This window comes from Streptomyces sp. NPDC031210 (genome assembly GCF_055570395.1).
Genome location: NZ_JBVIHH010000014.1, coordinates 32,376 through 90,046, shown reverse-complemented (window position 1 = coordinate 90,046; position 57,671 = coordinate 32,376). Strand labels below are relative to the sequence as shown.

Here is a 57,671-nt window from a genome sequence, read left to right as displayed (position 1 = left end):
CGGGGACAAGACGTCCCATGCCGCCTCCACCACCTTCGTTCGATATTCCGGTCGACGGCCGGAATGACGAACGTCAGGCTACGCGCGGCGCCGGTCGCCGGGCAATGGCCGCTCAACATCCGCCGCCGCGCGCCCCATTGACACCCTCGGGTGCCGCTGCCTACGGTCACGCCACTATTTCGAACGTGTGACGAAATTTCGAACGACCAAGGGACACTGCCTTGCGTATCACGCGAATCAGCACGCATGTCGTCGGCACACCTTGGCGCGACCTGACCTACGTCGTCGTCCACACCGACGAGGGCCTCACCGGTGTCGGCGAGACGCGGATGCTGGGCCGTACCGACGCGCTGATCGGCTATCTGCGCGAGGCCGAAGCCCGCCACATCGCCGGATCCGACCCGTTCGCCACCGAAGACCTCGTCCGCCGCATGAAGTACGGCGACTACGGGCGGGCCGGCGAGATCGTCATGTCGGGCATCGCCGTCGTGGAGACCGCCTGCTGGGACATCAAGGGCAAGGCCCTCGGCGTCCCCGTCTGGCAGCTCCTGGGCGGCAAGGTCACCGACCAGGTCACGGCGTACGCCAACGGTTGGTACACCACCGAACGCACCCCGGACGCCTACCACAAGGCCGCCCGGGACGTCATGGCGCGCGGCTACCGGGCGCTGAAGATCGACCCGTTCGGGACCGGTCGGTTCGAGCTCGACGCCGAGCGGAGCCGTTACGCCGTCTCCCTCATCGAGGCCGTACGCGACGCCATCGGCCCGGACGCCGAGCTGATGCTGGAGATGCACGGACGCTTCAGCCCCTCCACCGCCGTCCGCCTGGCGAAGGAGATGGCGCCCTACCGGCCGGCGTGGCTGGAGGAACCCGTGCCGCCGGAGAACCTCAAGGCGCTGAAGAAGGTCGCCGACAAGGTCGATCTGCCCGTCGCGACGGGTGAACGGATCCACGACCGGATCGAGTTCCGCGAGCTGTTCGAGTCGCAGGCCGCGGACATCATCCAGCCCGACCTCGGGCACCTCGGGGGCATCGGCGAAACCCGCAAACTCGCCGCGACCGCCGAAACCCACTACACGCTGGTCGCCCCGCACAACGTCGGCGGCTCGGTGCTGACCGCCGCCTCGCTCCAGATCGGTTTCACCACGCCCAACTTCAAGATCCTGGAACACTTCAACGACTTCGCCGACGCCGAGATCACCTCCGTCGTCAAGGGCGCCCCGCGGGTGGACCCGGACACCGGCTGCTTCCCCCTCTCGCACGCACCCGGCCTGGGCGTCGAGCTCGACACCGACGCGGCGGCCGAATTCCCGCAGCAGCGCGCCCGGTTCGACCTCTGGGCCGAGGGCTGGGAGCAGAGGAACCCGAGGTGAGCCGCGCGCTCGTCATCGACCGGCCCGGTGCGCACCGCCTCGCCTCGCGGGCCCGTCCGGAGCCCGGCCCCGGCGAGGTGCGCGTCAAGGTGGCCGCGGCCGGGATCTGCGCGAGCGACCGCGAGGTGTACGAAGGCCGCCGCGACTCGGCGTACGTCCGTTACCCGGTGATCCCCGGGCACGAGTGGTCCGGCACCATCGAGGCCACCGGCCCGGGTGTGGACCCGGCGCTGGCCGGCCGGAAGACCGTCGCCGAGGGCTTTCGGACGTGCGGCGTCTGCGTGCGGTGCCGGGAGGGCGAGACCAGCCTGTGCACCGGCGGCTACGACGAGACGGGGTTCACCGCTCCGGGCGCCTTCGCCGACCATCTGCTCGTCCCCGCCCGGCTGCTGCACCCGCTGGCGGACGACGCCGACCTGCGGGCCGCCGCCCTGCTGGAGCCGGCTGCGGTGATCGCCGCGGCGGTACGGGCCGGGCGGCCGCGCCCGGGTGAACGGATCGCGGTCGTCGGCGCGGGCACCCTCGGGCTGCTCACCGTGCAGCTCCTGGCCGCCTCGTCGCCCGGCGAGCTGACCGCGATCGACCCGCGGCCGGGGCGCGGCGAACGGGCGCTGCGGTGCGGGGCGAGCGGGAGTCTGTCACCGGATGAGGCCGCCGCCACCGAAGGCCGCTTCGACCTGGTCGTGGAGACCGCCGGCGCGCCGACCACCGCGGCCGCCTCCTGCCTCCTGGCGCGGCGGGGCGGCCGGGTCGTGCTGACCGGGATGTTCACGCCGGGCGCGACCGGGATCGATCCGGTGCATCTGTCGCTCAGTCAACTGGAGATCCGCAGTGTCTTCGGGGCGCCGTCCTCCGCCTGGTCGGCGGCGGTCCACGCCTTCGGTGCGGGACTGTTCGACCCGGGCGCGCTGATCACGCACGAGTTCCCGCTGGAGCGGTTCGCCGACGCGCTCGCGCTGGTCGGCGGCGGCGAACCGGAAACCGGGAAGGTGCTGCTGCGCCCGTAAGGCGCACGCCGCATGCGCCCACCGCCAGGTCCACCGCCATGTCCACCGTCACGCCCAGCGCGCCGAACGCTTGCCGAAATATCGAACATGGGAGTCCCGTGACCGATCCGTCAGCCCCGCGCCGCCCCGCCGGCGACGCCCTCGCCCGCCTCGGCCATCCCTCCCCCGCCGTCGATCCCCGCGACGCCTCACCGCACGCGTTCCCCGACGGCGGCACCTGGCGCACCGAGATCCCCTCGGTGGAGGGCCCGGAGGCCCTGACCGTCGTCCTCAAGGAGAGCGAGCACCTGGACCTGCCCGTGCACCGCGTCAGCCAGGGCAGCGGCGTATGGATGCTCACCGACGCCGAGATCACCGAGATGGTGGCCTCCTGCGCCGAGCGGGCCGTCGAGCTGTGCCTGTTCACCGGGCCGCGCGGCACCTGGGACATCGGCGGCTCCACCCGCTCCGACTCCGGCGGCGCCGGGCCGCGCGCCCGCGGCCACGACGCCCTCGCCGGATGCGTCGAAGACGCCCTGCGGGCAACGGAGTTGGGCGTGCGCTGCCTGCTCGTCGCCGATGAGGGCGTGTTGTGGACCCTGCACCGGCTGCGCGCCCAGCGCCTGCTGCCGGCCGCCACCACCTTCAAGCTGTCGGCGCTCACCGGCCCGGTGAACCCGGCCTCGTACGCCGTCTACGAGCGGCTCGGCGCCGACTCCCTCAATGTGCCCTCCGACCTGACCCTCGAACATCTCACCGAAATCCGACGGGTGAGCCGGGCCCCGATGGACATATACGTCGAGGCACCCGACGACCTCGGCGGCTACATCCGGATGTACGAGGCGGCCGAGCTGATCCGGCGCGGCGCCCCGCTCTACCTGAAATTCGGCCTGAGCAAGGCGCTCGGCGTCTACCCCTACGGCGCGCACCTGCGCAACCACACGCTGGCCACCGCCCTCGAACGGGTCCGCCGCGGCCGTCTGGTGCTCGATCTCCTCGCCCGGCACGGAGCGGACGGCGGGATGTCGCCGCTCGGATCCCGGCTGCCGGGCGAGCTCAGCCGTTTCCCCCTCCCGGAAGAGGTCTGATCATGCGCACCCGCACCCCGTACGCCCCGACCGCGCTCGCGGCTCTGCTCGCCCTCTCGCTGGCCGCCTGCGGCCAGGAGGCCCGCGGCGGCAGCCGCTACCGGGCCGACCAGGGCAAGGGCGGCACGATCGGACTCGCCATGCCCACCAAGGCGTCCGAGCGGTGGATAGCCGACGGCCGGAACATGGCCGAGCAGTTCCGCAAGGCCGGCTACCGCACCGATCTGCAATACGGCGACGACAAGGTCGAGAACCAGATCGCCCAGATCGAGAACATGATCACCAAGGGGCGCCGGCTCCTGGTGGTCGCCGCCATCGACGGCTCCGCACTCACCGACGTGCTCCAACGCGCGCACGACGCCGGCATCCCCGTGATCGCGTACGACCGGCTCATCATGGGCACCGACAACGTCGACTACTACGCGTCGTTCGACAACGAGCGGGTCGGCATGCTCCAGGCCCGCTACCTCGTCGACAAGCTGAGGCTCGGAGAACCCGGCGAGAAGACGGACGAGACGTCCGACATCGAGCTGTTCGCCGGCTCCCCGGACGACAACAACACCACCTTCTTCTGGACCGGCGCGCTCAAGGTTCTCAAGCCCTACCTGGACAGCGGCCGGCTGGTCGTGCGCAGCCGGCAGACGAGAATGAGCCAGGCCACCACGCTGCGCTGGGACGGCGGCACCGCGCAGAAGCGGATGGACGACCTGATCAGCAAGAACTACGGCGAGGCGAAGGTCGACGCGGTCCTGTCGCCGTACGACGGGATCTCGCTCGGCGTCATCTCGGCGCTCAAGAGCGCGGGTTACGGCACGAAGAGCCGGCCGCTGCCGGTGGTCACCGGGCAGGACGCGGAGCTGGCGTCGGTGAAGTCGATCCTCCGCGGCGAGCAGACCCAGACCGTCTTCAAGGACACCCGGAAGCTGGCCGCGCAGGCGGTGCGGATGGGTGACGCGGTCCTGCACGGCGAGAAGCCCGAGGTCAACAACACCACGGACTACGACAACGGGAAGAAGACCGTGCCGGCGTATCTGCTGAAGCCGGTCAGCATCGACAAGTCGAACGCCCACCTCCTGGTCCGCGAGGGCTACTTCACCGCGGGGCAGCTCTCATGACATGGCCCGGACCGGAGAGGGAACCCGCAACGGCTTCCCCGCGCGGAATGGAGACGACGCCTGTCCTGGAGATGCGCGACATCACCAAGACGTTCCCCGGCGTCACGGCGCTCTCCGGGGTGAACCTGACCGTGCGCCCCGGCGAGATCCACGCCCTCTGCGGCGAGAACGGCGCGGGCAAGTCGACGCTGATGAAAATCCTCAGCGGCGTCCATCCGCACGGCAGTTACGGCGGTGAGATCCGCTTCGAGGGCGCGCCGGTGGCCTTCAAGGACATCCGGGCCGGTGAGAAGCACGGCATCGTGATCATCCATCAGGAGCTGGCACTCGTCCCCTACCTGTCCCTCGCGGAGAACATCTTCCTCGGCAACGAAAAGACCTCCACGCGCGGTCTCGTCGACTGGAACGACACGCTGCGCACGGCGGACCGGCTGCTGAAGCGGGTGGGACTGCGCGAGAAGCCGCAGACCCCGGTCGCCGACCTCGGCGTGGGCAAGCAGCAACTGGTGGAGATCGCCAAAGCCCTGGCGAAGGAGGTGAAGCTGCTCATCCTCGACGAGCCGACGGCCGCGCTCAACGACGAGGACAGCGCCAAGCTCCTCGCCCTGATCCTCGAACTGCGCGAGCAGGGCATCGCCGGCGTCCTCATCTCCCACAAACTCAACGAGATCCGCGCCATCGCCGACTCGGTGACGATCCTGCGCGACGGCGAGACCATCGAGACCCTCACCGTCCGCGAAAAGCCCTCCGACCGCCCGCGGTTGGCCGAGGACCGGATCATCCGCGGCATGGTCGGCCGCGACCTCGACCACCGCTTCCCCGACCGCACCCCGTACGAGGGCGGCGGCGAGGTCGCGCTGGTCGTCAGCGGCTGGACGGTCCGGCACCCGGTCGACCCGCTGCGCAAGGTCGTCGACGACGTGTCGCTGACCGTGCGCCGGGGCGAGATCGTCGGTGTCGCGGGCCTGATGGGCGCCGGCCGCACCGAACTCGCGATGTCCGTCTTCGGCCGCTCCTACGGTCTGTACGAGGCCGGCACGGTCAGCGTGGGCGGCCGCCGGGTGTCGACGAAGACCGTCCCCGCGGCCGTCGCCGCCGGACTGGCATACGTCACCGAGGACCGCAAGCGGTACGGCCTCAACCTCCTCGACAACATCAACCGCAACATCTCGCTGCCTTCCCTGCCGGGCATGCGACGTCGCGGTGTCGTCGACGAACACCACGAACGCCGGGTCGCCGAGCGCTACCGCGAGTCGATGAACATCAAGGCCCCCACCGTCTTCGAGCAGGTCGGACGCCTCTCCGGCGGCAACCAACAGAAGGTCGTGCTCAGCAAGTGGGTCCACGCCGACCCGGAGGTGCTGATCCTCGACGAGCCGACCCGTGGCATCGACGTCGGCGCGAAGTACGAGATCTACACCGTCATCGACCAACTCGCCGCGCGGGGCAAGGCGGTGCTGTTCATCTCCTCGGAACTGCCCGAGCTGCTGGGGATGTGCGACCGGATCTACACGATGGCCGAGGGCCGGCTGACCGGTGAGGTCACCCGCGCGGAAGCCACCCAGGAAGTCCTGATGCGCCACATGACCATGAACAGAAGCTGAGGCCCCGCCATGACCACCCTGACCCCTCCCACCAAGGGCACGCCCGCCACGCCGTCCGACCGCGCGACGGCCGGCGCGCTGCTGCTGCGGTCCCTGCGCGCCGACATGCGCCAGTACGGCATGCTGATCGCGCTCGCCCTGATCGTCGTGCTGTTCCAGATCTGGACCGACGGCACCCTGCTGCTGCCGAACAACGTCTCCAACCTGATCCAGCAGAACGGCTACATCCTCATCCTGGCCATGGGCATGATGATCGTCATCATCGCGGGCCATATCGACCTGTCCGTCGGCTCGTTGGTCGCCTTCGTCGGCGCCGTGTCGGCCGTGATGATGGTGAAACACGACATGCCCTGGGGCCCGGCGCTCGTCCTGTCGCTGCTGATCGGCGCGGTCGCGGGCGCGTGGCAGGGCTTCTTCATCGCCTACGTCGGCATCCCGTCGTTCATCGTGACGCTGGCCGGCATGCTGCTCTTCCGCGGCCTGACGCAGATCGTCCTGGAGGGCCAGTCGCTCGCCCCGTTCCCGGACGGGTTCCAGAACCTCGCCAAGGGCTTCCTCCCCGAGATGGGCCCCTACACCCAGTACCACAACCCGACTCTCGTCCTGGGCGGCGTGGCGCTCGCCGTCCTCCTGCTCCGCGAGTGGCGTGACCGCAGGCGCCAACTGGCCTACGAGCTGGACGTCGTGCCGAGAAACCTGTGGGTGGCCAAGTGCGTGGCGATCGCGGCCGCGCTGATCGCGTTCACCCTGACCCTGGCCAGCTTCCACGGCGTGCCCGTCGTCATGCTCCTCATGTGCACGCTGCTCATCGGCCTCGGCTACGTCATGCGCAACGCGGTGACCGGGCGGCATGTCTACGCGCTGGGCGGCAACAAGGCGGCCGCCAAGCTCTCGGGCGTCAAGGACAAGCGCGTCACGTTCCTGGTCTTCGTCACCATGGGCGTGCTCGCCGCGCTCGCCGGCTGTGTGTACGCGGCGCGCCTGAACGCCGGCACCCCGCAGGCGGGCCTCAACTTCGAACTGGAGGCGATCGCCGCCTCGTTCATCGGCGGCGCGTCGATGAGCGGCGGCGTCGGCACGGTACTGGGCGCCGTGATCGGCGGCCTGGTGCTCGGCGTACTCAACAACGGCATGTCGCTGGTCGGCATCGGCACCGACTACCAGCAGGTCATCAAGGGCCTCGTGCTGCTGGCCGCGGTCGGCTTCGACGTATGGAACAAGCGCAAGGCGGGACGGTAGGCCCCGAAACCGACTCCCCACTCGTCATCTTTGACTCAACTCCCTCACAGTCGCCGTAGGACGGGCAGTCGGCCTTCAGCGCGGGTGACGACTTCAGCCGAGAGCCGTCGCGCCGTTGTCCGCGCGCGGGATCCTCCTCCTGGCCGGCACGCGCGGCCAGGGCTTCGAAACGGACCCTGTACGTGCGGCCCGCTGGCTGATCCACGGGATTGGATACCACTGCCTGACCATGAACTTGGTCGCCGCTGCATCGAGTTACGCGTCTGTCTGGCGCTGCTTCCGGTACAGGGAAATGGCCGACTCGGTGGGGAGGTTGGGGACGGTGACCGTTTCGCCGGTGTCCTTGGACACGATGATCTTCGCGCCGCCGGGCGGGGCGGGCTGGGGCTGGCCCGATGCGTCAGTGGTACGGGGGAAGGTGGCGTACACCAGGTAGCCGATGTCAAATTCGTGGACGTACATGGGCGCCGGGGAACCGTCCGCCAGCTTGGGCTGGGCATAGCGGCTGCGGACGATGGCGAGTGCTTCTTCGGGGGTGGCCGGCGGGATGGAAATGTCCTGACTCATGGAATCGCCGCTCTCGTAGTCTGATGATGAATGGGGTGAAACAACGGCCCGACCTGACGGCAGCGTACTCCCTGCTTGAGTAGGGAGGAGAAAGCGGCAGCTCCGACTCAGATGATTGATTCGGAGCTACTTACTGCAATTCCCATCCATTTCCCAAGAGGGCTTCGATGGAATTATCGATTGCCGGCCTTCCAAGGCCGCCAGGAGCCCAGGTGGACCAGTAGGTCGAGAAGTCGAATACGAGCTCACCTGGATTTCCGTCAATTCGGTACTCAAAAGGTGCGTGAACGACGGATGCCCCCACTGGACCGTAAACCCAGTCTGCACCATTGCGGGATTCGATCGGGTGATTCACGAACCCCTTCGTGACCTCAAGCTGAATAATCCCCGGATTTGTTCTCGGATAGCCATCGGGCAGACGGGCCATGGTTGCATTGAACTGAATGTCTTGCCAGCCGATGGGAAGCCCGCTCGTATCGCTTGGGGATTCGGCGAGATACCCCTCGACGAAGTTCATGGCCGTGGCCTCATTGATTTCGGGTGCTTCGGTCACCTGCTCGTTCCGTAGGCGTGGTTCAGCCGTCACTCTCCCTGGAAGTGGAGACCTCCTAAGCATCCCGGATTCCCGCGCCAGAGTCGGTGATTCAACGGGAAAGTCAAATTCTCTTTCCCAGTAGGCAGTCGTCACCTCCATCGAGAGTGGAACGCACAGATTGCGTGTCATCCTAAAGCTCGCAGCAAATGCCAGCCTGGCCAATTGCGCGTGATCGAAGGCCAGGTCTTCTACATCCCTCGTTAGGCGGATGGATGATCCCGGGAAGTCAAGCAGTCTGGCGTCGGTCATCGAATCCGCTCCCACGAGGTCCCGTTATGCATATATTCTGCCAGTACGCCGATGGGTACGTCCTTCGACTTCCGGCGCACGAGATTGATCGGCCGGGACGTCCGCGCCGCCCACCGGCAGTTGCTGACGGCCAAGGGCTACGTCCACAACTGGGTCCTCGACAAGGGCGTCATTCCCGCCCCGAACAATTCGCGACAATTCGCGACGCCTCGCGACCCGGCCTCGGGACGCACGAGGAGGATCGCCACCACCGAGCCGAGTGTGCAGTTCCACTCCGGGAACTTCCTCGACGGCACCCTGGCCGGACGGCACCCACCACCGTCCACACCCTCTCGGCGCGCTGAGCCGCGCGGCCGGCGGGGAGCGGGAGCCATCCGGCATCCGGCATCCGGCATCCGGCATCCGGCATCCGGCATCCGCATGGATGTCGCCGTGACGGGGGCCGGGGAGTCAACTCAGGTCCGCAGAAGGTGAGTTGTCCGACTCGCGCACGCTCAATTTTTGACCGACTCCGGTTTCAACCCTTGACGACTTCGTCAGCCGGATGAAGCATTCCAGGGCAAGAGAGCGCTCCCATCATCTCCACTTCGTTCACTTCCTGAACCAGGAGAGTCGCCCCATGCCCACACCCCCCACACGCCCCACCCGCCGGACGGTCCTCGGCGCCATGGCGGCGGCGATGGCCGCGGGGACCGTGGCCGCCGCTGCCTCGCCGGCGTCCGCCGCGTCCACCGCGTCCACCGCCGCCGAACCGCTGCCCGGCGGCGGCGACCTCGGTCCGAACGTGCGGATCTTCGACCCCTCGACGCCCGACATCCAGGGCACCTTGGATCAGATCTTCCAGCAGCAGGAGGCGGCACAGTTCGGCACCGGCCGCCACGCGCTGCTGTTCAAGCCCGGTACGTACCACGGGCTCAACGCCCAACTCGGCTTCTACACCTCGATCGCGGGCCTGGGGCTGTCCCCCGACGACACCACGATCAACGGCGACGTGACCGTCGACGCGGGCTGGTTCAACGGCAACGCCACGCAGAACTTCTGGCGTTCGGCGGAGAACCTCGCGCTCCGTCCGGCCAACGGAACCAACCGGTGGGCGGTCGCCCAGGCCGCCCCGTTCAGACGTATGCACATCAAGGGCGGGCTCAACCTCGCGCCCAACGGCTACGGCTGGGCCAGCGGCGGCTACATCGCCGACAGCCGCATCGACGGCACGGTCGGCCCCTACTCACAGCAGCAGTGGTACACCCGCGACAGCACGGTGGGCGGCTGGACCAACGCCGTGTGGAACATGGTGTTCTCAGGCGTCGAGGGCGCCCCCGCGCAGACCTTCCCCAACCCGCCGTACACCACGCTCGACACCACCCCCGTCTCCCGAGAAAAGCCCTTCCTCTACCTGGACGGCGATGACTTCAAGGTCTTCCTGCCCGAGAAGCGCGTCAACGCACGCGGCACCACCTGGGGCAACGGCACGCCGCGGGGCACCTCGCTCCCGCTCGACGCGTTCTACGTCGCCCGGCCCGGCGTCAGCGCGACCATCCTCAACGCCGCGCTCGCCCAGGGCCTCCACCTCCTCCTCACGCCCGGGATCTACCACGTGGACCGGCCCGTTGAGGTCGGCCGCGCGAACACCGTCGTGCTCGGCCTTGGCTACGCCACGCTGATCCCCGACAACGGTGTCACGGTCCTGAAGGTGGCCGACGTGGACGGCGTACGGCTCGCCGGCTTCCTCATCGACGCGGGACCGGTCAACTCCCCCGTCCTGCTGGAGGTCGGCCCGCAGGGCGCGGCCGCGGACCACTCCGCCGATCCGGTCACCGTGCAGGACGTCTTCCTGCGCATCGGCGGCGCCGGGCCCGGCCGGGCCACCACCGGCATGGTCGTCAACAGCCGGCACACGATCGTCGACCACACCTGGATCTGGCGCGCCGACCACGGCAGCGGCGTGGGCTGGGAGACCAACCGCGCCGACTACGGAATGCGCGTCAACGGGGACGACGTCCTGGCCACCGGCCTGTTCGTCGAGCACTTCAACAAGTACGACGTCCAGTGGTTCGGCCAGCGCGGGCGCACCGTCTTCTTCCAGAACGAGAAGGCTTACGACGCCCCCGACCAGGCCGCCGTCCAGGACGGGGACGTCAAGGGGTACGCCGCCTACAAGGTCGCCGACACCGTCACCACCCACGAGGGCTGGGGACTCGGCAGCTACTGCTACTACACCGCCGACCCCACGATCCGCCAGGACCACGGCTTCGCCGCGCCGAACACGCCCGGCGTGACGTTCCACGACCTGCTCGTGGTCTCGCTCAGCGGCCACGGCCAGTACGAGCACGTCATCAACACCACCGGCGCCCCCACGTCGGGCACCTCGACCGTGCCGTCCACCGTGGTCTCCTACCCCTGATCCGGCGGCTTCCCCGACCGCGCGGGGGCGTCAGGCGAGTGCTGACGCCAGCACCGCGGCGGTCTCGGCGACCAGCGGGTTGTCGGCCGGGGCGTCCGGGGCGGGTGCGGTCGTCAGGACGGCCAGCACGATCGGCGGCCGGCCCGGGGGCCAGGTGACGCCCGCCTCGGCGTGTTCGCCCGCGACACCGCCGCGGGCCGGACGGTGGAATACCGCGCGGCGGAAGGCGGCGAGGGCCGTTCCGGCACCGAGGGCCAGTGCGGTGCGCCGGGACGGGCGCGATCCCGCGGTCTCCAACGGCTTCACATCATTCCGACGATGCGCTCCGGGGCGAACAAGTGACGGGCGCGGTGCTCCAGGACCAGCACCTCGGGGATGTGGCGATCCGTCGTGCAGGACACGCACCGCTCGCATGCCGGGTCCATGTCCGGCACGTTCGCCGCGTGGCTGGTGGCGATGTGCCGGGCGAGCCGGATCTGGGTGGACACCACCCTGTCCATGAAGTCGTAGTCCACTCCCGGCTTGCCCGCCTTCCGTGCGGCCTCCACCTCTTCGGGAGCGTGCTTCATCGCCTTGTACAGCTCGGTGCACTCCGGGCAGCTCCACATCCAGGGTGGAGGCAGCGGCCACTCGTCGGCGGGGTGGGTGTCCTTGGCATCCATGCCAGTCACCGTAGCGACGGCGCGGGGAGGCGTTGGCGGATCGGCGAAATTCCCCCCACGGGCAGGAGGACGGGCCGCGCCGAGGCCACGCGGTCCTCGGCTAGCCCCGCCCGGCCTCGTGCAGCGCCGCCCACAACGTGTCGGCCCGCAGCGGCAGTTCGGTGAAGCGGATGCCGGTGGCGTCGCGCAGGGCGTTGGCCAGTGCGGGGGCGACGGGCAGGAACGGGCCTTCGCTCATGGGTTTGGCGCCCCTCACTCCGCCGGCATCGTGGGTGGGGGCGAAGTGGATCTCGGTGCGGGGGACGTCGCCGAAGCCCGGGACGGGGTAGCTGCGCAGGTCGTGCGTGGTGACGTGGCCCTCGGGGTCGGTGCGCCAGTCTTCGAGGAGGGTGGCTCCGACGGCCTGGGCGAGCGCGCCTTCGATCTGTCCGCGCAGTTGGCGGGGGTCGAGGACGGTTCCGGCGTCGGCGGCGTGGACGCTGTCGAGGAGGGTGACGAGGCCGGTGCCGGGATCGAGGGCGAGGCGGAACCACTGCGCGTTCACGGCCAGGGTCGGTGCGCGGTCGGTGGTGTCGGCCTGTGCGGTGGCGGTCAGTTGGCGGCCGGTGGCGACGGCCGCTGCGTGGAGGGCGGACAGCGTGGTGGGCCGGCCGGCGGCTTGCACGGCGTCGGCCCGCAGATGGCAGGCGGCCCGGTCGGTGCCGGTGTGCGCGGCGGTGAAGTCTACGAGCAGCGCGTGCAGGCGATGGCAGGCGCGCTGGACGGCGCGGGCGGCCACGCTCGCGCCGGTCGAGGCGAAGCCGCCGCTGTCGTGGTCGAGCAGGTCGGTGTCGGCCTGGTGGACGTGGATCCGCTCCGGCGCGGTGGCCAGGGTGGCGGCGGCGATCCGCTGGTGGATGGTGGTGGTTCCGCTGCCGAACTCCGGTGCGCCGGTGTGCAGGTCGTAGTGGCCGTCGGGGCGCAGGCTGACCGTGGCCTGGGCGAGGTGGCCCTCCTGGGGCACGGTGCTCATGGCGGTGACGGCCAGGCCCTCGCCGATGAGGTGGTGCGGCGGCACGGCGGCAGGGGCGCGGGTGCGTCGGGCGCGCGCGCTGCGCACGACGTCCAGACAGTACGCGAGACCGCCGTCCACGGAGGGAGCGCCGTCCGCCGAGGGAGTGCCGGTGGTCTCGCCGGGTCGTCGGCAGGCGCGTTCGCGCAGGGTCAGCGGGTCGATGCCGAGGGCGCGGGCGAGTTCGTCGAGGGCGGACTCGACGGCGAAGGCGACCTGGCCGACGCCGTACCCGCGGAAGGCGCCCGAGGGCAGGGAGTGGGTGTGGACCGCGTATCCGTCAATCCTGGTGTGCGGGCAGCGGTAGGCGGACAGGGCCTGGGCGCAGGCGTTGCGCAGCACCGTGCGGCCGTGGTTGCCGTAGGCGCCGGTGTCGGCGACGACGTGCAGTTCCAGGGCGGTCAGCGTCCCGTCGGCGCGCGCCCCGGCCTTGACACCGACCGTGAACGGGTGGCGGACGGTGGTGGCGGTGAGCGTTTCGGTGCGGGTCAACTCCAGTTGGACGGGGCGGCCGGTGCGCAGTGCGGCGAGCACCACGACGTCCTCGGTCAGCATCTCCTGCTTCGCTCCGAAGGCCCCTCCGATCCGTCCGGCGGTGACGCGTACGTCCTGCGGGCGCAGCCCGAACACCGCGCACAGGAGCCTGCGGGTCAGATGCGGTGCCTGGGTGGCGGTGTGGACCCGCAGCCGCCCGTCGGGATCGGTCCAGGCGCGAGCGGCGTGGGTTTCCAGGGCCGTGTGCGCGACGCGCTGGGTGCGGAAGGTCGCCTCGTAGACGTGGGCGGCGTCGGCGAAGCCGGCCTGGGTGTCGCCGGTTTCGGTGTGGACCTCGTCGACGAGGTTGCCGCCGGGATGCACGCGCGGGGCGTCGGGCCGCCGGGCCTGTTCGGGGTCGGTGACCGCCGGCAGTACCTGATAGGTGACGCGGACGAGGCGTCGGCCCGCTTCGGCGGCGGCCTCGCTGTCGGCGACGACGGCGGCGACGCGCTGCCCGACATGGCGGACGACGTCGTCCAGGACGCGGGTGTCGGCGGGACTGTCGTCCGTGCGCTCGTGCAGGGCGGTGGAGAAACGGGTGGTGGGGGCGTCGTGGTGGGTCAGGACGGCCCGCACGCCGGGAAGGGCCAGGGCCCGGGCGGTGTCGATGGCCACCACCCGGGCGTGGCGGTGCGGCGAGCGCACCAGTTTCAGGTGCAGCAGCCCGGGTGGCGGCGGTGTGTCGAGGGTGAAGCGCGCGGTGCCGGTGACGATGTCCCGGGCGTGGGGCGCCGACCCGCCGCGGCTGCCGGGCCCGGGTGCGGCGCGCAGGGCGTCTTCGATGGATCGGTAACCGGTGCAGCGGCACAGGTTGCCCTTGAGCGCCTCGGGCAGGTCGGCGTACTGCTCGGCGGACAGTTGCGCCGCCGTCATTACGAACGCGGGAGTGCAGAACCCGCACTGGAAGGCCTGGTGGTCGAGGAAGGCCCGCTGGACGGGGTGCGGCGTTCCGCCGTCGGCGAGACCTTCGACGGTGGTCACGGTCCGGCCGTTGGCGCGCACGGCCGGATACAGGCAACTGTGCACGGCCGTGCCGTCCACGTGCACGGTGCAGGCGCCGCAGTCCCCCGCGTCGCAGCCCTTCTTCACCCCCGTCCAGCCGCGCTCGCGCAGGTAGGTGCGCAGGCACTGGCCCGGCGCGGGAGGTTCCTGGGCGAGGCGGCCGTTGACCCGCGTCGAGTAGGTCACGCCCCACGCCCCGCGGCCAGTTCTTCCCGGACTTCCGCCGCCAGGCGCAGCGTCATGTGGTGACGCCAGGCGGGCCGACCGTGTACGTCGTCGACGAGGAGCTCCGGCGGTACGGCGCGTCGCACGGCCTGGTGCGACCGGGCGGCGGAGGGAAGTCGGGAGAAGGACACCTGTACGGGGTGGAGCGTGGCGGCGGTGACGGTCAGTGTGCAGCGCTCCGACACCGGGTCGAGCGTGCCGGTCACCAGCGCGGACGATCGGCCCCGGGGACGCAGGCCGATCCGGCGCCATGCGTGGCGCCCCTCCAGCGCCCCCGCGGGCAGAACGAGCGCACGCAGCATCTCGCCCGGCCGCAGCTCCGTCCGGCCGGCGCCGGTGACGAAGTCGCACACGGGCATCCGGCGCTCCTGACCGTCCACCGCGCGCAGCACGCACACGCCGCGCAACGCGACCGCCATCGACACCATCGGTGCCGCCGGCAGGGCGAGGCACACGTTTCCGCCGACGGTGGCGGTGTTCCACACCTTGAAGGAGGAGGAGAAGGCCCGGCAGCACCAGGCGAGGAATTCACGCGCCTGCGGCCAGGGTTCGCAGGTCCGCGAGGCGAACGCGAGGAGTTCGGAGATGGTGCAGGTCGCGGCGATTTCGAGCCCCTCGCCGGTGACGGCCAACGGCTCCCAGCCCAGGGGAATCAGATCCCGGAGCCGGGCCAGTTGGGGTTGCGGCTCGGAGAACAGGTACGTTCCGCCCGCCAGCCACGCGTCCCCCGGCCGCCACCTCCCGGCGCGCCGGGCGTCGACCACTTCCCGCACCGTCGTCAGATCCACCGGCCTCCGACCTCCGCCCTCTCCGCCGTCCCGGCCGCAACGCCGGCCCACCGCGCGGGTACGTCGTACTCAACCGCCCGGCCACACGACGGTCACGCGGCGTCCGGGTGATCCAGGGCCGTACCGGTGGCGTTGGGGCGTGGGGGGCCGCAAAGGCGGCGGTCGGAGAGGGAAGCCCGGGTCGGGTTCAGACCTTGGTGAAGCACAAGGTGTAGTCGGCGCCCCGCCTGCTCGTGTATCGGATGCCGTAGTCGAACCGCGACGAGCACTTCTTGTCGGCGCCGTAGAGCGTGGCACCCGTCTTGTACTCGGCCTGGGCGGAGCCGCAGTCGACGATCACCGGCAGCGGCTCGCCCTGCGGGTCCTGGACCTTGACGCAGTCCCCGATCTGCGGATCGTGCTTCTTGTTCTCCTCGGCCTGCGCGGCATGCGCAGCCTCCGCCTTGGCCTTGCCGCCGTTGGGGTTGGTGTTGTAATCCCACACATACCAGGCGCCGCCGCCGAAGATCGCCAGCACGATGACGGCGGCGACCAGGCCGCGCAACGGGCTGCGCTGCGGCGGCCGCTGGGGCCCGCGCGGCGGCTGGGGCTGCCCGTACGGGGGCTGCGGATGGCCATACGCCTGCTGATGCTGCTGCGGGTACCCGTACGGCTGCTGCGGCTGGTTCTGATACGGCGGCGGCGGTGCGGACATGACTGAAATCCCCCATGGGTGACTGTGGCTGACTGCGGGTGACTGCGGGTGGCTGCGTGAACGAAGATCAACGGGTTGTTGACCGACGCAGGTTACCTGTCGCCTCGCGACCTCCGATAAGCGGTCCCGCGTACGGGATTCGGCGCCGCGGCCCGACCTGGGAGGCGTCAGGCGACCTTGGCGCAGACCATGGTTCCGCCGTCGTAGACGTTCCACGAGTAGCGGTAACGGCCGGGCTCGCTCGGGCAGGCGCCGGTACCGGCCGATGCCGGCAAGAGGGCGGTGACCTGCATGATGAAGTTGAACGCGCGCGGCACCCTGTTGGCGCCGCAGTTCCACATGGTGAGGAGGTTGGCACCGCCGGGTTGGCGGCCGTCGGCCTTGGCCAGGAAGCACTGGCCCCGGCGGAACTGCCGCTCCACGCACAACCTGGTGGTCGAGAAGCCCGCACCGATGTGCGTCCAACTGCCGCGTCCCCCGCCGGACGGGCACATCCCGGATCCGGTCACCCTCAGCACCCGCAGATACGCGTTCGCCGCACCGCAGCCGACCGGCCGCGGCGCCGTCCGGCTCCAGTTGCCGTAGCCGTTCTGGTACGCGTCGAGGCAGTCGCCGGCTCGTACGGAGGCGAAGGCCGCGTCGACCGGGCCGGGGGTGCGGGAGGCGGAAGGGGTGGGCGCCGCGGGAGTCGTGGGCGAAGAGGACGTCGTCGTCGGCGAGGAGCCGGTGCCACCGCTCGTGTACGTACGACTTGTGGGGAGGGCGCCGGTCCCGCCGAGCGCGGAGGCCCCGGTCGATGAACCAGCCGATGAACCGCTCGATGAACTGCTTGACGTGCCGCTCGTCGAACCGGCGGCGCCCTCGCCGTCCCAGGGGCGCCAGATGAGCGCCACGAACGCGAGGCAGAGCAGGACCGCCCAGAAGCCGCCGCCGGACGAGGAGGAAGAAGAGGAAGAAGAAGGGGCCGGGGTGGGCTTCGCCGGGGCGGGCCTGGCCGAGGTGGGCTTCGCCGGGGCGGGCTTCCGCGCCTGCCGACGGGCCTGCTCGGTCCGCTTGCGCCGCTCCCGCTCCTCCCGTTCGCGCCGCTGCTTCTCCTGCTTCAGCGCGGCAGCCAGCGCTCTGGCCTCCGCCGCCCGCCTCCGCTTCTCCTCCTCGGCGCGAGCCCGCTCGGCCTGCTCCTGGCGCGCGGCCCGCACCTCGGTGAAGACGCGGGTGGGATGCGGCGGCGGCACCGGCCGCGTCCGCTGGTCGATCGTGAGCGCCTCCGCGCCCCCGTCCGTACGCAGTGCGCGCCCTTGCGCCTCGTACTCCTCGATCAGTGCGGTCCAGCGTGGCGGCAGCCACCGCTCGCCGCGTTGGGAGGTGGGCACCCGGTCGAGCTCGGCCAGGAACTCCCGTAACACGTCCCCCGGTTGGGGTCGTTCTGCCGGGTCGGCCGCCAGGCACCGGCGGATCAGCGGGGTCAGTTCCCTGGGCAGTCCGCTCAGGTCGAGTTCGCCGCGCTGTACGAGGGTCAGCAACTGGATCGTGTCGTCGGTGGGACGGTAGGGCGGGCGGCCGACGGCGAGGTGGAAGAGGGTCGCGCCCAGCGAGTACACGTCGGAGGCGGTGGTGGACGGCTCGGCGCGCGCCTGCTCCGGCGAGGTGAACGCGATGGTGCCCAGGGTCAGCGACGTACGGGTGAGGTCGTTGGCGTGCGAGATGCCGAAGTCGATGAGGCAGGGTCCGGCCAGCGGCAGCAGGATGTTCTGGGGTTTGACGTCCCGGTGGATGATGCCCTCGTCGTGCAGGGTCAGCAGCGCCTGCGCGGTACCCGCCGCGATCCAGCGCACCGCCGTTCCGGGAAGCCGTCCCGCGCTGCGGACGAGTTCGGAGAGCGGAGGCGCCGGAATGTACTCGATGGCCATCCAGGGCCGTTCGGCCTCCGGGTCGGCGGCACGTACGCGGGCCGTGTAGGCGCTGTCGACGCGCCGGGCCAGTGTGACCTCGCGGGCGAACCGCCGCCGGTCGGTGTCGCTGACGACTCCCTCGGCGAGCAGTGTCTTCACCGCGACGAGCGATCCGTCCTCCGTGGACCGCGCCAGATAGATCCGCCCCATGGCGCCCGAGCCCAGTCGCCCCAACAGCCGGAAGGCACCGAGCCGCCGCGGGTCGTCGCCGCCGAGCGGCCTGATTCCTGTGCCGGTCATGTTGTGTCACCTTCCCCGTGGTGCCCGTGGCCCCACTGGTGGTCCCCCTGCCGTGACGTCCGTCAAACAGTGCCATGCAGAAGGGAGTTGAGGAAGCTGGAGGGGGCGGCGGACCGGGGGCGGGCTGGGGCACCCGGGGTGGTGATCCGGTGACACGGGAGGGAGGGGCTCGGACGACGTCAGTGGGCGGCGAAGTCCTGGGTCCACAGCGGGCCGTCGGAGGAGCGATGGACGCCGACACCGATGTGGGTGAAACCGCAGTTGAGGATGTTGTCGCGGTGGGCGGGATCGCCCATCCAGTCGGCCATCGCGCGGGCGGCGGTCGTGGGGCCTCGGTGGATGTTCTCGCCCCACTGGCTCCAGGCGTATCCGGCGGCGGAGATCCGGGCATCCGGGCCGGTGCCGTCCGGGCTGACGTGCTGGTAGTAGTCGCGGGCCGCCATGTCGTCCGCGTGCCGCTGGGCGGCGGTGTGCAGCGCGGCGTCGACGCGTACCGGGCGGCAGCCCTCGCGTGCCCGCTGGGCGTTGACGAGTGCGGTGACCTGTTCCTCGGGGCCGGGCGGCTGGGGGCGGTCGGCCGTGCGGGTGGGCGACGGGGTCGCTGTGGGGCGTGGGGTGGGCGCGGTGGGCTTGGTCGGTGCGGGAGAAGGGTCTGCCGGTGGCGCTTTTGTGGCGGGCGCCGCCGACGTTCCTCCGCGCGGACCCGTAGGGGTGTCGTCCGGTATCAACCTGGGGAGCAGCAGCACGAGGGCCAGCCCTGCCGCGAGCAGGGGCAACGTCGCGGCGAGGACGGACGGGGTACGGGAGCGGCCGGAGCGGGGCGCCCCTCCGTCGGCCACGGCGGCGTGCGGGGTATCGGCGGCGTGCAGGTTGTCGGCGTCGTGCGGGGCGTCGGCGTCGTGCGGGGCATCGGCGGCGTGCGGGCCGTCGGTGGCGCTCGCCGTTTCCCCTACGGGATCCGCCTCCAGGGGATGCGGGCCCGGAGGCGCCTGCACGACCGGGACCAGGCCGAGGCCGGCGAGCAGTCCCTCGGCGGGGACCAGGTCGCGCGACTGCCCCGTACACGATTCGCACGCGCGGAGGTGGCGGGCCACGCGCTTGCGCCACAGCGCGGACGGCGCCCCGTCCCACGGCCCGATGAGGGCCGCGAGGCCGGGGCAGCGCGGGGTGGCGGCCAGCGCGCGCACCACCAGCCGTCCGGTCTCCAACTGTTCCTTCACCCGCTGAACGCGGACCGCCGCGTGGGCGGAAGGGATGTCCAGCGCGGTGACCAGTTCGGCCCGGGTGATCTCGCCCGCCGCCTCCAGCCACCACAGGGACAGCAGTTCCCGGTCCGCGCCGTCGAGCCAGCGGGTGGCTTCGGCCACCTCCCGGCGCTGTCCGGACAGCCGAAGCCGCAAGATCGTCAGGGAGACGAAGTCGGCGCCCGGGTCGGCTACCTCGCGTGCCTGGTCCAGCGCGACGGCCGGGGACCTGCCGTTGGCCGCCCACTGCCGGCGGACCTGGTTCATCGCGATGGCGACCAGCCAGGAGCGGAAGGCGGCCGGGTCGCGCAGGCCGTCGAGCCCGTCCAGCATCCTGAGCATGGTTTCCTGCACCACGTCGTCGACGTCCGCGTGTCCGTCCAGGGCCCGGCCCACGATGTTGTAGACCAGCGGCAGATACGCCGCGACCAGCCGCTCCCGTGCCTGCCCGTCGCCAGCTCGGGCCGCCGCGACCACCGCGGCTCCGCACTCCCGCTCCACGTTCACGCCTGTACTTTCTCGTTCTCGTTCGCCACTCCCGCACTCCCGCGCTTCAGGATTGGGCGCCGAAGTTCTGGGTCCACCACGGACCATTCGCACGGAGGTTGATACCGACGCCTATTTCCTTGAAGGCACAGTTCAGGATGTTGTCACGATGTCCTGGGCTCTTCATCCAGCCTGCCATGGCGGTTTGGGCGTCTTGGGGGCTTTTGAAGATGTTTTCGCCGTACGTGCTCCACCGGTAGCCGGCGGACGTGATCCGGTCGCCGGGACCGCGGCCCTCCGGGGTGGTGTGGTCGTAGTAGTCGCGGGCGGCCATGTCGTCGGAGTGGGCCTGTGCCGCGGCCTGGAGCTTGGCGTTGACGGTGACCGGGGAGCAGCCCTTCTTGGCGCGTTCCGCGTTGACCATCTCGACCACCTGCCGCGCCAGGCGGCCGGTGTCTCCGCCGCCGGAGCCGTCCGGGGCGGCCGCGTGGGAGCCGCTGCGGGTGCCGGCGTCCGCTCCGGCGCGGGCCGGGGGCGTGTTCCGCGGCTTGGCGTCCGTGCGGCCGCTCGACGGCTTGCCGGTGGCGGTGGGCTTCGGGGAGGCACCGCGCGCCTTGGTGGCGGCCGGGGTCTTGGGCGCGGTCGCCGACAGGGAAGGCGCGCCGGACGGCGCGGTGGGTATGGAGCGCGCCGCCTCGGCCCGGTCAGCCGCTTCGGCGCGCCGGGCCGCGTCGGCGGTCGTACGGGTGTCGGCGGACGAGCCGTCGGCGAGTGCCTGGGCGACTCCGTATCCGGCGCCCGTCACCGCCGTCAGCGCCGCGACGCCTCCCGCCACGAGTGCCCAACGGGGCCGCCGCCCTCGGTGCGCCCCACCGCGCCGGCCGTGCCGGCCCGTGGTCCGCCGGTGGTGCGGGTGCTGGTCGTCGTACGCGGGGTTCTCGGTCTCACGGTGCATGCGCGTTCACTTTCCGGTGTGGGGGTCTACCGTTTGCGGCCCAACACTCAGGAGACCCGGCCACCGGACACCGATAACGAAAAGTCGGTGACTTTTTCGGCAGGCCCACTTTTCACCGGCCCACGCCTGGCGGCTGAGCCCTCCGGCTGGGGGAGGCCGCCTCCCCTCCCAATCCCCCCCAAGCGCGATGTTTCGCCATCAACTACAACTTTGCCGACTCTTGGTGTATTTGCATCAAAATTCACACCAGTCTCAGCAACAAGCAACAAGCGGAACGGGCGGCGCTCTCAACGACCTTGGGACGCCGCCCACTTAAGGCTGGGCGAGAGGCAAGAGAGTATGGCGAAAAACAAAGCGATCCGGTCCGCCGGGCGACTGCTGGCACTTTCGACGGTGGCGCTGGGCATGGTGGGAGCGATGGCGCTGCCCGCCGCGGCCGACGACCGGCCCACCCGGCAGCAGCTCATAGGCGACTGCGCTTCCGGCGAGGGGAAGTGCACCTTCAACGAGCCGACCCTGGGCAAGGCGTACCTCGGCGATTTCCGTCGGGTCTCCAACTCGCTCTACAACTGCAGCAGTTCGGATGCCACCCAGTCGATGGGATGGTCGGACACCGTGGGTTCCACGGATTCCGCGGGCGTCTCGGTCACGGCGGGCGGCAAGATCGCCGGCCTCATCGACCTCAGCGTGACCGCGACCTACAGCCACACATGGTCGAGTTCCCACACCGAGAACAGCTCCCTGAACATGACGGTCAAGCCGGGCGAGGTGGGCTGGATCTCCCGCGCGCAGGTCATGCAGACCGTCTCCGGGACGTGGCAGACCCACTACGACAGCCCGAAGTGGGGTCACTACTACTGGTTCGTCCCGGACACCGTCACCGGCCCGGCCCCCAACGGCACGGACGGACAGAGCAACGCCGTGATCGTCAAGACGCGCAAGATGACCGCGGCGGAGAAGGTCGGCTGCTCGGCCGACTCGCACAAGGGGCGGTCGTTCCTGGTGAAGCGCTGACCGACGCACCCACCGACGGCCCGGCACGCCCATACAAGGCCCATCACCCTCCCGCTGTCACCGTCCCGCCGTCGCCGCCTCCTCCGTCGCTCTCGCGAGCAGTTCGGGAAGCGTCCCGGCGAAGCTCGGCAGCAGTTGGAGACAGACGGACCAGCCCTCGACGTCCGTGCCCAGACGGTCCCGGGTCAGGGCCACGGCCCGGTCGCGCACCGACTGCCATGCGGCGGCGTCGGGCCGGTCGTCGGCGTACCGGCGCAGACAGGCGAGAGCGGCACGGGCCGGGGCGGCGTGGCTCAGGAGGTCTTCGGGAACGAGTCGGCCGTCGCGGAGGGCCTCGCGGATCCAGTTCGCCCCGGACTCGGGAGTGGTCTCCAGGGCCGCCAGCAACAACTCGCGGGGGCAGTCCGGGTGTTCCACCAGGTCGTCCAGCAGCCGGGCGGGGAGGCCGTCGGCGTGGTGGGCCGCCGCGAGCGCGGGCCAGGGCGGCCGGTAGCCCTCGGCCAGGAGCCGGCGCAGCCGCGTGCCGGGATCGGTGGTCGCGGTGAGGAACTCGGTGAGCGTGGCCGGGGACTCCTCCTCGGCGAGCCGGGCGCGCAACCGCTCCAGGCCGTCCGGGGCTTCGAGGGCCCGCTCGGTCCATCGCCGCAGCCGGGCGGGCAGGCGGTCCATGGCCAGGATCTCCCGCACGGCATCCGGGCCGCCGCGCTCCCATACGGCGCGCAGCAGCCGGGTCCGGGAGGCCGGGACGTAGAGCCGCAGTCGGCCGATGACCGTACGGGCCACGCCGAGGTCGCCGGATGCCAGGCCGGCGATGAACCAGTCGCGGTAGTCGTTGACGGTGATGTCCTTCAGGACCGCCAGGAGTTCCTCGGGGACCGGGCGGATGCCGCCGCCCCGCAGCCGTCCGGCGAGCAGCCGCTCCCGTTCGGACCGCGCGAGGTGGGCGTGGTGGAACAACTGGGCATCCACCGCCGGTTCGTCGAGATCCAGGAGGTAGTCCTGCTGCTCCTCCGAGAGGTGGTACGAGGCGGCCATCGCGACCTGGGCCGGGAGGCCATGGGCGGCCACCACCGCGTCGCGGACCTCGGGGGACGGGTCGCCGTACACCAGGAAATGTTGCACGGCCCGTGCGTCGAGGTGCGGAATGACGGCCTTTTGGGCCTCTTCCGAAGCGCACCGGAACATGGCGAGGAACGCCGCCCGGGAGTTCCCGGGGCGGCTGACCGGGAAGGTCGCCTCCTGGGGCCACGGCCAGTTGGTGCGGCGCTTCTTGGGGGAATCCGGTGAGGTGACGTCCGCGATCAGGTCGGCGAGGCTGCCGCGGGCGCGCGCCATCCGGGCGTAGCACGTCAGCCAGTTGACGGGGTCGGTGCCCAGCCAGGCGAGCAGGCCGGCGAACGCCTCGCGGGTCGGTTCGTGGTCGTGGGGCAGCGAGTCCGGCACCTCCACCGCCGGCCACACCTCGCTCAGGACCCGGTCCACGGAGTACCGGCCCTCCTCGATGCCGCGTTCGAGGGTGGGCCGGAGATATATCCGGCGCGTCTTCGCCTCGGGCCCCGCGATCGCCTCGAAGGGCAGCTCGGCAGCGTGGTACGCGGTCCCGGCGGGATCGTCATGGAAGCTCTCCATCACGAGGTCGGCGGGGCAGCCCTCCCACTCGACGAGCCGGTGCAGCGGGTTGGCGAACCAGTATCCCGACGTGTGGGGCGTCTCCGTGCCGAAGGGCAGGCGCCGGTGCTCGCGGCGGATCAGCTCCCAGTCGAGGCCGTCGGGCTTGGCCAAGGGGCCGTTACCGTAACGGAGATGCAGCAGGGCATGGAGGTGCTCCGGGTCGTCCCACTCCCCGGAGGGCCGGTGCTCCCTGAGGAAGGACTCCGGGTCGGGGGCGTCGAGGGCCTGTCGCAACAGATCCGGGAGCCATGGATGCCCAGGGTCCAGGATCGGTGCCTGCTGGATCAGGTGAAGGAACCGCGTGAACGGTTCGGTGCCGCCCCAGAGCTCCAGGAGACCGAGGCAGGCGTCCACGACGACCGGTGGCGGCAGGTGCGTACCGAACAGGGCGAGGGCACCGAGGTCCAGTCCGGGGAACCCGCTGATCAGGACGGGGAAGAGAAGGCGGCCGGTGGCCTCCTCGTAAAGGGCCGGGAACAGGCCGTCGTCGTACCAGCGCGGATCCGCGAGGTCCGCGGCGCCCAGCAGGGTCGCCAACAGGCCCGGGATCTCCACCACCGCACGTCTCTCGCACCCCGCGTCGTCGCGGTACACCGCACGCCACAGTGCCAGGCCGACCACCGGATCGCCGATCTCCGCCGCGGCTATGAGCCATTCCTCGCGGTCCACGGTCAGCGCGGCCCGCATCTGCGCGGCGTCCGCGTCCAGCAGCTCCTCCACCATGTCCTCGGGGAGCCCGAACCGGTCGGAGAGCACGGCCGGCAGCTCGTCCCGCAGCCGCTCGGCAAGCGCGTCGGCGGTATCCGGATCGGCGAGGCTCAGCGCGAGGCAGAGCGCGGAGGAGGAGGTGTCGGCCACGGGGCGGATCCCTTCGCGAGCGGTCGAGAGGCACGGGTCCGTACGCGCCGCCGTCGCGTGGACGCCTACGCGTAGACGTCGACTCGCTTCCACCAGCCGTACGCGATGGATCGTCACATGGACCACTGACAATGCCCCGGCAACGCCGAACGGGCCCCTCAGCTCACCTCACTTCACCTCCCCGGCTCCTGCCCCTCGCGCCCCTACCATCCCCCGGCGCTCGCCCCCTTCCCGCTCCCCGGGCCGTGTCCCACCGGCGCCGCGCCGCAGCAGCACCTGAAGTCCGGTCATCACCACCGCCGTCACGATCGCGCTGTGCCACAGCAGCGCGTCCAGTCGGCCGGCCGACAGGTAGGCGCCGGCGGCTACGGCCGCCAGGGCGCATACGCCCCGGTCCACGATGCTTTCGACGGACAGGAGGGTGGCGCGGGGGGCGTGGGCGGGGATGGCATCGTTGATGAGCTTGCGTTGGAGGGGGTAGGCGAAGCCGGTGACCGCGGCGAAGACGCACAGCAGGGCGATCACCGTCCAGGGGCCGCCCAGGGTGAGGCCGGCCAGGGTGGCCGCCAGGGCGAGGCTGAGGAGGGACACCCATGCCACCGGGGGCAGGCGGCCGCCGAGCCATTGGGGGCGGGCCGAGGCGACGGCCTCGGCCACGGTCATGGCCGCCAGCACGCCGCCGTGCGAGGTCTCGCCGATGCCGTTGGCCAGGAGGATGGGCTGGAAGAGGTTGACCTGGCAGATGCGGGAGAGGGTGAAGACGGCGACGCCCTGGACCATGAGCAGGGCGAGCCAGGGTGTGGACGCCACGCAGCGCAGGGCGGTGCCCGCGTCGTGCAGGAAGGCGCCCCGGCGGCGTGAGTTGCCCGGGCCGGGCGCCTTGGCGGGCAGGGCGTCGCGGTGCGGCGCGGCGTACCGGGGCAGGGCGACGGCGCACGCCAGGGAGCCCGCCGCGCTCGCGGCGCTGAGCACGTACGGCGCGGTGTGGGCGACGGCCATCAGCGGGCCGACCAGTGGCCAGCACAGCACCTTGGCGGCCAGGCCCAGGGCGCGGGCGGTGCCTTCGGCCTTCAGGTAGTGCTCGCCGCAGCCCTCGGCGCGCAGGCCGTCGTAGAGGTAGGCGCTGGCGGCGCCCGAGGTCAGGGAGCGGCCGGCGGCGATGGCCAGGAAGTGGACGAGGAAGCCGGTGTAGGAGGGGGTGAGGACCGGCGCCAGGTTGGCGGCGGTCATCACGACGGCTCCGGCGCGCAGGCAGTTGCGTGCGCCGATGCGGTCGGCGACCATCCCGGTCGGGATCTCGAAGAGGCAGAACGCGACGTAGTAGACGCTCTGGATGCCGAAGATCTGGCCGTCCGAGAGTCCCGCCGTCCGCTGGTAGGCGTAGAAGACCGGCATCCACCACAGCAGGTTGAACAGGAGTTGGAAGCCGTTGTTGAGGTGGATGATCCGGCGGGCCCCGGGGGTCGGCGGCGAGCCGGGCGGGCGGGGCCGGGAGGCGGGGCGAAGGGAGGCAATCCCGTGGCGTCGCCGCATCACAGCGCGTAGGGGCGGATCTGGACCAGCCGGAAGTCGCCCGCGCCGGTCATCAGCCACTCGATGTCGAGCGGGTGGTCCGCGTCGTCCTCGCTGAAGTGGGACTGCAACAGGCGGCCGGTCAGGGCCAGGTCCGCCAGCCGGCGCCTGGTCGCCGCGGGCAGGTCCTCGCCCAGCGAGCCGAGGGCCACGGTACGGCCGCCGCCCTCGACAGTGTTGTAGAGGTACTGCTGCGGCAGCGTCGTCCCGTCGACGACCGTCTCGGGTGAGCCCGGGGAGCAGTTGACGTAGACGTTGCGGAAGTCCTCGCGCCTGGTCGGGTTGCAGGTCACCAGGACGCCTCCGAGCTCGGCGGGGACGTACTCCTGGATGATCACGCCCATGTAGGTGTCGTCCAGGGAGATGCCGACCTGGTGACGCAGGCGCACGCTGCGCGGCGACAGCAGGGAGGCCCACACCTGGCGTACGGCGTCGAGGAGTTCGCCGGCGCCGCGGACGGTGGTGACCGAGTCGTAGACCCCGGCGGCGGAGAACCCGGGGAGGTCCTCGGCGTTGGAGGAGGAGCGCACCACCAGGCGGCTGCCCGCGGCGAGCGGGGCGGGGAACGCCTGGGTGATCTGCCGGGTGACGTCGTCCGGCAGGGGTGTGTGGCGGATGACGTGTTGCAGGTGCAGGCAGAGGGAGTCCAGCACCTCGACGGCGTCGAGTTCGAGCGCCATCTTCAGCTTGCCGATGCCCTGTTGGAGGGCGGGCGAGGAGGTCAGGAAGCGGTGCTGGAGGGCGAAGGGCAGGGCGACGCCGTCGGGTGCGGCGAGGGTACGTGCCGTGAATTCGGCCGCCGCCCGCCGCAGCCCGGCCGGGGTCGTGTCCGTGCTGCCGAGGCGGGCCGCGAGGTGGCCGCGGAGGTCGGGGCGGGGCGGGCGCGGCCTGCCGTAGAAGGCGGTGAGGTCGGCGGTGCGGCTGTCCAGGACGTGGTGCAGCTCGCCGAGGTTGGCCGCCTTGGTGCCGTAGCGGTCGCGGTCCGCGCGGCGCAGCCGGTGCAGGGCCAGCGCCGGTACGTCTTCCAGGAGGGGCGGTTCCATCCGGATCCGCTGCCGGTGCCAGGTGGGCTCTTCGAGAGTCGGGGCGGCGGCCAGCGGTACGAGGGTGATCTCGTCGTCGCGGACGCGGTAGCGGACCCACGCGCCGTTGAGGCCGTCCCGCTCGACGAGCTGGTCCAGGTCGCGGACGATCGCGTTGGGGATGCCCCAGCCGGAGGCGAGGACGTTGGTGTGCGAGAGCGGGGTGATGGGCGCGGTGTTGAGGAATCCGGCGACGCGCGGGACGTCGTCCGGGAGGCAGGCCATGGCCACGATGTCGGACCAGCCGAGCTTGTCGGCGGCGGCCTCGTACTCCTCGGTGGTGCGGAAGTAGCGCAGTCGGCCGGTGGCCTCGCCGGGGTTGAGCGGTGTCCGGGTCCGGTTGCCGAAGAGTTCGTGGCTGAGGATCCGGGGGACGCGGACCTCGCTGATCGCGGTGAGTTCCTGTTCCTGGCCGTGGTTGGCCGGCTTCAGCAGCAGGGGCAGGCGGCCGTCGACCCGGCTGCGGACGAAGGTGTAGAACTCGTCGAGCAGGGCGCCGTGCATGGTGTCGGCTTCGGTCGTCTCCAGGACGAGGAAGGGGCGTTCGCGGCCGTCGGTGTCCTCGTCGGTGTGCAGGGAGAGGACGCCCAGGAGGAAGCGGCGGTCGGGGTCCATGTAGACCGAGGCGTTGAAGGCGTCGAGGTCTTCGTCCAGGGCCTTGAGGTCCATGCCGAGGATCCGGGTGGCGATGTAGTTGACGTGGAAGGGGTGGGCGGCGGTGTCGAGCAGGTGCCAGGTGTCCTCGGCGCGGTCGACGACGACTTTGAGGTAGGGGTGGCCGGCCAGTACGCCGGAGAGGGTGCGGAACAGCGGCAGCGACAGGTTCTCGCCGACGACCGTGCGGTCGGTGGCGGGGCCCGGTGTGCCGGGGGGAAGCAGGGCGGTGGTCATGAGCGGGCCTCCTCGTCCGTAGCCGCGGGAAGGACGTGCGGCAGGGCGTCCACCAGGGTGCGGAAGTCGCGCAGGACGGTCTGCGGGTCGACGGCGGAGAGCAGGCAGAGCGCGGCCATGGTGTTGGCGCCGGCGGCCGGGTCGTAGACCGGCACCACGGCGCCGTCGGGGAGGGAGTTCTCGGCCACCACCGACAGGCGGCTGCCGTCGCTGACCGGGACGGCCTCGGTCACCTTCGGGAAGTCCCAGATCCGCCGGTCCGGCCAGGGGCGGCCGGCCCCGTCGACGGCCAGCACGACGAGGGAGCCGGCCGCGCCCCGCGCCTCCTGGGGGGTGCGGGCGCGCGTCGGCCAGGAGACCGGACGTCCCAGGAGGTGGTCGACGAGCATCCCGATGAGGTCCAGGCCGAAGACCTCCTCGATCTGGGGAACGGTCATCGCGCCGCCGAAGCGGGCGGCGGTCTCGATCACCCACATGCGGCCGTCCGCGCCGAGCTTGATCTCGGTGTGCGTACCGCAGTTCGCCAGGCCCAGTGCGTCGACGGCGTCCCGGGCGAGAGCCACGACGCGCTCCTGGGCCTCCCGCGGCAGCGAGGCGGGTGTGATGCCGGCGCGTTCGGTGAACGGCTCCACGGTCGGCATGCGCCCGCTGAGGCAGACCGGCCGGAACGTGCCGTCGATGACGACGCCCTCGACGCTGACGTAGTCGCCCCACCCGGGCTCGTCGAACCAGTCCTCGGCCGAGCCGGTCACGATGTGCTCGACGATGAAGTCCGCGCCGGCGTCGGCGACATGCAGTTCGGCGTAGCCCAGTTGCGCGGATTCGGCCATCACCTCGCGCGACCGCTCCCAGGCCGCTCGTACGTCCCGTGGCGAGCGGATGATCTGGTGGGCGGTGGAGCCGGCGCTCCAGGCCGCTTTCAGGAGCAGGGGGAAGGGGAGGGCGGCTGCCGCTTCGTGCAGGTCCGCTTCGGAGGCGACCGGGCGGAACCGGGGCTGGGATATGCCGTGTTCCTGCCAGGTGCGCCGCATCATCCGCTTGTCGCGGGCGAGGACGCAGGAGCCGCCCGCCCCGGCGAGGCCGAGCTTCTCGCAGGCTTCGGCCACGGCCACGACCGCGTACTCGGAGAACGTGACCACGGCGTCCGCGCCCACGGCCTGGGCCCGGGCGACGATCAGGGACACCAGGTCGCGGCGGTCCGGCTCCTCGGGGGTCTCGATCGAGGCGCACAGGGTCCCGGCGGACGCGGCCACGGTGGGAGGAAGCGCGCTGAGCGCCAGCAGGTGCACTGCCGACCGCGCGGCGACCCGTGACAGGGCATAGCCGAGGGGCGGGCCGCCCTTGGCATGCACGAACAGCACCTTGCTCACAGGAATCCGACTCCTTTATTTGCTGATCAACCATCAGAAGGGTGGAGGGAGCGCGGCATCGTGCGACATAACGGCCAACTTCCCTCCCCTCAAGCGAAACAGCCGACAGGCGTACGAGCCACCACAACCGGCGGCATTCGGTCAGGCAAATGCCTGAGTTGTGCGGGGCGCCGGGGCCTTCGCAGGCGCTTGAGGGGGCGCGGTTTCGGTGCTGGTGGGGGAGGAATTCGGCCGGACCGGGCGGCACAGGGGCGGATGTCGGCCAGATCGCCGCCGTACGGGGCGGACGCCGGCCAGGTCGGCCGAGAACCGGGCTTGTGCGGGGGCCAAGGGGGATACGCATCGCGAGGGCAACCGCCACCCGCCGCCCGCGTTCATTTGAATTCTCATCAATTCCATGAGTCAGCCTTCCTTCAGGCTTCCTGTTGACTCAACGGCGCTGATGCTGGCTTCTGGGAATGCACTCAATTGACGTGGGGGCTCAATGACTCGATGGAAGGCCGTCGTGGACGAGACCGGTCTCAAAGCGCTGCTGGAGCACCTCCCCGTCTCCTGGTGGGAGGCCGACGGGCAGTTGCGCGTCGTCGACAGCGGCGGTGGCGCCTTCGCCGACGCGCGGACGGCGCAGCGGTTCGTCGACGCCATGCGGCCGGAGTTCGCACCCTCCCGCCGCTCCCCCGAAGTCCGCCACTGGCAGGCGCGGTTCGACGGCCGGGTCTTCGACGTGAGCTGGCCGCTGGACGACGTGCCGTGCCGCGGCCGGACCCGCGGGCTGGCCGTGGAGGTCGACGCCCGGCCCGCCGCCGCACGACGCTACGACGCCTTCGCGGACTTCGCCCCCGCCGCGGCCTTCATCCGGGACCGGGACGGGCGCTACCTGTGGACGAACCACGCCTACGCGCACCTCTACGGCACCACCCCGGCGCAGGTCATCGGCAAGCACGTCAGGGACATCGACTCCCCCGCCGACGCCACCCGCTTCCTCGCCCTGGACCGGGAGATCCTCGCCCGGGGCAGGCCGGTGCGGCACACCCTCACGTACCACCGCGCCGACGGGAGCAGCGGGCACGCGGCGGGCCACCGGTTCCCCGTCCTGGAGGGCGCGCAGACGTGCGTGGCGGGCATCTACGTGGACATCACCGACCACACCCGGGCGCTCGACCAACGCCGCGAGGCCGAGGAGAGCCTGCACGCGCTGCGCGACCACAGCGGGCTGCCCTGCGCCCTGATATCGGCCGGCGGACGGATCGAGCAGGCCAGCGCCGCGACCGCCGAACTGCTGCGGACCCGCCTGTCGGATCTCGTCGGCCGCCGCGCCGACACCCTGCTGGCCCCGGCGCCGGCTCCGGAACTCGACCTGCTGCATCACCGCTGGAACGACCTGATAGCCCGCCGCAGCAGGCGGGTCGAGACGTCGGCGGTGCTGGTCGACGCCCAGGGCCGGCAGCGCCGCGCCCGCCTGCATCTGACGACGGTGGGCCGGACATCGGCCCGCGCGGCGAACGTCTGGGCGGTCGTCACCCACCAGGGGCTCGCCCACGAGGCACACCCGCCGCTCACCGCCAGCCAGATCCGCATCCTGTCGCTGCTGGCGGTCGGCCGCAGCAACGCCGAGATCGCCAGCTCACTGCGGCTGTCCCGGCAGACCGTCGACTACCACCTCAGCCGCCTGCGCGCCCTCCTGGGCGCCGCCACCAGGCCGGCCCTCGTCGCCCGTGCCTACGTCCTGGGCATCCTCTCCCCCCAGACCTGGCCGCCGCGGTCCGCCACGGCGACCCATCCGCTCAGCTCCGCTTGAGGGAGGGGCCCTTGGGGCCGCGGCGGCAGCCCGCCCCCCGGGTGGCTAGCGGGGCCCGGTGGCGGGAAGCGGCTGGGGCGGGTGGGGGCCGACGTACCGGGCGGCCGGGCGGATGATCTTCGAGTCCTCGGCCTGTTCGAGGATGTTGGCGCTCCAGCCCACGACCCGGGCCGCGCAGAACGTCGGCGTGAACATCTCCCGTGGCAGCCCGCACAGTTCCATGACGACGCCCGCGTAGAACTCCACGTTGGTGTGCAGTTCACGGCCCGGCTTGAGCTCGGCCAGCAGCGCCTCGACCCGAGCCTCCACCTGGACGGCGAATTCCACCAGCGGGCCGCCGAAGCCCTCGGCGATGCCGCGCAGCATCCTGGAGCGCGGGTCCTCGGTGCGGTAGACGGGGTGGCCGAATCCCATGATCCGGTCGCCGCGCAGCACCCGGTCGCGGATCCACGGGTCGATGCGGTCCGGTGTGCCGATGGCGTCGAGTGTGTCCAGCGCGCGGCTGGGCGCGCCGCCGTGCAGCGGTCCGGAGAGCGCGCCGACGGCGCCGACGAGGCAGGCCGCGACGTCGGCGCCGGTGGAGGCGATGACGCGGGCGGTGAAGGTCGAGGCGTTGAAGCCGTGGTCGATAGTGGAGATCAGGTACGCCTCGATCGCCCGGACCCGGTCCGGATCCGGCTCCTGCCCGGTGAGCATGTACAGGTAGTTGGCGACGTGACCGAGGTCCGCGCGGGGCTCGACCGGCTGCTCGCCCTGGGCCAGCCGGTGCAGCGCCGTGAGCAGGGTCGGTACGGCCGCGCAGGCGGCGAGGGCGTCCGCGCGGCGGCGTGCGGGGTCGAGGTCGTACAGCGGCCGGAACCCGGCTGCCGCGCCGAGCAGGGAGAGCGCGGTGCGCAGCCCGGCGAGCGGTCCCGACAGCGCGCCGGCCCGGGCGATCCCGGGCAGTGCGTCGCGTACGGCGGCGGGCAGCGCGCGCAGGGCGGCGGTCTCGGCCGTGAAGTCCGCGAGCCGCGCCGCGTCGGGCAGTTCGCCGTGGAACATCAGGTACCAGACGTCCTCGAACGTGCGGGCCGTGGCCAGCTCGACGGCGGAGTACTGGCGGTAGTGGTAGAAGCCTTCCCGCCCCCGGACGTCACCCAGTTGGGTCTCGGTGACGACGACGCCGGCGAGCCCGCGGGGGGCGTTGAGGGGTGCCTGGGCCTCAGCGATCGACATGGGGATCCGTCTCCTTGCTCGGGCGCGCCGTTCCGCGCACCACCGTCACCTACCAATTGATTCGACTGTCCACTTCCTCGTCAATGTGTGTCAATATTGATTCCGAAATCAATGTTGAGCGCCCGGATACGGTGATCACATGCCGGATGAGGACACAGATCAGGACAGGGATCGGGACGGGGAGGCGGTGGGCGGGCGGCGGCTGAGTACGCGGGAGGCGGCCGACCGGCTCGGGGTGAAGCCCGAGACGGTGTACGCCTATGTCAGCCGTGGCCAGCTCACCAGCCGCCGCGAGCCGGGCGGTCGCGGCAGCACCTTCGACGCCAAGGAGGTCGACGCGCTCGTACGCCGCGCGGGGCGGCGCGAAGGGCCGGGTTCCGGCGGGGAGTTGTCGGTCCATACCGGCATCACGCTGATCGACCGCGACCACTGCTACTTCCGCGGCGTCGACGCGACGGAACTCGCCGCCCACTACGGCTACGAGGAGGTCGCCGAGTGGCTGTGGACCGGCGTGCTGCGCCCCGGCGTGCGTTTCACGGCGCCGCCCGACGCGCTGTCCGCCGCCCGCCGCGCCGTCGAGGCGCTTCCGGCTCACAGCGGGCCGATGGACCGGTTGCGGGTCGCCGCGGTCGCCGCGGCGGCCGCCGACCCGCTGCGTTTCGACCTCTCCGAGGACGCCGTCCTCGCCACCGCCCGCAGCCTCATCCCCACCCTCGTCGACGCGCTGCCGTCACAGGCCCCCGGGCCCGGGCAGCAGCCCGCAGACCGGATCGCGCCGCGCCTGTGGTCCCGCCTCACCTCCGAGCCGGCCGATACCGCCTCCCTGCGGGTCCTCGACGCCGCGCTCGTCCTCCTCATCGACCACGACCTGGCGGCCTCCACCCTCGCGGCCCGGGTCGCGGCCTCGGCGCGCGCCCATCCGTACGCGATCGTCTCGGCGGGGTTCGGCGCGTTGGACGGCGTCCTGCACGGCGCGGCCAGCGGGCTCGCCCACCGCATGCTGCTGGAGGTGTTGGAGCGGGGCAGCGCGGCCGCGGTCGTCGCCGACCACCTACGGGCGGGACGCCGGGTGCCGGGCCTGGGCCACCGCCTCTACCCGGGTGAGGACCCCCGGGCTCGCGCCCTCTTCGCCCTGCTGGAGAACGCACCGCGCGCACTGCCGGCGCTGCGAGCCGCGCGCGAGGTGATCACCACCACGGCCCGCCATACCGAGCTGCACGCGAACGTCGATCTCGCCCTGGCCGTACTGACCGTGTCCGCGGGGATGCCGGCCGAAGCGGGCGAAACCATCTTCGCCATCGCCCGCACGGCGGGCTGGATCGCCCACGCCCTGGAGGAGTACACCGAGCGCCCGCTACGTATGCGGCCGAGCGGCCAGTATCACGGGCCTCGGCCGCCTCAGCCGTTGCCTTGAGGAAAGGGGGCGGGCCGGGGCGACCCCCGGCCTGGGCGGCACCTCGCCGTCGAACAGGCGCAGGTCGGTCCCGAGCTGAAGGCGTTACGGCCGGGCGTTGCGGCGGAACAGGGCCGTCCAGAGGAAGGGTTCGCCGAAGCAGGGGGACTCGGGCGGCTCGTCGTGCATGCGGCGTAGTTCGATCTCGGTCAGGTCGGCGAAGATCCAGCGCAGGGATTCCGGGGTGTAGGCCAGGCCACCGTGGAGGCCGGATTGACGGTAGAAGTCGCCGTCGGGGAGTTCGGAGCCCATCTCACCGGCCGCGAAGCAGGTGAGGGCGAGGTGGCCACCGGGTGCGAGGGCCCGTTCGAGGAGAGCCAGGTAGCTGATGCGGCGGTGCGGTGGCAGATGGTGGAAGCAGCCGGAGTCGTAGATCAGGTCGTAGGGGCCACCCAGCCCGGTGTCGGCGGATTCGGTGTCGGAGGTCTCGGTGCCGGCGAGGGCGAAGGCGTCACCGCAGTGGAAGCGGATTTCGGCTCCCGCCTCCCGGGCACGGTCCTCGGCCCAGGCGATGGCCGCCGGTGAGAGGTCGACGGCGACCACCTCGAACCCTTGGGAGGCGAGGTGGAGCGCGTTCCGCCCCGGCCCGCAGCCCAGGTCGAGGGCCCGGCCCGGGCTGATCAGCCCGCGTTCGAGGTAGGAGACCAGGTTCTCGTCCGGCTTCGCGACGAAGAACGGCACCGGCCTTGTGCGGTCCGCGTAGAAGCCGTCCCACCACGTGGCCGCGTCGGCGGTCCACCGGTCGGCCTCCGGCGCGAACAAACCGTCCAGGAGCGTGAGTACGTCCTCGACGGTACGGATGTTCCGGTCCATCCGATCCCCCTTTCGTCCAGGGCTGATCGTAAAGGGGTCGGCACGGAAGCGTCAGGTCCCGGCGCCCTCCGCACCGGAGGGAATCCCTGCCTGTTGGGGAGCCGGTTTTCGTGGTCCACTTGAGGCAGGGAGCATGGCCGATGGGTACGAAGCGCACCTCGGGCAGAAACGGCGCGGTCGTCGCGGCGGTGGTTTGCGCGGCCGTGGGCGCCGGGCTCTTCGGTTGCTCCGATTCCGGGCCGGAGCCCAAGACCCCGAGCCCGCCGGCCACGACCCGGGAAGGCGTGTCCCCCTACACCGGGCTGCCGGCCCGACCGGCTCCGGTGCTCGCCGTGAAGATCGACAATGTCGGTCCGGCCCGGCCGCACACCGGTCTCGCGGCGGCGGACCTCATCTACGTCGAACAGGTCGAGGCCGGTCAGAGCCGGATACTCGCGATCTTCGCGTCCCACCAGCCGTCGAAGGTGGGCCCGGTCCGCAGCGTGCGGGAATCGGATATGGAGCTGCTGCGGCAGTTCGACCGCCCGGCGCTGGCCTACTCCGGCTCCCAGTCGGCGCTCAAGCCGTTGATCAACGCGGCTCCGCTCTTCCCCCTGGCCCCCGGGGACGCCCCCCGGGCGTACGTCCGCGACAACGGCCGCGTCGCCCCGCACAACCTGTATCTGCTCCCGTCACGCGCTCTGGCCGCCGCGCCCGACGCGAGCAAGGCCGGGGACATCGGATTCCGGTTCGGTGCCGCTCCGGCCGGTGGCGAGCAGGTGAACGAGCGCACCGTGCGCTTCCCCGGGGCGCGGTTCACGTTCACCTGGTCGGGCACGGAGAAGCGGTGGCTGGTGGCCATGGACGGTGCCGCCGCGCGGACCACCGACGGTGGGCGGATGGGAGCCCGGACGGTCGTGATCCAGGACGTGGACGTCCGCGCCTCGAAGTTCAAGGACCGCTCGGGCAGCGTCACCCCGTACACGCAGACCGTGGGCTCGGGTAACGCACTCGTCCTGCGGGACGGCAAGAGTTATGACGCCCGGTGGAGCCGGGACGCGGCGGAGCACGGCACGTCGTTCACCACCCCTGCGGGCAAGCCGATGAACTTCGCCACCGGTCCGGTGTGGGTGGTGCTCCAGGCCCGGTGACCGGACGAGCCCGTCGGCGAGCGCCGGCCGGAGCGCGTGCGGGTACGGCTGCGCTTCCGGGTGTTCTCCATAAACCCCAGCGGGTCAGCGGGAGTTGCTCTCGTTCCCGCCCCCGTCGCCGTCCCCGCCCTTCGCCCACAGGGAACGCACATGCCCCAGGTGCCGCGTCATGCATTTCTCGGCGCCCTTGGCGTCGCCCGCCAGCATCAGATCGAGGAGTTCCGCGTGCTCCTCGGCGGAATGGATCAGCTCGCCGCGTTCGTCCAGAGCGTTGAGTCCGTACAGGCGCGAGCGTTTGCGCAGGTCGCTCACGGTCTCGACGAGGCGTTCGTTCCCGGAGAGGGCCAACATGGTGAGGTGGAATCGGCGATCGGCTTCGAGATAGCCGATCAGGTCGTGCTCGCGCGCCGCGCGGACGATCTCCTCGGCGACCGGGCGGAGCGCTTCGAGGTCCGCGCGGTCCGCGGTGCGCGTGATCCGGCCGGTCATCGGGACCTCGATGAGCGTGCGGATCTCGGTGAACTGATCCAGGTCGCGCTCGTTGACCTCGGTCACCCTGAAGCCCTTGTTGCGCACCGGCTCCACGAGGCCCTCGCGGGCCAGGTCGAGCATCGCCTCGCGCACGGGTGTGGCGGAAATACCGAAATCCTCCGCGAGCGCCGGCGCCGAGTAGACCTGGCCCGGGCGCAGTTCACCGGAGATCAGCGCGGCGTGCAGGGCGTGCGCCACCTGGTCGCGCAACCGCTCCCGGGTGGTGATGAGGTTGCGCTGCTTGAGATGCCCCATGGTGTCCTTTCCACGCCCCGATGGACTGGACCACCAGCGTACAATGTCACATTGCGTGAGGGCCGTGCCGCCGCCAACTCCTCTACGCCACCGGCCTTTTCGCCTTCATAGCAGAAAGCCCGCGGGGAACGGGTCGTCCGGGTCGAGGAAGTATTGGGCGGTGCCGGTGATCCAGGCGCGTCCGGTGATCGTGGGAATGACCGCCGGCAGCCCGCCGACCGTCGTCTCCCCTACCAGGCGGCCGGTGAACTCCGTACCGATGAAGGACTCGTTGACGAAGTCGCGGTGGAGCGGCAGCGCCCCGCGGGCGTGCAACTGGGCCATGCGGGCGGAGGTTCCGGTGCCGCAGGGCGAACGGTCGAACCACCCGGGGTGGATGGCCATGGCATGCCGGGACCGCTGCGCGTCCGAGCCCGGAGCGACCAGGTAGACGTGCTTGAGGCCGCTGATCCCGGACTGTTCGGGGTGGACGGGCCGGTCCGGAGAGGCGTTGACGGCGTCCATGAGGTCCAGCCCGGCGGCGAGGAGGTCGTCCCGCCGCGACCTGTCGAACGGCAGGCCCAGGGCGTCGAGTTCGACGAAGGCGTAGAAGTTGCCCCCGAAGGCGAGGTCGTACGTCACCGTTCCGTATCCCGGCACCTCGGCCTTGCGCTCCAGGCCGACGCAGAACGCGGGGACGTTGGTGAGGGTGACGGCCTTAGCCGCGCCGTCCGCCACCCGTACGTCGGCCGTGATCAGTCCGGCGGGGGTGTCCAGCCGCACGGTGGTGACCGGCTCGGTGACCGGCACCATGCCGGTCTCGACCAGAACGGTGGCGACCCCGATCGTGCCGTGCCCGCACATCGGCAGCACACCGGACACCTCGATGTAGAGCACTCCGTAGTCGGCGTCGGGGTGGACGGGGGGCTGGAGGATCGCGCCGCTCATGGAGGCGTGGCCCCGGGGCTCGTACATCAGGAGCGTACGGAGGTGGTCCTGGTGCTCCATGAAGTGGAGCCGGCGCTCGGCCATCGTGGCGCCGGGGAGCACGCCGACGCCGCCGGTGATGACGCGGGTCGGCATGCCCTCGGTGTGCGAGTCGACGGCGTGGAAGACGTGACGGGTGCGCACGGACGTCCTTTCGGCGGGCGGTGAGGGAGGGAGGGAACCCCAGGGGGTGAAGGTGGTGGTCGGGGCGGAGCGGCGTTCAGCGGTGGCCGTCCGCGACCGCCTTGCCGGTTGCCGCGCGTACCGACGCTTCGGTTTCGCCGGTGAGGGGGTGGCGGGGCGGCCGGGTGGGGCCGCCGTGGTGACCGGCGATGTCCATGGAGAGCTTGATGGCCTGGACGAACTCGGTTTTGGAGTCCCAGCGCAGCAGCGGATGCAGCGCGGCGTACAGGGGCAGCGCCGTTCCCAAGTCCCGGGCGACTGCCGCGTGGTAGAGGCGTGCACAGGTGACGGGGAAGGCGTTGGGGTAGCCCGCCACCCAGCCGACGGCGCCGGCGACCGCCAGTTCCAGGAGGACGTCGTCGGCGCCCGCCAACAGGTCCAGATCGGGAGTGAGTTCGGCCAGCTCGTAGGCGCGACGGACGTCACCGCTGAACTCCTTCACCGCCACGATGCCGCCATCGCCGTGCAGCCGGGCCAGGAGGGCGGGGGTCAGGTCGACCTTGGTGTCGAAGGGGTTGTTGTACGCGACGACCGGCAGCCCGGCCCTGGCGACTTCGGCGTAGTGGGCGCGTACGGCGTGCTCGTCGGCGCGGTAGGCGTTCGGCGGTAGCAGCAGGACGGAGCCGCAGCCGGCTGCGGCGGCCTGCTCGGCCCAGCGGCGGGCCTCGGCGCTGCCGTACGCCGAGACGCCGGGCATCACCCGCGCACCGTCGCCGGCGGCTTCGACGGCGGTCCGCACCACGCGGGCGCGCTCCTCGTCGGTGAGCGTCTGGTACTCGCCGAGGGAGCCGTTGGGCACGACGCCGTCGCAGCCGCTGTCGATGAGCCGGCGGACGTGCTCGGCGTAGGCGTCGTGGTCGACGGAGAGGTCCGGGCGCAGCGGGAGCGTGGTGGCGACCATCAGGCCGCGCCAGGGGCGGTGAGGGTTCCAGAAGGTGGGGGTCGTACCTGTCGTGCCGGAGGTGCCTGCCGTGCCAGTCGCGCCAGTCATGCCAGTCATGCCAGTCATGTGGTGTCACCCTTCTGCGGGGTTCGGTGTCTCTGCTGTGTCGGGGTCGGTGGCGAGCTGGTGTCCGGGGCCGTCCGGTGTGGTCGGGTCGGCGGGGGATCCCGGGCCCGCCGGGTCTTCTTCCAGAGATGCGAGGACGCCGAGGGGCACGGGTACCGCCAGCGGTCGGCGTTCGTCGGGCGCCGGCGCGGCCCCCTCCCCCGTGCCCGCCGCCGCGAGGCAGGCCACCGCCGTTCCGCAGAACCGCCCCTGGCACCAGCCCATCCCGGCCCGGGTGAGGAGTTTGACGGTGCGGGGGTCGCGGGCGCCGAGAGCGGTGATCGCTTCGCGTACGCGGGCGGCGGTCACCTCCTCGCAGCGGCAGACGTCGGTGTCGTCGCGGAGCCAGTCGGTCCAGCCGGGCGCGGGGGCGTGGGCGGCGGCCATGGCATCGGCGAAGGCGCGCATGCGGTCCCGGTGGCGGCGGAGGGTACGCATCCGGTCCGCCGCGGCGGGTGTGCGGCGGCCGCGCAGCCGGGCGGCCACCGCGAGCGCCGCCAGCTCCCCTTCCACATCGGCCAGTTGACGGCCGCCGACGCCGCCGGTTTCGCCTGCGGCCCACAGGCCCGGTACGGAGGTCTGCTGCGAGGCGTCGAGGACGAGGGCGCGGGTGCCGTCCGGTGTGCGGCGGGTGGCGCAGCCGAGCCCGGTGGCGAGTTCGATCTGCGGGACCAGCCCGTGGCCCACGGCCAGCGCGTCGCAGGCGATCCGCTGACCGGTGCCGGGCACCGGCCGCCACCGGTGGTCGAGGCGGGAGACCGTGACCGCCTCGACCCGATCGGTGCCGTGGGCCTCGGTGACGGCGTGACGGGTGCGGGGGCGCACCCGGTGGCGCAGCAGGGCGGAGCCGTGGATCGCGGCTTCGAGGAGCTGGTGCGGGTTGGTGGCGAGGGCGCGGGGGTGGCGGGCGTAGCCGAGGTAGCCGGCGGCCTCGATCACGGCCGGTACGCGGGCTCCGGCGGCGGCGAGCGAGGAGGCGACGGCGAGCAGCAGCGGTCCGCTGCCGGCGACGACGATCCGGCTGCCGGGCAGTACGAGGCCGGACTTGAGCATCGCCTGAGCGCCTCCGGCGCCGACGACTCCCGGCAACGTCCACCCGGGAAAGGGGAGTTGACGTTCGTGGGCGCCGGTAGCCAAGAGGACCGCGCGGGCGCGGACGCGTACCGGGTGCTCACCGTCACCGTCGGCGCGGGTGAGGGCGTGGACGGTCCACGACTCGCCGCTCTCGCGCGCGAGGGTCCAGACGTGGTGGCCGGCGAGGTGGGTGACGCCGCTCGCCTCCAGGCGGCGGAGCAGGGCGGTGAAAGTGGACCACCCGTGCCGTGGCGCCGGTGGCCGACCGGCGTTCAGGGCCGGGGCGGGGTGGCGAAAGAACTGGCCGCCCGCGCGGTCGGCGGCGTCCAGGAGGACGACGGAGAGCCCGAGCCGGGACGCGGTGACGGCCCCGGCGAGTCCGGCCGGGCCCGCGCCGATGACCGCGAGGTCGTACGGCTCAGACTCCGAGCGCGGCATGGCCGTGTCCTTCCTGGGTGGTGATCACGTCTCCGGGCCGGGCGGGCGTGACGCAGACACGGGTGTTGGGCTCCGCGTTGACGGTGGCGAGGCAGTCGTAGCACTGGCCGATGCCGCAGAACACGCCGCGCGGGCGGCCGCCGACGCGTGTGGTGCGCCAGGAGAGGATGCCCGCCGCCCACAGCGCGGCGGCGAGGGACTGCCCGGGCAGGGCGGTGAGCGTCCGGCCGTCAAAGGTGACGGTGAAGGGCGCCCCCGGATCGATGCGGACCGGGTCGGCGCCGACCGGCTCGGCGCCGACCGGGTCGGCGGGGGTGCGGGCCATTGCGTGCCTCCTGTCGGATCAGGGCCAGGGCCGGGGTCGGTGTCGGGGTCGGGGTCCGAGTCGTGGTCGGGATCAGGCGGCAGCGCTGAACCGCCCCGGGCGGAACGGTCGTACGTCCATGGGTGGTTCGCCTCCCGTCAGCAGGCGGGCGATGATCAGGCCGGTGGCCGGGGCGAGTCCGATGCCCGCGCCTTCGTGGCCGCAGGCGTGCAGGAGTCCGGGCACGCGGGAGTCGTGGCCGATCGCGGGCAGGTGGTCGGGCAGGTAGGGGCGGAACCCCGCGTACGTCCGCATCGCCCGCACCCCGGCCAGCACCGGGAAGAGGGCGGTGGCCTGCTGGGCGAGGCGGCGCAGGACGTCCACCGACAGGGTGCGGTCGAAGCCGACGCGTTCGCGGCTGGCGCCGATCAGTACCGGGCCGGCGGGGGTGCCCTCGACGACGGGAGAGGTCTGGAGGGCCGCGGAGCCGCTCGCCACGTCGGCGACGTAGTCCGCCGCGTACACCTTGTGCCGCACCACGCGCGGCAGCGGTTCGGTGACGAGGACGAAGCCGCGGCGGGGCAGGACGGGCAGGTGTGCCCCCGCGAGGGCGGCCAGCGCGGCGCCCCAGGTGCCGGTCGCGTTCACCACGTACGGGGCGTGTGTGTCACCGGCCGGCGTGCGCACGCCGCGTACCGCGCCGTTCGCGCCGGTGAGGATCGCGGTGACCTCCTCACCCGGACACAGGCGCGCGCCCGAGGCGTGCAACAGGTGGGCGGCGGCTAGGGCGGGCTGGACCTGGGCGTCCTGGGGATAGTGGAAGCCGCCGGCGAGGCCGGGGGCGAGGTGCGGCTCCAGGTCGCGGAGCCGGTCGGCCGGTATCTCGCGCGCCGTGACGCCCGCCTCGGCCTGCGCGTCGGCCAGCTTCCGCAGCGCGTCCCTTCCCGGGCCGTCCGAGGCGACGACCAGGCCGCCTTTGGCCTCGTATTCGATTCGGGCGGGGAGGCTGCCGGCGATCCCTTGCCACAACTTGGTCGATAACAGGGCCAGTTCGAGCTCCGGGCCGGGTTGTTTGTCGGAGACCAGGAGGTTGCCCTCGCCGGCTCCCGTGGTCCCGCCCGCGACGGAACCACGGTCGATCACGGTGACCTGGAGGCCGGAACGGGAGGCGTAGTAGGCGCAGGCGGCGCCGATGACTCCCGCTCCGACGATGATGACGTCGGAGGGGCTTCTCGCGGACATGTCAGTAATATTTCACATTGCACTGAGCCTGCCAAGACCCCACGCCACGACCGCTATTGAGGAGCGCCAAGTGGGGGCCGATCGGGGCAACCGCCCACCACTGAGGGGTTGTCAGTAACATTTCACATTACTATGTTACGTAGCACATGGTGCCCCAACTGACGCTCACCGCACTCCAGTTGGCGGGCGGGTCGACCTCATCGATCGGCCTCATCGAAGCTCCCCGGCGCACCTCATCACCCACCACCACCTCCCACACAGGAGTCATCGGTGCTCAGATCGAGAACGTGGCGAAGAAGCCCGCGCAACCCCCTGCTCACCGCGGCGCTGGCGGTGACCCTCTGCGCGGCCGCCGCCCAGCCCGGCTCCGCGGCATCCCCCTCCCCCGCCCCCTCCGCTTCTCCCGGCGCGACGCCGGCACCCCGCCAGGCCGATCCGGCGCCCCACCCCTTCGACCAGGTCACCCGTCTCGCCCGCGCACCGCGCACCGCGCTGCGCTCCCCCTCCGCGCCCGGCGGCCTGTCCCACGGCCGCCTCCCCGGCCCGCGCACGGGCAAGGCGAGGACCACGGCCCCTCCGGCCCGCGTCACCCTCGGCGACACCGTCGTCCTCTGCACCCTCGACGGCGTCAAGGACCTGAGCCCGGAGCGATTCGCCGACTTCCTCGCCGATCCGGCCGTCACCGCCGACGGCTGTCTGCGCGACCTCATATGGACCTGGGACGCGCGCCTGGCCCCGGTCATGTCGACGGCTCACGTCCAGGCCGTCTCCCACAGGATCACCGGGCTCGCCGCCGCCCACGACGGCAGGAACGGCGGGCACCTGCTGGAGATGTTCACCTACCTGCACGCCGTGGCCTACCACGACTTCTCACGCGACGAGATCGACATCACCGACGCGCCGACCGTCGACGCCATGCGCCGCGCCGTGAACGCCTTCGGCTCGGCCGCCCACACCTTCGACGTCACCCGCACCAACGCCGAAACACTCCGCGAGTCCCTCTACGCCGCCGGCTCGCCCGGCCTGCGGCAGCACCAACTCCCGCTCGTACAGCGTGTCCTGGCGACCATGGACGCCGCACACCCGGCGACCGCGAAGGACACCTCCTGGGCCGGTGCCGCCCTCGCCGCGCTCTCCCTCAACTACCTCGGGGTCTATCCCGGCAACCACGACACCGCCTTCCGCGACGCGGTCACCGCCGACCCCACCTATCGCGCGGCGTTCATGGCCTTCGCCGGTCACACCCACCTCAAGGACACGGCCAACGCCTGGGTGGTGCGGGACGCGCTCGGCGAATACGGGCGGTTCGGCCAGATCGACGCGCTCAGGAGCCGGACCGTGACCGACCTCGGCACGCTGCTGGCCACCGCGACCCGCAACTTCGGCGAGGGCAGCCAACCGTGGGCGAAGGTCGTCACCTGGCTGATCGAGTTCGACGCGTGCCGGCAGCACAAGGTGTGCAAGACAGACATCGAGCGCCGCGTCTTCCCCCGCGCCTACGCCTACGACAAGGGTCAGATCACCGTCCGCACCGCCCTGGACCGCACCACCGTCGACCGGCTCTACTACGCGAGCAAGCAGGTCAGGGCGCAGTTCCACCGGGTCCTGGGCACCGACCGGCCGCTGGCGGGCGACACCAACACCAAGCTCACCGTCGTGCTGTACGCCTCCCGCGCGGACTACGAGACGTACCATCCGCTGCTCACCGGCATGGGCACCGCGAACGGCGGCGTGTACATCGAGGACGGCGCCACCTTCTACACCTATCAGCGCCGCGTCCCGCAGGACTCCACACTCACGCTGGAGGAGCTGTTCCGGCACGAGTACACGCACTACCTCAACGGCCGCTGGGCGGTCCCCGGGCTCTTCGGTGAGGGCGCGTGGTACGAGGGCGACCGCACCACCGCGATGGACGAGGGGACCGCCGAGTTCTTCGACGGCGCCACCCGCGACAACGGCATCGCGGTCCGCAAGTCCCTGGTCCGCGGCATCATCAACGACACGGCGGGCGGCACGCCCCGGATGAGCGTCGACCGGCTGCTGCACGCGACGTACGACGGCGACAAGTTCCGCTTCTACCCGTACGCGGGGACGTTCTTCGAGTTCCTCTGGACCGAACGCCCGTCCCTGATCAGGGAGATGTACGGCTACACGCGGGCCGATGACCCGGCCGGTTTCGACGCCTGGCGGACCAGGCTCGGCAAGGACGCCGGCCTGCAACGCGCCTACGACGCCTTCCTCGACGCCCAGATCGCGCACGTCGATGACCTGTACGTGCCGCACACCACCTTCATCCCCGTCCAGCGGCTGCGCGACGCCTCGGCCGCCGCGGTCCGCGCGTCCTTCACCGCCGCCACGGGCACCACGCCCGCCTGCCGCGCCACCGGCTCCCCGGCGCGCCCCCGGTTCGTGTGCACGGGCCGGATCACGGCGAACCTGAGCGACCCGGGCGACGCGGACGCGGTGTTCAAGGACATGTCCGAGACCGTCGACTACTTCCTCCTCGACCGCGCGAAGAAGGGCGCCAACAATTTCGCCGACATGAACTGTTCCTTCGGCGCGGTCCGGCTCTGGGACGACCGCCCGGCGGGAACGTCGGACTTCGGCTGCGAGGGGCCGCTCAGGGGCTGAGCCGTCCGGCGGCGGCCGGCCCGCGCACCGGACGACCTCCGCGCCGGACAGCCGTGGTGGGTCGTCCGGCGCGGAGACGGAAGCGTCAGCGGGCCGTGGTCCGCAGCCACACCGTGGTCCACGGGGGCACGTCGGTGCCGGTGAGCGGGGCGGAGGACAGCAGCACCTCGCCGTCCGGCAGCGGCCTGGCGGTGTCCGTCAGGTTCGTCAGGCACTCCCACCCTCCCGAGCGGCGGAAGTGCAGCACCCCCGTGCCCGCCCGCTCCTCGCCCCCGACCCATTCGAGGGTCTCGTCGGCGACCAGCCGGCGGCGGGTGTGCAGCGCCGTGCGGTACAGCTCCAACGGTGAGGACGGCACGCCCTGTTGGGCCTCGACGGACAGTTCGCCCCAGCCGTGCGGTTGCGGCAGCCAGGACCCGCCACTGCCGAATCCGTAGGAGCTGCCCGTCCGCTTCCAGGGCAGCGGTACCCGGCAGCCGTCCCGGCCTTTCAGCAGACCTCCGCTGCGGGTCCACACCGGGTCCTGGAGGTCGGCGCGGGCGAGGTCGGCGACCTCGGGCAGGCCCAGTTCCTCGCCCTGGTAGACGTAACTGGAGCCGGGCAGCGCCAGCATCAGCAGGGTCGCGGCCAGGGCCCGGCGCAGTCCGAACTCCCCGTCCACCGCGGGCTCGCGGCCGTCGCGGAGCAGCCATGCCTCCTTGTCGCAGCCCTCCGGCAGGCCGTGCCGGGAGGCGTGCCGGATCACGTCGTGGTTGGAGAGCACCCAGGTGGCGGTCGCACCGGCGGCCCGGGCGGCGGAGAGGGCGGTGTCGATGGAGGACCGCAGTTCGCCGGCGTGCAGCGGGGCGTTGAGGAAGTCGAAGTTGAACGCCTGGCCGAGTTCCTGGGACGTGGCGTAGGCGGTGCGCCGGGAGTTGCGTACCCACGCCTCGGCGACGGCGATCCGCGGTGGGTCGTACTCGTTGAAGACCCGCCGCCAGTCACGGAAGATGTCGTGGACTTCGTTGCGGTCCCAGAACGGGTGGCTGCCGTCCTCGGGCAGGTCCTCCGGCTCGTAACTCTCGACGGTGCCGAGGTCGCGCAGGGGCGCGGCGAGGTCCTTGGCCAGGCCGTGGGCCACGTCGACGCGGAAGCCGTCGACGCCGCGATCGGACCAGAAGCGCAGGATCTGCCGGAACTCCTCGCGGACCTCGGGGTTGTCCCAGTTGAAGTCGGGCTGCTGGGGCGCGAAGAGGTGCAGGTACCACCAGCCGTCGGGCAGCCTGCTCCAGGCCGGGCCGCCGAAGCAGGACACCCAGTCGGTGGGCGGAAGTTCGCCGCCCGGGCCCTTGCCCTCACGGAAGACGTACCGCTCGCGGGCGGGGGCCCCGGGGGCGGCGCGCACCGCCTCCTGGAACCAGGCGTGCTGGTCGGAGGAGTGGTTGGGCACGATGTCGACCATGACCTTGACGCCGAGCCGGTGCGCCTCGGCGACCAGCGCGTCGAAGTCGTCCAGGGTGCCCAGGCGGGGGTCGACGTCGCGGTAGTCGGCGACGTCGTAGCCGCCGTCGGCCAGTTCCGAGGGGTAGAAGGGGCTGAGCCAGACGGCGTCCACACCCAGGCCGGCGAGGTAGGGCAGCCGGGAGGTGACACCGGGGAGGTCGCCGATGCCGTCGCCGTCGGAGTCGGCGAAGCTGCGCGGGTAGACCTGGTAGACGACGGCCTGCCGCCACCAGTCGGCGGGGCCGGCTACGGAACCGTCGTGCGGTCCGGGCAAGGACATGTGCGACGCCTTTCGTCAGGTACGAGGGGTGCGGTGCGGGTGGCTCGGGGTGGGCGGGCGGTGTCACCCCCGGCGACGAGCGTCCCGTAAGGCACCTGGACCGGTACCGGCCGGCGAACAGGGCGAGCGGCGGGAGGACGGACAGCATCGGCGGAGCCGTCATGATGCTGCCCCGCCCGCGCGGCGGCATGCCGGCCGGCGGAAGCGGAATCCGGGGCCGGAGCCGCCCCCACCTGCGAAGATCATCCGCTCCCCGGGGGGACGCGGCTCCGGAAATCCTGACGACCCGGCTCCGCGACAGCGGGATGTGTTCCCCGCCTCACTGAGGTGCGCAAGGGGTTGACGAGCCAGAAAACGGAATCCAGAATCCCGCTTACTGTTCGGTAATGCCGAACGGTGATCACCTCGTCGCTGCGCCCAGAGGCCGAGCCGCCGTTTCCACGGCCCTGCCCGCAGTCGGCCCAGGGGCTGGACGGACCGCGTCCGCCCGGCTCGCGAAAGGAACGACATGCGCCGTCTGAGAACGCTCCCCCTAGCCCTGGCAGCCGCCGCCTGCGCCGTCTTCGGCCTCGCCGCGTCCCCCGCCCAGGCCGTCGACATCTCCCCGACCGGCGCGAACGACTGGACGTGCAAGCCGTCCGCCGCCCACCCCTACCCCGTCGTACTGGTCCACGGCACCTTCGAGGACATGGCCAAGAACTGGTCCGTCCTCTCGCCGCAGATAAAGAACGCCGGGTACTGCGTCTTCGCGCTCAACTACGGCAACTACGCCACCGGCCACATCGCCGATTCGGCCCGCGAGCTCGCCGCGTTCGTGGACTCGGTACGCGCCGCGACCGGCGCCAAGAAGGTCGACCTGGTCGGCCACAGCCAGGGCGGCATGATGCCCCGCTACTACCTCGGCCCGCTCGGCGGCGCCAAGAAGGTCGACGAGCTCATCGGGATCGTCCCGTCGAACCACGGCACGACCAACCCCCTGACCGTCCCGACCGGCTTCGCCGGGTGCGACGCCTGCACCGAGCAGCAGGTCGGCTCGGCGTTCCTGACCGAGCTCAACGCCCCGGGCGACACGGTGCCGGGCCCGGACTACACCGTGATCACCACCAAGCTCGACGAGGTCGTGACCCCGTACACCAGCGCCTTCCTCAGCGGGCCGAACAACCGGGTCACCAACGTGACGCTCCAGGACCGCTGCCCGACGGACGCCTTCGAGCACGACCAGAACCCCAATGATCCGGTCGTGGCCCAGTGGGTGCTCAACGCGCTCGGACGCGTCGGCCCGGCCGACCCCGCGTTCGCACCGCGCTGCGTGGGCTGATCCCGGGGCCGGGATCGGGCGCGCGGGTGGGACGAGCAGCGACGTTCCGCCTGTCAGAGGGTCACGGCGTCGCCGTGTGAGGTGAGCGGGTGCTCGGCCCAGATGGTCTTGCCGTCGCGCCCATAGCGGGTGCCCCACCGCTCGGTGAGCCGGGCCACCAGGAAAAGCCCGCGCCCGCCCTCGTCGGTGGTCCGGGCCCGGCGCAGGTGCGGGGAGGTGCTGCTGTGGTCCGAGACCTCGCAGATGAGGCTGCGGTCGCGGATCAGCCGCAGCGTGATCTGCCCCCCGGCGTACCGGTAGGCGTTGGTGACCAGCTCGCTCACGATCAGCTCCGCGGTGAAGGCCACCTCCTCCAGCCCCCACTCGGTGAGCTGCGCCGTCGTCAGCGAACGCGCCCGGGCGGCGGCGGTCGGCCCGGCGTCCAGCTTCCAGGTCGCCACCTGCTCCGCGGCCAGGACACTGGTACGGGCGACGAGCAGCGCGACGTCATCGGCGGGCCGGGCCGGCAGCAGCGCGTCCTCCACCGCCTTGCAGGTCTCCTCCAGGGAGCCGGCCGGCGCGGACAGCGCACCGAGCAGACCGGCGAGCCCCTCGTCGGGGTCCCGTCGGCCGGCTTCGATGAGTCCGTTGGTGTAGAGGGCCAGGAGGCTGCCTTCGGGCAGTTCCACCTCGACCGACTCGAAGGGCAGCCCGCCCAGGCCCAGCGGCGGCCCGGCGGGCAGATCGAGGACGCGCGCCCGTCCGTCCGGGGTGACCACCACGGGCGGAGGATGACCGGCGCGGGCGAAGGTGCAACAGCGCGAAGCCGGGTCGTAGACCGCGTACAGGCAGGTCGCGCCGATGATCTGCGGCAGGAGTTCACCGGCCGGCTCCTGCTCCGCGGCCAGGCGCTGCACCAGGTCGTCCAGGTTGGACAGGACCTCTTCCGGGGCCAGGTCGAGGTTGGCCAGGGTGTGCACGGCGGCGCGGAGGCGCCCCATGGTGGCCGCGGCGTGGATGCCGTGCCCGACCACGTCGCCGACCACGAGGGCGACCCGCAGCCCGGAGAGCGCGATGACGTCGAACCAGTCGCCGCCCACGCCCGCGGTGAGGTCGGCCGGCCGGTAGCGGTGGGCGATCTCGACGGCCGGGTACACGGGCACCTCGCGCGGCAGCAGGCTGTGCTGCAAGGTGAGGGCCGCCTGGTGCTGCTGGGTGTAGCGGCGGGCGTTGTCGATGGACAGCGCGGCGCGGGAGGCCAGCTCCTCGGCCAGCGTCAGATCGTCCTGCTCGAAGGAGTCGGGCCGCTCCGCCCGCCCCAGGGTCAGCAGGCCCAGTACAAGCCCCCGCGCGGCGAGCGGCACCGTCATCATCGAGTGGACGTCTCCGCCCGCGGCCTCCCCCATGACGTCCCCCTCCCCCGTCCGGTCAGCGGGAAGCCCCGCACCGGCTTTCTCCGGCCCCGTGATGAGCAGGGGACTCCGCTCCGCCAGGCACCGCGCCTGCGGGCTGTCGGGAGGGAAGTGGAAGGGCCGGCCCCCGGCGGGCGTGGAGCGGGAGGGCGGCCCCTGGTCGGGCGAGTCCGCCCGCGCTCCACCCTGCGCCTCCGCGGCCGCGCTGCGGACCGCGACCCTGCACACCGGCCCGGACGCGTCCGGCGTGGGCTCTTGTCCGCGCGTCACCGGCTCCAGCAGGTCCACGGACACGAAGTCCGCGAGAGCGGGCACCGCCACCTCGGCCAGCTCCCGCGCCGTCCTCGCCACGTCCAGCGTGGTCCCGATGCTGGAGCCCGCCTGGTTGAGCAGCGCCAGCCGACGCCGGGACCGGTAGCGGTCGGTGACGTCCTCCACCGTCTGTGTGACGCCCAGGACCCGGCCGGAGGGGTCCTGCATACGGAACGCCGAGACCGAGACGACCAGATCCCGGCCGGGGTCCTGCCGGATCCGGCAGGGTTGCTCGGCGAAGATCGCGGAATTGCCGGTGTCCAGCACCTCCTGGAGCTGCGTCTCGACCGTCTCCGTATCCGGCGGGATCAGGAAGTCGCTGGTGCGCATCCCGCGGTGCTGTTCGACGGGGAGGCCGCTGAAGCGCGCGATCGCCCGGTTCACGCGCAGGATCTTGAGGTCCGGGTCATGGACGGAGAGCCCGATCGGGGACCGGCGGAACAACCCGTCCAGGACCGACCGGTCCGTCTCCCACTGGATCACTTCTTCGGCGGGCGCGGCGACGACGACCCACTCGACTTCCGCGTCGCCTCTGTTCACGGCCCGCACCCGGCAGCCGAACTCCACCCGGTGCCCGCCGCGGTGGCGGACGGGCACGAGCCCGAACCACCCGTTGTCGGCCCGGCAGATGGCCACCGCTTCCATGACGAGCCCGAGGTCGCCGGGCGGGATGAGGAAGTCGGCCGCCGGCCGGCCCAGCGCTTCCTCGGTCGGGTAGCCGAGCAGCGCCACGGCCCGTTCACTCCAGCCCACGATCCGCCCGCGGTCGTCCAGCACAACTGAGACCGCGCGACGCACCGCGAACGGGTCTTCCGGCCCTTCGCTGAACGCTTTCACCGAAACGTCCATCGCCACCACCCTCGCACCTGCCGTGAGCGCCTGCCAGGCGACGGCCCCGGAAGGACGCTTTCAGCGCGGCGGCCGCCCGCCCCCACCGCTCCGCTCCCCCCTTATCTCCCCCGGTTATCTCCCTTCCGCTATCGCCCCTCCAGGAGCGATATCCGGCACGGCGTGTCCGGATTCAGCCTTGTCGCCGGAGCGCACCGCCCCCACGATCAGCTTCGCGCCATGCACGGTCCATCCCCCTTCGTGTACGGAATCCGGAGACCCCACATGTCCTCGCATGCCGAAATACGCACCGTCCCCGCCTCCCGAAGATCCTGGACGCGCCGAGCCGTCGTAGCGGTGACCGCGGCCGGTGCGGTGCTCGGACTGCTCGCCGCGGCCCCCACGGCCACGGCGACGGCCGCCGCAGCCCCGTCCGCCGCCCCCGTCCTCGCGGCCCCCGACATACCCCTGGCCAACGTCAAGGCCCACCTCAACCAGTTCCAGTCGATAGCCGGCGCCAACGGCGGCAACCGGGCCCACGGCCGGGCCGGTTACCGGGCCTCGATCGACTACGTCAAGGCGCAACTGGACGCGGCCGGCTACACCACGACCCTCCAGCAGTTCACCGCGAGCGGCACCACCGGCTGGAACCTGATCGCCGACTGGCCCGGCGGCGACCCCAACCAGGTCCTGATGGCCGGCTCGCACCTCGACTCGGTCTCGTCCGGCGCCGGGATCAACGACAACGGCTCCGGGTCGGCCGCCGTGCTGGAAACCGCGCTCGCGGTGTCCCGCGCGGGGCTCCAGCCGACGAAGCACCTGCGTTTCGGCTGGTGGGGCGCGGAGGAGTTGGGCCTGCTCGGCTCCAAGCACTACGTGAACAACCTCCCCTCCACCGAGCGCGCGAAGCTCGCCGGCTACCTGAACTTCGACATGATCGGCTCGCCCAACCCCGGCTACTTCGTCTACGACGACGACCCGCAGATCGAGTCGGTCCTCAAGGGCTACTTCGCCTCTCTGAACATCCCCACCGAGATCGAGACCGAGGGCGACGGCCGCTCGGACCACGCGCCGTTCAAGAACGCCGGCGTCCCCGTGGGCGGGCTCTTCTCCGGCGCCGACTACACCAAGACCTCCGCCCAGGCGCAGAAGTGGGGCGGTACGGCCGGATCGGCGTTCGACCGCTGCTACCACTCGTCCTGCGACACGACGGCGAACATCAACGACACCGCGCTGGACCGCAACAGCGACGCCATCGCCCACGCCATCTGGACGCTGGGCGCGGGCACCACGACCCCGCCCGGCAGCGGGTACGAGAACACCGGCGACGTCGCCATCCCGGACGTCGGCACCGCGGTGACCTCGTCGGTCGCCGTCACCGGACGTACGGGCAACGCGCCCGCCGCCCTGAAGGTGGGCGTCGACATCAAGCACACCTGGCGCGGCGATCTCGTCATCGACCTCCTGGCCCCGGACGGGACCGCCTACCGGCTGAAGAACTCCAGCGCCAACGACTCGGCGGACAACGTCATCACGACGTACACCGTCGACGCCTCCAGCGAAACCGCCAACGGCACCTGGAAACTGCGGGTTCAGGACGTCGCGGCGCAGGACACCGGCTACATCGACAGTTGGAAGCTCACCTTCTGACCGCCGCATCCTGACAGCCGAAGGCGCGCAGGTCCTGAACCACCGGCACAGGGCAGGGCCCCCGGTCACGCGAAACCGGGGGCCCTGCTACGGCGGAGGTTCCCGGAGACCCTGCCGATGCCGCAGGGCAGTTGGGCGAGGAACCGCAGGGAGGCACCTCGCTCGCGGCATGTCGGCCGGACGAACTCGCTCGGTGCGCTACCCACCGTGTCGCCTCTGAAGCCGCGTTGGACGACAGCTGGCCGGAACCGGCGACGGGTGGAGAGGCGCGGCGCCCGCCTCTCCACCCATCGCCGGTCCGAGTCGGGTTGCAGCTCTTCATCGGCGGGCTCCTAATTGGGGTATGAGATGGTCTTCTTCGGGAGGCCGCATGTCGACTTCCCCGAGCAATCCCTTGGACGAGGACGAAGATGTAGCCGGCACGAGGGGTGCGCCTTGGTGTCAGCGGGCTGCCGCGCATATCGCCGAGCTCCAGTCCCAGCTCAACAGAATTCGCAAGTTGACGCCCCCGCTGGATCCCTATGACGAGGAAGTCGCGAATAAGGCGACCACGCATTTGCGCGCGGCGCGGCGGGCGACGGACGACAAGAGCAGTTTGTGGGCGAAACTCACCGGCGCGACCGTCGACCGGACCTACGCCAATATCCACAAGGCCGAAGTGAAGCTCCTGCACCTGGCGAGAGATGACGATCTCACCTGGCGAGGGGCTGTTGTGCTGGCGCAGGCCCGACAGCATCTGGGACGCAGTGATCCACGGCTGCAACTGCTGGAGGAGCGGCTGAAGAGCACCGATCACCTGCTGCATCCACCATTGCGGGAACTGGCTGTCAGTACGTTGCTGGCGGCGCACGACGCCGAGGAGACCGAGCGCGCGAGAGTCCGCAGCTTCCGCAATATCCTGCTCGCCTCGGTGATCGTCACCAGCGTCATCGCCGGCATGTTTCTCGTCTGGGGTTTTCTCGCCCCGACGGCGCTACCGCCGAAAATCTGCTTCGAAGGCGGTATCTGCCCGATAGGAACACAGCCCGGTGGCACCGACGTCCTGCTCGTGGAAGCCACGGGACTGGGCGCGGCGGCCCTGGCGGGCGCATTGTCGCTGCGCTCCATTCAGGGCACGGCCACGCCCTACTCCGTACCGACCATGCTGGTGTTGCTGAGACTTCCGGTCGGGGCACTGTCCGCCCTTCTGGGGATCCTGCTGATCCACGGTGAATTCATTCCGGGATTGTCGAATCTGGACAGCGGGGCTCAGATCATCGCCTGGGCGATCGCCTTCGGCATTCTTCAGGAGTCGGTGACGCGTATGGTCGACCGGCAGGGGAAAGCCGTTCTGAACAATGTGCGGGGCTCCGAGCGCGGCTTCGAGAAACCGGGGAAAGGCGCTGATTCCGTCCGGGAATAGCCGGCTGAGGGCGCGAGCCGCCGCACCGGACGGCTCGACCCCTCGTAGATTGAAATGAGGGGGTGGGTGGTTCCGCGAGCGTCTGCAGGAGTGGCGGGAGGACGTGACGACACCGGAGATCGACTACGCGGCGTTGTTCGCCGCCACGCCGAGCCCGTGCCTGGTGCTGGGCCCGGACCTGGTGATCCTCGCCGCGAACCGGGCGTATCTGCGGGCCACCGGCCGCACGGATGACGACCTGGCCGGGAAGTACGTCTTCGACGCCTTCCCGGACAATCCCGCGGACCCGGAAGCCGACGGGGTGCGGAACCTCAAAGCCTCCCTGCACCGGGTCCTGGTCTCCCGGAAGCCGGAGCCGATGGCGCTCCAGAAGTACGACATCCCCCTCGTCGACCGGCCCGGCCAGTTCGAGGAGCGCTGGTGGTCCACGATCAACACCCCCGTGCTCGGTCCGAGCGGGACGGTGGCGTGGATCCTGCACCGGGTGGAGGACGTGACGCCCTTCGTCCAGGCCCACCAGACCCACGACCGCCTCACCGGCCCCCCGCTGACCGAGCGGAAAGAGGGGATGGAGAGCGAGCTGTACGCCCGCGCCCGGGAGTTGGAGCGCCTGAACGAGGAACTGCGCCAGGCGCACGCCCGCGAACGCCAGGTGGCCGTCACGCTCCAGGAGGCCATGCTCCGCTCCCCCGACCTGCCGCGGCACCGCAACATCGCGGTGCGCTACCTGCCCGCCATCGGCTCCCTGAACGTGTGCGGCGACTGGTACGACGTCGTCGATCTGCCCGAGGACGACTTCGCCATCGCGGTGGGCGACGTCGTCGGCCACGGCCTGGAGGCCGCCACCGTCATGGGGATGCTCCGCAGCGCGCTGAGCGCCGCCATCCGCGCGGTGGACGGGCCCGCCAAGGCGCTGGAGGTACTGGGCCTGTACGCGCGTTCGGTCGAGGGCGCGCTGGCCACCACGGCGGTGAAGTTGGTGATCAACGCGAGAGACCGGCGGATCGTCTACAGCAGCGCCGGCCATCCGCCGCCCGTCCTCCTGCACACCGACGGCACGACCGAGCTCCTGGACCAGGCGACCGACCCACCACTGGGCGCCCGCCCCGAACACGTGCCCCGCCCCCAGGCGGAACTGCCCTACTCCCCCACCGACACGCTGGTCCTCTACACCGACGGGCTCATCGAACGCCGCGGCGAGGACATCGACGTCGGCCTCGCCCGCCTGACCGACTCCCTCGCCCGCTACAGCCGCCTCAGCCCCGAGCGTCTCGCCGACGCGCTCCTGGCCTGCCTGGGCGTCAGCGGCGGCGCGCGCGACGACATCGCCCTCGTGGTCGTGCGCCTGTGACTCCTCGCGGTGGTCAGCCGGCGAACTCGGCCTGAAGCGCGCGCAGGGTGTCCTCCAGGGTGTCCGCGGTCCTGTCGTGGCCGGAGAATCCGTCGTCGTCGGCGGGGTCGACGGTGTAGGCCCAGCCCGTTTCCGGGTGCCCGTCGATGGTCGCGGAGCGCCGGCCGACGGTGACGCTGATCGACAGGTTGCCGCCGGGGAAGTCGATGATCTCCGCGTGAATGCCGTCTCCGAGGATGCTGCTGATGAGGCTGCGGGCCTGCTCGGGGTTCATGGGCTGCTCCTGGAGGTGCGGTGAGTCCTAATCGGTGCTGGTCATCTGGGCGACGCGGGAGCGGTAGGCGTCGATTTCCTCCTGGGTGAGCGCGAGCCTGCCGGGGCCGGCCTGGTCCGCGGGAAGTTCGGTGGCCTGGCGCATGGCCCGGTGCAGCGGGCCCGGAAGGTTGAGCAGAAGCTGGCCCTGTTCGGCGGTCTCGATCACCATCCAGGAGTCCGACGTGTCGTCGTGGACGTCGGTGGCCTCGATGGTGCTGGCGGCGGTCACGGTCAATACGGGAGGAATATCACTCATGCCTCCTCCCTACCAGGTGCAGGGGCGAGACGCCCAACCGTGCTCGCCACCGACCGAGGGCCCGCCTTTTCCTTCGACGCGTACCGGCGCATGGATGAAGTAAAGAAAAAGTCATGGCGTGTTAAAGAGCGTGCCCCGCGCGTGCCGGTAGATATGCCCCCGACCCCGCTCTCCGCGAGCACCGGTCTGACAGGAGGCAGCAAATGCGTCACGGACAAGCACTGCGCGACGAGATCACCGCCGAGGGCACCACGCCGCTCATCGGCGTCTACGACATGTACTCGGCGTCGATCGCCGCCGGGCACTACAACGGCTTCTTCGCCTCCGGATTCGGATTCGCCGCGTCGTACTACGGGCTTCCCGACATCGGGTTCATCGCCTGGCCCGACATGGTGGCCTTCGCGGAGCGCCTGCGGGGCGCCTTCCCCCGCCACCACCTCCTGGTGGACATCGACGACGGCTACGTCGACCCGGAGGTGGCGTGCCACGTGGTGCGGCGCCTGGAGCGGATCGGGGCCTCCGGGGTGGTCCTGGAGGACCAGAAGCGCCCGCGCCGGTGCGGGCACGCGGACGGCAAGCTGGTGCTGCCGCTCGACGCGTACCTGGAAAAGCTCAACCTGGTGCTCGCCAGCCGTACCGACCTGGTCGTCGTGGCACGCACCGACGCCACGGAGGGCGCGGACATCCTGCGCCGGGCGGCGGCACTGGCCGCGACGGAGGCGGATGTGGTCCTCGTGGACGGCGTCCGCAGCGTCGAATGGATCCGGCGCATCCGCGCGGTCGTCGGGGACAAGCCGCTGCTGTTCAACCAGATCGCCGGCGGCAGGTCACCACGGCTCTCGCTCACCGAACTGACCGAGTTGGGCGTCGACGCCGCCCTCTACAGCACGCCCTGCCTGTTCGCCGCGCACCGCGCGATCGATGCCGCGATGGCCGAGCTGAAGCGCGCCGACGGACGCCTGCCGGCCACCGGGGACGGCGGAGGCGAGGTCGGCGTCCGGGAGGCCACCGCATTGCTGACCCGGAACACCGGCCGCCACCATCCCGTCCACGAGGCCGTCCTGGCGGGACCCGCCCTTGACTGACCTCTCACCCATTTCAGCTACTGCACGTAGTCGATTGCATGCTTATAGTGATTTCCATGGACGGCGGCCGGCCCCGCGACCCCTCTGCGGCGCCGGTCCCCGGCCGTCCGGAGGAAGGAGCACGCGAAGTGAAACGTCAGCGGAAGAGGAGAGCGGCGCGAGCACCGGCGGTCGGCTCCGCGGTGGTGTCCGGGATGCTGCTACTGACCGCGTGCGGCTCGGACAACGACAGCTCCGGCCCTTCCCCCAGCGCCTCGTCCGCGGCCGGCACGACGAGCACCGCCACCTCCACGGCCGGCACCGGCGGTATCGCCTGCGCCAAGCCCGCCACCCTGCGGGCGTCCGGCTCGACGGCGCAGCAGTACGCCATGCAGTTCTGGATCAAGAACTACCTGCGGGCCTGCCCCGACACGAAGATCACCTATGAGAGCAACGGCTCCGGCGCCGGCCAGGCCGACTTCCTCAAGGGCGGTACCGCCTTCGCGGGTTCGGACTCCCCGCTGAGCACGTCACAGATCGACCGGTCCAAGAGCGTGTGCGCGGACGGGGGCCAGGCCCTCCACCTGCCGGTGGCCGGCGGCCCGATCGCCGTGGGATACAACCTCCCAGGAGTCAGCAGGCTGATCCTCGACGCCCCGACGCTCGCGAAGATCTTCGACGGGAAGATCACGAAGTGGGACGATCCGGCGCTCGCGAAACTCAACCCCGGCACCGACCTGCCGTCGACGCCGATCCAGCCCGCCCACCGGTCGGACGCCTCCGGGACGACGGACAACTTCACCGCCTACCTCGAAGCGGCCGCCCCGAGCGCCTGGCCGCACGCGCACGACCAGCGCTGGACGGCCGAGGGCGGTCAGTCCGCCAAGGGCTCGGCGGACCTGGCCGCCAAGGTGAAGGAGACCGAGGGCGCGATCGGCTACTTCGAGCTGTCGTACGCGCTCGCCCGCAGGATCCCGACGGCCGCTCTCGCCACCGGCGCCCCCGCCCCGGTCGACGCCAACGTACTCAGCGCCTCCAAGGCGATCGCCGACGCCAAGGTGGTGAGCACCGGTGATGACCTCGTCCTCGGGCTCGACCACGCGACCAAGGCGCCCGGCGCCTACCCGATCAACGCGGTCACCTACGAGATCGTGTGCAGCAAGGGCAACAAGGGCGCGGAGGCGGCTATGTGGCCCGCCACCAAGGCGTTCCTGACCTACCTCGCCGGGGAACGGGGGCAGCGGGACCTGAGTTTCCAGGGCTACGCGACGCTCCCGGCGAAGGTCGTGCAGAAGGTGCGCGACCGGATCGCCAAGCTGCCCTGAGGGGGTGGGGGGGGTTGTTCTTTTTCGCACAGGCCAACCTCCCCCCCCCCAGGTGCGTCCCCCACTCCCCGATCCTCTTCTCTCCCGCACCTCTGTCCTCAGCTG

General features: G+C 71.5%; 45 protein-coding genes and 1 pseudogene (1 of these 46 only partly in view). 19 read left to right on the top strand and 27 right to left on the bottom strand.

From position 1 onward, the window contains the following. Nucleotides 1-19 carry the beginning of an IclR family transcriptional regulator gene (locus tag ACZ45Z_RS24500; protein ID WP_468366166.1) on the bottom strand. The gene continues 752 nt to the left of window position 1, outside the view, so only the first 19 of its 771 coding nucleotides appear in the window; the start codon lies at nt 17-19; its stop codon lies off the left edge, out of view. 202 nt (nt 20-221) lie between these two features. On the opposite strand from ACZ45Z_RS24500, the gene ACZ45Z_RS24495 reads away from it, so the two are divergent. The 6 genes from ACZ45Z_RS24495 to mmsB all read left to right on the top strand — a co-directional run bounded on the left by ACZ45Z_RS24495 (nt 222) and on the right by mmsB (nt 7,408). Further along, on the top strand, nt 222-1,376 hold the full coding sequence (locus ACZ45Z_RS24495) for a mandelate racemase/muconate lactonizing enzyme family protein (RefSeq protein WP_468366162.1): 1,155 nt from the start codon (nt 222-224) through the stop codon (nt 1,374-1,376). Beyond that, nucleotides 1,373-2,383: a zinc-dependent alcohol dehydrogenase gene (locus ACZ45Z_RS24490; protein ID WP_468366159.1), complete on the top strand. Its 1,011-nt coding sequence runs from the start codon at nt 1,373-1,375 to the stop codon at nt 2,381-2,383. Before ACZ45Z_RS24495 ends, ACZ45Z_RS24490 begins: the two co-directional genes overlap by 4 nt. Nucleotides 2,384-2,481: 98 nt before the next feature. Then, complete coding sequence (locus tag ACZ45Z_RS24485; RefSeq protein WP_468366156.1) at nt 2,482-3,450, top strand: hypothetical protein; 969 nt, start codon at nt 2,482-2,484, stop codon at nt 3,448-3,450. 2 nt (nt 3,451-3,452) lie between these two features. Continuing rightward, the gene (gene chvE / locus ACZ45Z_RS24480) at nt 3,453-4,565 is read left to right on the top strand and encodes a multiple monosaccharide ABC transporter substrate-binding protein (RefSeq protein ID WP_468366153.1); all 1,113 of its coding nucleotides are present in this window, start codon (nt 3,453-3,455) and stop codon (nt 4,563-4,565) included. Nucleotides 4,566-4,612: 47 nt separating this feature from the next. Further along, nucleotides 4,613-6,169, top strand: a complete 1,557-nt coding sequence (mmsA, locus tag ACZ45Z_RS24475; protein WP_468366151.1) for a multiple monosaccharide ABC transporter ATP-binding protein — start codon at nt 4,613-4,615, stop codon at nt 6,167-6,169. Between the two features lie 9 nt (nt 6,170-6,178). After that, on the top strand, nt 6,179-7,408 hold the full coding sequence (mmsB, locus tag ACZ45Z_RS24470) for a multiple monosaccharide ABC transporter permease (RefSeq protein WP_468366149.1): 1,230 nt from the start codon (nt 6,179-6,181) through the stop codon (nt 7,406-7,408). Between the two features lie 255 nt (nt 7,409-7,663). Here mmsB and ACZ45Z_RS24465 read toward each other — a convergent pair whose 3' ends face one another. Together ACZ45Z_RS24465 and ACZ45Z_RS24460 are read right to left on the bottom strand one after the other, a co-directional pair. Further along, nucleotides 7,664-7,975, bottom strand: a complete 312-nt coding sequence (locus ACZ45Z_RS24465) for a hypothetical protein (RefSeq protein WP_468366146.1) — start codon at nt 7,973-7,975, stop codon at nt 7,664-7,666. Between the two features lie 130 nt (nt 7,976-8,105). Next, on the bottom strand, nt 8,106-8,528 hold the full coding sequence (locus ACZ45Z_RS24460) for a hypothetical protein (RefSeq protein WP_468366143.1): 423 nt from the start codon (nt 8,526-8,528) through the stop codon (nt 8,106-8,108). 345 nt (nt 8,529-8,873) lie between these two features. Here ACZ45Z_RS24460 and ACZ45Z_RS24455 point away from each other — a divergent pair. Together ACZ45Z_RS24455 and ACZ45Z_RS24450 are read left to right on the top strand one after the other, a co-directional pair. Next, nucleotides 8,874-9,125, top strand: a pseudogene (locus ACZ45Z_RS24455) (galactose-1-epimerase); the annotation flags it as partial. 313 nt (nt 9,126-9,438) lie between these two features. Then, nucleotides 9,439-11,220, top strand: a complete 1,782-nt coding sequence (locus ACZ45Z_RS24450) for a coagulation factor 5/8 type domain-containing protein (RefSeq protein ID WP_468366140.1) — start codon at nt 9,439-9,441, stop codon at nt 11,218-11,220. 30 nt (nt 11,221-11,250) lie between these two features. On the opposite strand, the gene ACZ45Z_RS24445 is transcribed toward ACZ45Z_RS24450, so the two are convergent. The 8 genes from ACZ45Z_RS24445 to ACZ45Z_RS24410 all read right to left on the bottom strand — a co-directional run bounded on the left by ACZ45Z_RS24445 (nt 11,251) and on the right by ACZ45Z_RS24410 (nt 21,053). After that, complete coding sequence (locus ACZ45Z_RS24445) at nt 11,251-11,517, bottom strand: hypothetical protein (protein ID WP_468366137.1); 267 nt, start codon at nt 11,515-11,517, stop codon at nt 11,251-11,253. Between the two features lie 5 nt (nt 11,518-11,522). Beyond that, nucleotides 11,523-11,882, bottom strand: coding sequence for a hypothetical protein (locus ACZ45Z_RS24440; protein ID WP_468366135.1), 360 nt, complete (start codon nt 11,880-11,882; stop codon nt 11,523-11,525). A 100-nt stretch (nt 11,883-11,982) separates the two neighbouring features. Further along, nucleotides 11,983-14,658: a molybdopterin-dependent oxidoreductase gene (locus tag ACZ45Z_RS24435; protein WP_468366133.1), complete on the bottom strand. Its 2,676-nt coding sequence runs from the start codon at nt 14,656-14,658 to the stop codon at nt 11,983-11,985. After that, nucleotides 14,655-15,485: an FAD binding domain-containing protein gene (locus tag ACZ45Z_RS24430; RefSeq protein WP_468366130.1), complete on the bottom strand. Its 831-nt coding sequence runs from the start codon at nt 15,483-15,485 to the stop codon at nt 14,655-14,657. Before ACZ45Z_RS24430 ends, ACZ45Z_RS24435 begins: the two co-directional genes overlap by 4 nt. A 187-nt stretch (nt 15,486-15,672) precedes the next feature. Continuing rightward, nucleotides 15,673-16,179 (bottom strand): LppU/SCO3897 family protein, encoded by a 507-nt coding sequence (locus tag ACZ45Z_RS24425; protein ID WP_468366128.1) that lies wholly within the window; start codon nt 16,177-16,179, stop codon nt 15,673-15,675. A 167-nt stretch (nt 16,180-16,346) separates the two neighbouring features. After that, the gene (locus tag ACZ45Z_RS24420; protein ID WP_468366125.1) at nt 16,347-18,368 is read right to left on the bottom strand and encodes a serine/threonine-protein kinase; all 2,022 of its coding nucleotides are present in this window, start codon (nt 18,366-18,368) and stop codon (nt 16,347-16,349) included. Between the two features lie 179 nt (nt 18,369-18,547). Beyond that, nucleotides 18,548-20,119 (bottom strand): sigma-70 family RNA polymerase sigma factor, encoded by a 1,572-nt coding sequence (locus tag ACZ45Z_RS24415; RefSeq protein ID WP_468366122.1) that lies wholly within the window; start codon nt 20,117-20,119, stop codon nt 18,548-18,550. A 46-nt stretch (nt 20,120-20,165) separates the two neighbouring features. Then, nucleotides 20,166-21,053, bottom strand: coding sequence for a CAP domain-containing protein (locus ACZ45Z_RS24410; protein WP_468366119.1), 888 nt, complete (start codon nt 21,051-21,053; stop codon nt 20,166-20,168). Between the two features lie 339 nt (nt 21,054-21,392). On the opposite strand from ACZ45Z_RS24410, the gene ACZ45Z_RS24405 reads away from it, so the two are divergent. After that, a complete protein-coding gene (locus tag ACZ45Z_RS24405; protein ID WP_468366117.1) occupies nt 21,393-22,067 on the top strand; it encodes a hypothetical protein in 675 nt (224 codons plus the stop codon). Nucleotides 22,068-22,124: 57 nt separating this feature from the next. On the opposite strand, the gene ACZ45Z_RS24400 is transcribed toward ACZ45Z_RS24405, so the two are convergent. The 4 genes from ACZ45Z_RS24400 to ACZ45Z_RS24385 all read right to left on the bottom strand — a co-directional run bounded on the left by ACZ45Z_RS24400 (nt 22,125) and on the right by ACZ45Z_RS24385 (nt 29,511). Beyond that, nucleotides 22,125-24,596: a hypothetical protein gene (locus ACZ45Z_RS24400; RefSeq protein ID WP_468366114.1), complete on the bottom strand. Its 2,472-nt coding sequence runs from the start codon at nt 24,594-24,596 to the stop codon at nt 22,125-22,127. Between the two features lie 168 nt (nt 24,597-24,764). Further along, nucleotides 24,765-26,129 (bottom strand): MFS transporter, encoded by a 1,365-nt coding sequence (locus tag ACZ45Z_RS24395; protein WP_468366112.1) that lies wholly within the window; start codon nt 26,127-26,129, stop codon nt 24,765-24,767. Then, nucleotides 26,129-28,141 (bottom strand): PEP/pyruvate-binding domain-containing protein, encoded by a 2,013-nt coding sequence (locus ACZ45Z_RS24390; protein ID WP_468366109.1) that lies wholly within the window; start codon nt 28,139-28,141, stop codon nt 26,129-26,131. Before ACZ45Z_RS24390 ends, ACZ45Z_RS24395 begins: the two co-directional genes overlap by 1 nt. Then, complete coding sequence (locus ACZ45Z_RS24385; protein ID WP_468366106.1) at nt 28,138-29,511, bottom strand: ATP-grasp domain-containing protein; 1,374 nt, start codon at nt 29,509-29,511, stop codon at nt 28,138-28,140. Before ACZ45Z_RS24385 ends, ACZ45Z_RS24390 begins: the two co-directional genes overlap by 4 nt. 484 nt (nt 29,512-29,995) lie before the next feature. On the opposite strand from ACZ45Z_RS24385, the gene ACZ45Z_RS24380 reads away from it, so the two are divergent. Then, nucleotides 29,996-31,309, top strand: coding sequence for a PAS domain S-box protein (locus tag ACZ45Z_RS24380; protein WP_468366103.1), 1,314 nt, complete (start codon nt 29,996-29,998; stop codon nt 31,307-31,309). Between the two features lie 45 nt (nt 31,310-31,354). Here the strand turns inward: ACZ45Z_RS24380 and ACZ45Z_RS24375 are convergent, their stop codons facing one another. After that, on the bottom strand, nt 31,355-32,524 hold the full coding sequence (locus ACZ45Z_RS24375) for a citrate synthase/methylcitrate synthase (protein ID WP_468366100.1): 1,170 nt from the start codon (nt 32,522-32,524) through the stop codon (nt 31,355-31,357). Between the two features lie 139 nt (nt 32,525-32,663). Here ACZ45Z_RS24375 and ACZ45Z_RS24370 point away from each other — a divergent pair, with 139 nt between their 5' ends. Then, the gene (locus ACZ45Z_RS24370; RefSeq protein WP_468366098.1) at nt 32,664-33,938 is read left to right on the top strand and encodes a citrate/2-methylcitrate synthase; all 1,275 of its coding nucleotides are present in this window, start codon (nt 32,664-32,666) and stop codon (nt 33,936-33,938) included. Between the two features lie 84 nt (nt 33,939-34,022). Here ACZ45Z_RS24370 and ACZ45Z_RS24365 read toward each other — a convergent pair whose 3' ends face one another. Beyond that, complete coding sequence (locus tag ACZ45Z_RS24365) at nt 34,023-34,790, bottom strand: class I SAM-dependent methyltransferase (protein WP_468366095.1); 768 nt, start codon at nt 34,788-34,790, stop codon at nt 34,023-34,025. A gap of 140 nt (nt 34,791-34,930) precedes the next feature. Here ACZ45Z_RS24365 and ACZ45Z_RS24360 point away from each other — a divergent pair, with 140 nt between their 5' ends. Then, nucleotides 34,931-35,920 carry a DUF3048 domain-containing protein gene (locus tag ACZ45Z_RS24360; protein WP_468366093.1) on the top strand — a complete coding sequence of 330 codons (990 nt, stop codon included), beginning with the start codon at nt 34,931-34,933 and terminating at the stop codon, nt 35,918-35,920. A gap of 84 nt (nt 35,921-36,004) precedes the next feature. On the opposite strand, the gene ACZ45Z_RS24355 is transcribed toward ACZ45Z_RS24360, so the two are convergent. The 6 genes from ACZ45Z_RS24355 to ACZ45Z_RS24330 all read right to left on the bottom strand — a co-directional run bounded on the left by ACZ45Z_RS24355 (nt 36,005) and on the right by ACZ45Z_RS24330 (nt 41,961). Beyond that, entirely contained in the window at nt 36,005-36,706 is a 702-nt protein-coding gene (locus ACZ45Z_RS24355; protein WP_468366091.1) for a GntR family transcriptional regulator, read from the bottom strand. A 105-nt stretch (nt 36,707-36,811) separates the two neighbouring features. Continuing rightward, nucleotides 36,812-37,816 (bottom strand): proline racemase family protein, encoded by a 1,005-nt coding sequence (locus ACZ45Z_RS24350; RefSeq protein WP_468366089.1) that lies wholly within the window; start codon nt 37,814-37,816, stop codon nt 36,812-36,814. A 76-nt stretch (nt 37,817-37,892) separates the two neighbouring features. Continuing rightward, nucleotides 37,893-38,846 (bottom strand): dihydrodipicolinate synthase family protein, encoded by a 954-nt coding sequence (locus ACZ45Z_RS24345; protein ID WP_468366086.1) that lies wholly within the window; start codon nt 38,844-38,846, stop codon nt 37,893-37,895. Between the two features lie 24 nt (nt 38,847-38,870). Further along, nucleotides 38,871-40,415, bottom strand: a complete 1,545-nt coding sequence (locus ACZ45Z_RS24340) for an FAD-dependent oxidoreductase (RefSeq protein ID WP_468366084.1) — start codon at nt 40,413-40,415, stop codon at nt 38,871-38,873. After that, nucleotides 40,396-40,740: a (2Fe-2S)-binding protein gene (locus tag ACZ45Z_RS24335; RefSeq protein ID WP_468366081.1), complete on the bottom strand. Its 345-nt coding sequence runs from the start codon at nt 40,738-40,740 to the stop codon at nt 40,396-40,398. The genes ACZ45Z_RS24340 and ACZ45Z_RS24335 overlap by 20 nt, the downstream gene beginning before the upstream one ends. 72 nt (nt 40,741-40,812) lie before the next feature. Continuing rightward, nucleotides 40,813-41,961, bottom strand: coding sequence for an NAD(P)/FAD-dependent oxidoreductase (locus ACZ45Z_RS24330; protein ID WP_468366078.1), 1,149 nt, complete (start codon nt 41,959-41,961; stop codon nt 40,813-40,815). Between the two features lie 270 nt (nt 41,962-42,231). On the opposite strand from ACZ45Z_RS24330, the gene ACZ45Z_RS24325 reads away from it, so the two are divergent. Continuing rightward, the gene (locus tag ACZ45Z_RS24325; protein WP_468366075.1) at nt 42,232-44,592 is read left to right on the top strand and encodes a collagenase; all 2,361 of its coding nucleotides are present in this window, start codon (nt 42,232-42,234) and stop codon (nt 44,590-44,592) included. 85 nt (nt 44,593-44,677) lie between these two features. Here ACZ45Z_RS24325 and ACZ45Z_RS24320 read toward each other — a convergent pair whose 3' ends face one another. Further along, a complete protein-coding gene (locus ACZ45Z_RS24320) occupies nt 44,678-46,354 on the bottom strand; it encodes a glycoside hydrolase family 13 protein (protein ID WP_468366072.1) in 1,677 nt (558 codons plus the stop codon). A 508-nt stretch (nt 46,355-46,862) separates the two neighbouring features. On the opposite strand from ACZ45Z_RS24320, the gene ACZ45Z_RS24315 reads away from it, so the two are divergent. Beyond that, a complete protein-coding gene (locus tag ACZ45Z_RS24315) occupies nt 46,863-47,672 on the top strand; it encodes an esterase/lipase family protein (protein ID WP_468366069.1) in 810 nt (269 codons plus the stop codon). A gap of 53 nt (nt 47,673-47,725) precedes the next feature. On the opposite strand, the gene ACZ45Z_RS24310 is transcribed toward ACZ45Z_RS24315, so the two are convergent. After that, nucleotides 47,726-50,224, bottom strand: coding sequence for a SpoIIE family protein phosphatase (locus ACZ45Z_RS24310; protein ID WP_468366065.1), 2,499 nt, complete (start codon nt 50,222-50,224; stop codon nt 47,726-47,728). 264 nt (nt 50,225-50,488) lie between these two features. Here ACZ45Z_RS24310 and ACZ45Z_RS24305 point away from each other — a divergent pair, with 264 nt between their 5' ends. The 3 genes from ACZ45Z_RS24305 (at nt 50,489) to ACZ45Z_RS24295 (ending at nt 54,606) form a co-directional block, all read left to right on the top strand. Then, entirely contained in the window at nt 50,489-51,853 is a 1,365-nt protein-coding gene (locus ACZ45Z_RS24305) for a M28 family metallopeptidase (RefSeq protein WP_468366062.1), read from the top strand. A gap of 370 nt (nt 51,854-52,223) precedes the next feature. Further along, nucleotides 52,224-53,255 carry a hypothetical protein gene (locus ACZ45Z_RS24300; protein WP_468366060.1) on the top strand — a complete coding sequence of 344 codons (1,032 nt, stop codon included), beginning with the start codon at nt 52,224-52,226 and terminating at the stop codon, nt 53,253-53,255. A gap of 103 nt (nt 53,256-53,358) precedes the next feature. Beyond that, nucleotides 53,359-54,606, top strand: coding sequence for a PP2C family protein-serine/threonine phosphatase (locus tag ACZ45Z_RS24295; protein WP_468366057.1), 1,248 nt, complete (start codon nt 53,359-53,361; stop codon nt 54,604-54,606). Between the two features lie 13 nt (nt 54,607-54,619). On the opposite strand, the gene ACZ45Z_RS24290 is transcribed toward ACZ45Z_RS24295, so the two are convergent. Both ACZ45Z_RS24290 and ACZ45Z_RS24285 read right to left on the bottom strand, forming a co-directional pair. Beyond that, on the bottom strand, nt 54,620-54,880 hold the full coding sequence (locus ACZ45Z_RS24290; protein WP_468366054.1) for a hypothetical protein: 261 nt from the start codon (nt 54,878-54,880) through the stop codon (nt 54,620-54,622). A gap of 27 nt (nt 54,881-54,907) precedes the next feature. Continuing rightward, nucleotides 54,908-55,177 carry a hypothetical protein gene (locus tag ACZ45Z_RS24285; RefSeq protein ID WP_468366051.1) on the bottom strand — a complete coding sequence of 90 codons (270 nt, stop codon included), beginning with the start codon at nt 55,175-55,177 and terminating at the stop codon, nt 54,908-54,910. Nucleotides 55,178-55,380: 203 nt separating this feature from the next. Here ACZ45Z_RS24285 and ACZ45Z_RS24280 point away from each other — a divergent pair, with 203 nt between their 5' ends. Both ACZ45Z_RS24280 and pstS read left to right on the top strand, forming a co-directional pair. Then, nucleotides 55,381-56,262, top strand: coding sequence for an isocitrate lyase/PEP mutase family protein (locus tag ACZ45Z_RS24280; protein WP_468366049.1), 882 nt, complete (start codon nt 55,381-55,383; stop codon nt 56,260-56,262). 128 nt (nt 56,263-56,390) lie between these two features. Then, entirely contained in the window at nt 56,391-57,566 is a 1,176-nt protein-coding gene (pstS, locus tag ACZ45Z_RS24275; protein ID WP_468366046.1) for a phosphate ABC transporter substrate-binding protein PstS, read from the top strand. Nucleotides 57,567-57,671: the final 105 nt, after the last annotated feature.

Bases quoted from the DNA above. Each gene is read 5' to 3' on its own strand.
- ACZ45Z_RS24365 (WP_468366095.1), bottom strand. From the start codon at position 34,790: ATGGACCGGAACATCCGTACCGTCGAGGACGTACTCACGCTCCTGGAC.
- ACZ45Z_RS24420 (WP_468366125.1), bottom strand. From the start codon at position 18,368: ATGACCGGCACAGGAATCAGGCCGCTCGGCGGCGACGACCCGCGGCGG.
- ACZ45Z_RS24340 (WP_468366084.1), bottom strand. From the start codon at position 40,415: ATGCCGCGCTCGGAGTCTGAGCCGTACGACCTCGCGGTCATCGGCGCG.
- ACZ45Z_RS24355 (WP_468366091.1), bottom strand. From the start codon at position 36,706: ATGGGGCATCTCAAGCAGCGCAACCTCATCACCACCCGGGAGCGGTTG.
- ACZ45Z_RS24450 (WP_468366140.1), top strand. From the start codon at position 9,439: ATGCCCACACCCCCCACACGCCCCACCCGCCGGACGGTCCTCGGCGCC.
- ACZ45Z_RS24465 (WP_468366146.1), bottom strand. From the start codon at position 7,975: ATGAGTCAGGACATTTCCATCCCGCCGGCCACCCCCGAAGAAGCACTC.
- ACZ45Z_RS24330 (WP_468366078.1), bottom strand. From the start codon at position 41,961: ATGTCCGCGAGAAGCCCCTCCGACGTCATCATCGTCGGAGCGGGAGTC.
- ACZ45Z_RS24375 (WP_468366100.1), bottom strand. From the start codon at position 32,524: ATGTCGATCGCTGAGGCCCAGGCACCCCTCAACGCCCCCCGCGGGCTC.
- ACZ45Z_RS24345 (WP_468366086.1), bottom strand. From the start codon at position 38,846: ATGACTGGCGCGACTGGCACGGCAGGCACCTCCGGCACGACAGGTACG.
- ACZ45Z_RS24440 (WP_468366135.1), bottom strand. From the start codon at position 11,882: ATGGATGCCAAGGACACCCACCCCGCCGACGAGTGGCCGCTGCCTCCA.
- ACZ45Z_RS24320 (WP_468366072.1), bottom strand. From the start codon at position 46,354: ATGTCCTTGCCCGGACCGCACGACGGTTCCGTAGCCGGCCCCGCCGAC.
- ACZ45Z_RS24380 (WP_468366103.1), top strand. From the start codon at position 29,996: ATGACTCGATGGAAGGCCGTCGTGGACGAGACCGGTCTCAAAGCGCTG.
- ACZ45Z_RS24285 (WP_468366051.1), bottom strand. From the start codon at position 55,177: ATGAGTGATATTCCTCCCGTATTGACCGTGACCGCCGCCAGCACCATC.
- mmsB (WP_468366149.1), top strand. From the start codon at position 6,179: ATGACCACCCTGACCCCTCCCACCAAGGGCACGCCCGCCACGCCGTCC.
- ACZ45Z_RS24360 (WP_468366093.1), top strand. From the start codon at position 34,931: ATGGGTACGAAGCGCACCTCGGGCAGAAACGGCGCGGTCGTCGCGGCG.
- ACZ45Z_RS24315 (WP_468366069.1), top strand. From the start codon at position 46,863: ATGCGCCGTCTGAGAACGCTCCCCCTAGCCCTGGCAGCCGCCGCCTGC.
- ACZ45Z_RS24425 (WP_468366128.1), bottom strand. From the start codon at position 16,179: ATGTCCGCACCGCCGCCGCCGTATCAGAACCAGCCGCAGCAGCCGTAC.
- ACZ45Z_RS24370 (WP_468366098.1), top strand. From the start codon at position 32,664: ATGCCGGATGAGGACACAGATCAGGACAGGGATCGGGACGGGGAGGCG.
- ACZ45Z_RS24410 (WP_468366119.1), bottom strand. From the start codon at position 21,053: ATGCACCGTGAGACCGAGAACCCCGCGTACGACGACCAGCACCCGCAC.
- ACZ45Z_RS24310 (WP_468366065.1), bottom strand. From the start codon at position 50,224: ATGGACGTTTCGGTGAAAGCGTTCAGCGAAGGGCCGGAAGACCCGTTC.
- ACZ45Z_RS24405 (WP_468366117.1), top strand. From the start codon at position 21,393: ATGGCGAAAAACAAAGCGATCCGGTCCGCCGGGCGACTGCTGGCACTT.
- ACZ45Z_RS24290 (WP_468366054.1), bottom strand. From the start codon at position 54,880: ATGAACCCCGAGCAGGCCCGCAGCCTCATCAGCAGCATCCTCGGAGAC.
- ACZ45Z_RS24395 (WP_468366112.1), bottom strand. From the start codon at position 26,129: ATGCGGCGACGCCACGGGATTGCCTCCCTTCGCCCCGCCTCCCGGCCC.
- ACZ45Z_RS24390 (WP_468366109.1), bottom strand. From the start codon at position 28,141: ATGACCACCGCCCTGCTTCCCCCCGGCACACCGGGCCCCGCCACCGAC.
- mmsA (WP_468366151.1), top strand. From the start codon at position 4,613: ATGGAGACGACGCCTGTCCTGGAGATGCGCGACATCACCAAGACGTTC.
- chvE (WP_468366153.1), top strand. From the start codon at position 3,453: ATGCGCACCCGCACCCCGTACGCCCCGACCGCGCTCGCGGCTCTGCTC.
- ACZ45Z_RS24280 (WP_468366049.1), top strand. From the start codon at position 55,381: ATGCGTCACGGACAAGCACTGCGCGACGAGATCACCGCCGAGGGCACC.
- ACZ45Z_RS24305 (WP_468366062.1), top strand. From the start codon at position 50,489: ATGTCCTCGCATGCCGAAATACGCACCGTCCCCGCCTCCCGAAGATCC.
- ACZ45Z_RS24300 (WP_468366060.1), top strand. From the start codon at position 52,224: ATGTCGACTTCCCCGAGCAATCCCTTGGACGAGGACGAAGATGTAGCC.
- ACZ45Z_RS24335 (WP_468366081.1), bottom strand. From the start codon at position 40,740: ATGGCCCGCACCCCCGCCGACCCGGTCGGCGCCGAGCCGGTCGGCGCC.